Origin of the sequence: Citrobacter europaeus (assembly GCF_037482245.1) — a bacterium.
Taxonomy (GTDB): domain Bacteria; phylum Pseudomonadota; class Gammaproteobacteria; order Enterobacterales; family Enterobacteriaceae; genus Citrobacter; species Citrobacter europaeus.
In genome coordinates this window covers 1441171-1498841 of sequence record NZ_CP148084.1, presented here as the reverse complement: position 1 = coordinate 1498841, position 57671 = coordinate 1441171, and the positions used below count along the sequence as shown (strand labels likewise).

General features: G+C 53.5%; 55 protein-coding genes and 1 pseudogene (2 of these 56 only partly in view). 16 read left to right on the top strand and 40 right to left on the bottom strand.

The features are described 5' to 3' along the window. On the bottom strand, positions 1-600 hold the 5' portion of the coding sequence (zipA, locus tag WHR59_RS06840; RefSeq protein WP_338843755.1) for a cell division protein ZipA. Its footprint begins 414 nt before the window's first position; the window shows 600 of its 1014 coding nt (coding positions 1-600); it begins with the start codon at positions 598-600; the stop codon falls past the left edge of the window. A 230-nt stretch (positions 601-830) separates the two neighbouring features. Between zipA and cysZ the strand changes: the two genes are divergently transcribed. From cysZ to crr, 5 genes are all read left to right on the top strand, one after another. Next, entirely contained in the window at positions 831-1592 is a 762-nt protein-coding gene (gene cysZ / locus WHR59_RS06835; RefSeq protein WP_181231208.1) for a sulfate transporter CysZ, read from the top strand. 163 nt (positions 1593-1755) lie between these two features. Next, a complete protein-coding gene (gene cysK, locus WHR59_RS06830) occupies positions 1756-2727 on the top strand; it encodes a cysteine synthase A (protein ID WP_003038091.1) in 972 nt (323 codons plus the stop codon). Between the two features lie 383 nt (positions 2728-3110). Beyond that, positions 3111-3368, top strand: coding sequence for a phosphocarrier protein Hpr (ptsH, locus tag WHR59_RS06825; protein ID WP_043017126.1), 258 nt, complete (start codon positions 3111-3113; stop codon positions 3366-3368). Between the two features lie 45 nt (positions 3369-3413). Continuing rightward, positions 3414-5141, top strand: a complete 1728-nt coding sequence (gene ptsI / locus WHR59_RS06820; RefSeq protein ID WP_008785405.1) for a phosphoenolpyruvate-protein phosphotransferase PtsI — start codon at positions 3414-3416, stop codon at positions 5139-5141. Positions 5142-5181: 40 nt separating this feature from the next. Continuing rightward, positions 5182-5691, top strand: coding sequence for a PTS glucose transporter subunit IIA (crr, locus tag WHR59_RS06815; protein ID WP_000522253.1), 510 nt, complete (start codon positions 5182-5184; stop codon positions 5689-5691). 89 nt (positions 5692-5780) lie between these two features. On the opposite strand, the gene WHR59_RS06810 is transcribed toward crr, so the two are convergent. Further along, entirely contained in the window at positions 5781-6020 is a 240-nt protein-coding gene (locus WHR59_RS06810) for a hypothetical protein (RefSeq protein WP_043017128.1), read from the bottom strand. Further along, positions 6017-6883 carry a pyridoxine/pyridoxal/pyridoxamine kinase gene (gene pdxK / locus WHR59_RS06805; RefSeq protein WP_338843754.1) on the bottom strand — a complete coding sequence of 289 codons (867 nt, stop codon included), beginning with the start codon at positions 6881-6883 and terminating at the stop codon, positions 6017-6019. Before pdxK ends, WHR59_RS06810 begins: the two co-directional genes overlap by 4 nt. Before the next feature lie 82 nt (positions 6884-6965). Here pdxK and ptsJ point away from each other — a divergent pair, with 82 nt between their 5' ends. Both ptsJ and WHR59_RS06795 read left to right on the top strand, forming a co-directional pair. Further along, positions 6966-8258, top strand: coding sequence for a transcriptional regulator PtsJ (gene ptsJ / locus WHR59_RS06800; protein ID WP_338843753.1), 1293 nt, complete (start codon positions 6966-6968; stop codon positions 8256-8258). Between the two features lie 13 nt (positions 8259-8271). Then, on the top strand, positions 8272-8988 hold the full coding sequence (locus tag WHR59_RS06795; protein WP_043017131.1) for a type 1 glutamine amidotransferase: 717 nt from the start codon (positions 8272-8274) through the stop codon (positions 8986-8988). A 90-nt stretch (positions 8989-9078) separates the two neighbouring features. Here the strand turns inward: WHR59_RS06795 and cysM are convergent, their stop codons facing one another. The 7 genes from cysM to WHR59_RS06760 form a co-directional block, all read right to left on the bottom strand. Continuing rightward, entirely contained in the window at positions 9079-9990 is a 912-nt protein-coding gene (gene cysM, locus WHR59_RS06790; protein ID WP_043017132.1) for a cysteine synthase CysM, read from the bottom strand. A 67-nt stretch (positions 9991-10057) separates the two neighbouring features. After that, complete coding sequence (gene cysA, locus WHR59_RS06785; protein WP_338843751.1) at positions 10058-11155, bottom strand: sulfate/thiosulfate ABC transporter ATP-binding protein CysA; 1098 nt, start codon at positions 11153-11155, stop codon at positions 10058-10060. Continuing rightward, entirely contained in the window at positions 11145-12020 is an 876-nt protein-coding gene (gene cysW, locus WHR59_RS06780) for a sulfate/thiosulfate ABC transporter permease CysW (protein ID WP_043017134.1), read from the bottom strand. The genes cysA and cysW overlap by 11 nt, the downstream gene beginning before the upstream one ends. After that, positions 12020-12853, bottom strand: coding sequence for a sulfate/thiosulfate ABC transporter permease CysT (cysT, locus tag WHR59_RS06775; protein WP_003038061.1), 834 nt, complete (start codon positions 12851-12853; stop codon positions 12020-12022). Before cysT ends, cysW begins: the two co-directional genes overlap by 1 nt. Beyond that, positions 12854-13870, bottom strand: coding sequence for a thiosulfate/sulfate ABC transporter substrate-binding protein CysP (gene cysP, locus WHR59_RS06770; protein WP_043017135.1), 1017 nt, complete (start codon positions 13868-13870; stop codon positions 12854-12856). Between the two features lie 157 nt (positions 13871-14027). Continuing rightward, complete coding sequence (ucpA, locus tag WHR59_RS06765) at positions 14028-14819, bottom strand: SDR family oxidoreductase UcpA (RefSeq protein ID WP_047409642.1); 792 nt, start codon at positions 14817-14819, stop codon at positions 14028-14030. A 173-nt stretch (positions 14820-14992) separates the two neighbouring features. Beyond that, entirely contained in the window at positions 14993-15649 is a 657-nt protein-coding gene (locus tag WHR59_RS06760) for a FadR/GntR family transcriptional regulator (RefSeq protein WP_043017137.1), read from the bottom strand. A gap of 144 nt (positions 15650-15793) precedes the next feature. Here WHR59_RS06760 and WHR59_RS06755 point away from each other — a divergent pair, with 144 nt between their 5' ends. Beyond that, positions 15794-17110, top strand: a complete 1317-nt coding sequence (locus WHR59_RS06755; RefSeq protein ID WP_043017138.1) for an anaerobic C4-dicarboxylate transporter family protein — start codon at positions 15794-15796, stop codon at positions 17108-17110. Positions 17111-17234: 124 nt separating this feature from the next. Here WHR59_RS06755 and WHR59_RS06750 read toward each other — a convergent pair whose 3' ends face one another. From WHR59_RS06750 to WHR59_RS06725, 6 genes are all read right to left on the bottom strand, one after another. Beyond that, positions 17235-18551: an anaerobic C4-dicarboxylate transporter family protein gene (locus WHR59_RS06750; protein ID WP_043017139.1), complete on the bottom strand. Its 1317-nt coding sequence runs from the start codon at positions 18549-18551 to the stop codon at positions 17235-17237. 62 nt (positions 18552-18613) lie between these two features. Next, on the bottom strand, positions 18614-19990 hold the full coding sequence (gene argH / locus WHR59_RS06745) for an argininosuccinate lyase (RefSeq protein WP_087050906.1): 1377 nt from the start codon (positions 19988-19990) through the stop codon (positions 18614-18616). A gap of 453 nt (positions 19991-20443) precedes the next feature. Continuing rightward, positions 20444-21343, bottom strand: coding sequence for a porphyrinogen peroxidase (yfeX, locus tag WHR59_RS06740; RefSeq protein WP_047409623.1), 900 nt, complete (start codon positions 21341-21343; stop codon positions 20444-20446). Between the two features lie 93 nt (positions 21344-21436). Next, positions 21437-22012: an RpoE-regulated lipoprotein gene (locus WHR59_RS06735; RefSeq protein ID WP_338843750.1), complete on the bottom strand. Its 576-nt coding sequence runs from the start codon at positions 22010-22012 to the stop codon at positions 21437-21439. A 59-nt stretch (positions 22013-22071) separates the two neighbouring features. Further along, positions 22072-22521, bottom strand: a complete 450-nt coding sequence (locus WHR59_RS06730) for a DUF2919 domain-containing protein (RefSeq protein WP_047409620.1) — start codon at positions 22519-22521, stop codon at positions 22072-22074. Beyond that, positions 22508-22933 carry a GNAT family acetyltransferase gene (locus WHR59_RS06725; RefSeq protein ID WP_003038048.1) on the bottom strand — a complete coding sequence of 142 codons (426 nt, stop codon included), beginning with the start codon at positions 22931-22933 and terminating at the stop codon, positions 22508-22510. The genes WHR59_RS06730 and WHR59_RS06725 overlap by 14 nt, the downstream gene beginning before the upstream one ends. A 212-nt stretch (positions 22934-23145) precedes the next feature. On the opposite strand from WHR59_RS06725, the gene amiA reads away from it, so the two are divergent. After that, a complete protein-coding gene (gene amiA / locus WHR59_RS06720; protein WP_003038046.1) occupies positions 23146-24015 on the top strand; it encodes an N-acetylmuramoyl-L-alanine amidase AmiA in 870 nt (289 codons plus the stop codon). A 2-nt stretch (positions 24016-24017) separates the two neighbouring features. After that, the gene (gene hemF, locus WHR59_RS06715) at positions 24018-24917 is read left to right on the top strand and encodes an oxygen-dependent coproporphyrinogen oxidase (RefSeq protein ID WP_043017144.1); all 900 of its coding nucleotides are present in this window, start codon (positions 24018-24020) and stop codon (positions 24915-24917) included. Between the two features lie 98 nt (positions 24918-25015). Here hemF and eutR read toward each other — a convergent pair whose 3' ends face one another. The 18 genes and pseudogenes from eutR to maeB form a co-directional block, all read right to left on the bottom strand. Beyond that, positions 25016-26068 carry an HTH-type transcriptional regulator EutR gene (gene eutR, locus WHR59_RS06710; protein ID WP_043017145.1) on the bottom strand — a complete coding sequence of 351 codons (1053 nt, stop codon included), beginning with the start codon at positions 26066-26068 and terminating at the stop codon, positions 25016-25018. A 48-nt stretch (positions 26069-26116) separates the two neighbouring features. After that, on the bottom strand, positions 26117-26647 hold the full coding sequence (gene eutK / locus WHR59_RS06705) for an ethanolamine utilization microcompartment protein EutK (RefSeq protein WP_047409617.1): 531 nt from the start codon (positions 26645-26647) through the stop codon (positions 26117-26119). An 11-nt stretch (positions 26648-26658) separates the two neighbouring features. Then, entirely contained in the window at positions 26659-27318 is a 660-nt protein-coding gene (gene eutL / locus WHR59_RS06700; RefSeq protein ID WP_047409614.1) for an ethanolamine utilization microcompartment protein EutL, read from the bottom strand. 9 nt (positions 27319-27327) lie between these two features. Continuing rightward, the gene (eutC, locus tag WHR59_RS06695) at positions 27328-28230 is read right to left on the bottom strand and encodes an ethanolamine ammonia-lyase subunit EutC (RefSeq protein ID WP_043017963.1); all 903 of its coding nucleotides are present in this window, start codon (positions 28228-28230) and stop codon (positions 27328-27330) included. A 20-nt stretch (positions 28231-28250) separates the two neighbouring features. Further along, positions 28251-29612 (bottom strand): ethanolamine ammonia-lyase subunit alpha, encoded by a 1362-nt coding sequence (gene eutB / locus WHR59_RS06690; RefSeq protein WP_005121914.1) that lies wholly within the window; start codon positions 29610-29612, stop codon positions 28251-28253. 11 nt (positions 29613-29623) lie between these two features. Then, positions 29624-31027: an ethanolamine ammonia-lyase reactivating factor EutA gene (gene eutA / locus WHR59_RS06685; RefSeq protein ID WP_047409611.1), complete on the bottom strand. Its 1404-nt coding sequence runs from the start codon at positions 31025-31027 to the stop codon at positions 29624-29626. After that, a complete protein-coding gene (eutH, locus tag WHR59_RS06680) occupies positions 31024-32256 on the bottom strand; it encodes an ethanolamine utilization protein EutH (RefSeq protein WP_043017149.1) in 1233 nt (410 codons plus the stop codon). The genes eutA and eutH overlap by 4 nt, the downstream gene beginning before the upstream one ends. A 119-nt stretch (positions 32257-32375) precedes the next feature. After that, positions 32376-33563 (bottom strand): ethanolamine utilization ethanol dehydrogenase EutG, encoded by a 1188-nt coding sequence (eutG, locus tag WHR59_RS06675; protein ID WP_043017150.1) that lies wholly within the window; start codon positions 33561-33563, stop codon positions 32376-32378. Then, positions 33553-34392: an ethanolamine utilization protein EutJ gene (gene eutJ / locus WHR59_RS06670; protein WP_047409608.1), complete on the bottom strand. Its 840-nt coding sequence runs from the start codon at positions 34390-34392 to the stop codon at positions 33553-33555. Before eutJ ends, eutG begins: the two co-directional genes overlap by 11 nt. Before the next feature lie 12 nt (positions 34393-34404). Further along, the gene (locus WHR59_RS06665) at positions 34405-35808 is read right to left on the bottom strand and encodes an aldehyde dehydrogenase family protein (protein WP_043017152.1); all 1404 of its coding nucleotides are present in this window, start codon (positions 35806-35808) and stop codon (positions 34405-34407) included. An 11-nt stretch (positions 35809-35819) separates the two neighbouring features. Beyond that, complete coding sequence (eutN, locus tag WHR59_RS06660) at positions 35820-36107, bottom strand: ethanolamine utilization microcompartment protein EutN (protein WP_003038011.1); 288 nt, start codon at positions 36105-36107, stop codon at positions 35820-35822. A gap of 114 nt (positions 36108-36221) precedes the next feature. After that, positions 36222-36515: an ethanolamine utilization microcompartment protein EutM gene (gene eutM, locus WHR59_RS06655; RefSeq protein WP_003835054.1), complete on the bottom strand. Its 294-nt coding sequence runs from the start codon at positions 36513-36515 to the stop codon at positions 36222-36224. A 167-nt stretch (positions 36516-36682) separates the two neighbouring features. Further along, positions 36683-37693: pseudogene (gene pta / locus WHR59_RS06650) on the bottom strand (phosphate acetyltransferase); the annotation flags it as partial. Beyond that, positions 37690-38493 (bottom strand): ethanolamine utilization cob(I)yrinic acid a,c-diamide adenosyltransferase EutT, encoded by an 804-nt coding sequence (gene eutT / locus WHR59_RS06645; RefSeq protein WP_338843748.1) that lies wholly within the window; start codon positions 38491-38493, stop codon positions 37690-37692. The gene eutT and the pseudogene pta, both read right to left, overlap by 4 nt. 9 nt (positions 38494-38502) lie before the next feature. Then, the gene (gene eutQ, locus WHR59_RS06640; protein ID WP_286515701.1) at positions 38503-39207 is read right to left on the bottom strand and encodes an ethanolamine utilization acetate kinase EutQ; all 705 of its coding nucleotides are present in this window, start codon (positions 39205-39207) and stop codon (positions 38503-38505) included. Then, positions 39185-39664, bottom strand: a complete 480-nt coding sequence (gene eutP / locus WHR59_RS06635) for an ethanolamine utilization acetate kinase EutP (RefSeq protein WP_003037998.1) — start codon at positions 39662-39664, stop codon at positions 39185-39187. The genes eutQ and eutP overlap by 23 nt, the downstream gene beginning before the upstream one ends. A 12-nt stretch (positions 39665-39676) precedes the next feature. Beyond that, the gene (gene eutS / locus WHR59_RS06630; protein WP_003037995.1) at positions 39677-40012 is read right to left on the bottom strand and encodes an ethanolamine utilization microcompartment protein EutS; all 336 of its coding nucleotides are present in this window, start codon (positions 40010-40012) and stop codon (positions 39677-39679) included. 160 nt (positions 40013-40172) lie between these two features. After that, complete coding sequence (maeB, locus tag WHR59_RS06625) at positions 40173-42452, bottom strand: NADP-dependent oxaloacetate-decarboxylating malate dehydrogenase (RefSeq protein WP_043017155.1); 2280 nt, start codon at positions 42450-42452, stop codon at positions 40173-40175. 281 nt (positions 42453-42733) lie between these two features. Here maeB and tkt point away from each other — a divergent pair, with 281 nt between their 5' ends. Then, on the top strand, positions 42734-44728 hold the full coding sequence (tkt, locus tag WHR59_RS06620; RefSeq protein ID WP_043017156.1) for a transketolase: 1995 nt from the start codon (positions 42734-42736) through the stop codon (positions 44726-44728). On the opposite strand, the gene WHR59_RS06615 is transcribed toward tkt, so the two are convergent. From WHR59_RS06615 to aegA, 3 genes are all read right to left on the bottom strand, one after another. Continuing rightward, complete coding sequence (locus tag WHR59_RS06615; RefSeq protein ID WP_080626369.1) at positions 44718-45761, bottom strand: DUF1176 domain-containing protein; 1044 nt, start codon at positions 45759-45761, stop codon at positions 44718-44720. The two genes, tkt and WHR59_RS06615, sit on opposite strands and share 11 nt — an antisense overlap. 123 nt (positions 45762-45884) lie before the next feature. Further along, a complete protein-coding gene (gene nudK / locus WHR59_RS06610) occupies positions 45885-46460 on the bottom strand; it encodes a GDP-mannose pyrophosphatase NudK (RefSeq protein WP_003838513.1) in 576 nt (191 codons plus the stop codon). A gap of 156 nt (positions 46461-46616) precedes the next feature. Then, entirely contained in the window at positions 46617-48596 is a 1980-nt protein-coding gene (aegA, locus tag WHR59_RS06605) for a formate-dependent uric acid utilization protein AegA (RefSeq protein WP_047409593.1), read from the bottom strand. A 260-nt stretch (positions 48597-48856) separates the two neighbouring features. On the opposite strand from aegA, the gene narQ reads away from it, so the two are divergent. Next, the gene (gene narQ, locus WHR59_RS06600; protein ID WP_172863238.1) at positions 48857-50554 is read left to right on the top strand and encodes a nitrate/nitrite two-component system sensor histidine kinase NarQ; all 1698 of its coding nucleotides are present in this window, start codon (positions 48857-48859) and stop codon (positions 50552-50554) included. A 184-nt stretch (positions 50555-50738) separates the two neighbouring features. Next, positions 50739-53852: a multidrug efflux RND transporter permease AcrD gene (acrD, locus tag WHR59_RS06595; RefSeq protein WP_172863239.1), complete on the top strand. Its 3114-nt coding sequence runs from the start codon at positions 50739-50741 to the stop codon at positions 53850-53852. A gap of 75 nt (positions 53853-53927) precedes the next feature. Here the strand turns inward: acrD and ypfM are convergent, their stop codons facing one another. Continuing rightward, entirely contained in the window at positions 53928-53987 is a 60-nt protein-coding gene (ypfM, locus tag WHR59_RS06590; protein WP_001386977.1) for a protein YpfM, read from the bottom strand. A gap of 387 nt (positions 53988-54374) precedes the next feature. Between ypfM and WHR59_RS06585 the strand changes: the two genes are divergently transcribed. From WHR59_RS06585 to WHR59_RS06575, 3 genes are read left to right on the top strand one after another with little or no spacing between them, the layout of a single operon-like run. After that, positions 54375-54731, top strand: a complete 357-nt coding sequence (locus WHR59_RS06585; protein ID WP_043017161.1) for an ArsC family reductase — start codon at positions 54375-54377, stop codon at positions 54729-54731. A 3-nt stretch (positions 54732-54734) separates the two neighbouring features. Continuing rightward, positions 54735-55862, top strand: coding sequence for a succinyl-diaminopimelate desuccinylase (gene dapE, locus WHR59_RS06580; RefSeq protein ID WP_003037976.1), 1128 nt, complete (start codon positions 54735-54737; stop codon positions 55860-55862). A gap of 27 nt (positions 55863-55889) precedes the next feature. After that, positions 55890-56090, top strand: coding sequence for a YpfN family protein (locus tag WHR59_RS06575; protein ID WP_003835080.1), 201 nt, complete (start codon positions 55890-55892; stop codon positions 56088-56090). Between the two features lie 48 nt (positions 56091-56138). Here WHR59_RS06575 and ypfH read toward each other — a convergent pair whose 3' ends face one another. Beyond that, entirely contained in the window at positions 56139-56837 is a 699-nt protein-coding gene (gene ypfH / locus WHR59_RS06570; protein ID WP_080626252.1) for an esterase, read from the bottom strand. Positions 56838-56910: 73 nt separating this feature from the next. After that, a protein-coding gene (locus tag WHR59_RS06565; RefSeq protein WP_172863240.1) for a GNAT family N-acetyltransferase crosses the window boundary here: on the bottom strand, positions 56911-57671 show its 3' end. The gene runs 1255 nt beyond the window's last position; 761 of the gene's 2016 nt are visible here — the last part of the coding sequence; its start codon lies beyond the right edge, outside the window; its stop codon occupies positions 56911-56913.

The window sequence follows — 57671 nt, the reverse complement described above, 5'->3', positions numbered from 1 at the left end:
TTCTTTACGCTGCGGTTTTTCAGCAACAGGCGCTTCTTCTACTACTGGCTCAGGCTGCGGTTGATGTTCAACGACAGGCTCAGCTGGCTGGAAGGTCTGCGGCGCAGGTTGCGGGGCTTGCTGCACGGGTTGCTGAACCTGCGGCGCAGCGGGTTGATGCTGCATCGGCTGTTGCGCAGGTTGCTGCTGAACAGGCTGATGTTGCACCGGCTGCTGCGGTTGTACAGGCTGCGGCGGCTGCTGAACATGCGGCGGCGGTACCGACGCTTGTGCAGGCTGCTGCGCGGATTGACGCGGCTGAGCAGACGCATAAGGCGGCTGGTACTGGTGTTGCGGCGACTGAGGAGGAACCCCATGTTCCTGCGCATTACCGGGAGCATGATTCACACGATGAACGCGAACTTCGCCCACGCCTTCGTCTTCCTCGACGTTGTCGTCGAACGAATCCTCGTCTTCACGTTTAGACTTCATGCGTTTCAGTGGGCGATCGCGGAATATAGAAGACCGCTCTTTACGGCTAGTCCAAAAACCATGTACCAGTAAAGCGATTATGGCGATCGCGCCAACAATGATTAATATCAGACGCAAATCCTGCATCATTATATTCTCTGTTGTTCTAACACCTTGCCACCACGGCAAACATTTACTCACTAAGAGTATTTGTCGATTACGCCAAGTGCAAGTGTACTCTTGGCTTTCACAGCATAAAGATGAACAAAATTGTGCTTTTTGCTGTTTTTTCGAACATTTCCGAACAGCTTAACGCTCAACAACCCGGTAAGATACGCAAAGTTTACCAGAGCTTATATAACAAGGAGTATGTCCTGACCATGGTTTCATCATCTGCAGTTGTACCTCGCAGCGGCCTATATTACTTTTCTCAGGGATGGAAGCTCATCACTCAACCGGGCATTCGTCGGTTTGTTATCCTGCCTTTACTGGTGAATATCCTGCTGATGGGCGGCGCATTCTGGTGGTTATTTACACAACTCGATAGCTGGATCCCCGCGCTGATGAGCCACGTCCCTGACTGGCTTCAGTGGCTCAGCTATTTACTGTGGCCGATTGTGACTGTCTCCGTGCTGTTGGTATTCGGCTATCTGTTCTCGACTATTGCTAACTGGATTGCCGCACCGTTTAACGGTCTGCTGGCGGAACAGCTGGAAGCACGCTTAACGGGCGCCACGCCGCCTGACACCGGCGTTCTCGGCATCATGAAAGACGTTCCGCGCATTATGAAACGCGAATGGCAAAAGCTGGCGTGGTATCTCCCGCGCGCCTTCGTGTTGCTGATCCTCTATTTTATTCCAGGCATTGGGCAGACCGTCGCCCCGTTGCTGTGGTTCCTGTTCAGCGCGTGGATGCTGGCCATTCAGTACTGCGATTATCCGTTTGATAACCATAAGGTGCCTTTTAAAGAGATGCGCGTCGCGCTGCGCACACGCAAGGTAACCAATATGCAATTTGGCGCGTTAACCAGTCTGTTCACCATGATTCCGGTGCTCAACCTGTTCATCATGCCGGTCGCGGTTTGTGGTGCCACGGCGATGTGGGTAGACTGCTATCGTGCTAAGCACGCGTTATGGAAGTAATGCAAAAATGTGTAAAAGCGGGCTGGCTTATGCCCGCTCTTATTCCATACTGCTACGCATTATTTCTCATCAGCATATAGATATGCGAATTCCTTACTTCCCCATACTTTCTCAACAGGTATGCTGAAGCGGTATCCCAATTTCATACAGTTAAGGACAGGCCATGAGTAAGATTTTTGAAGATAACTCGCTGACTATCGGTCATACGCCGCTGGTTCGACTGAACCGTATCGGTAACGGACGCATTCTGGCGAAGGTGGAATCACGCAACCCGAGCTTCAGCGTCAAATGCCGTATCGGTGCCAATATGATTTGGGATGCCGAAAAACGTGGTGTGCTGAAACCGGGCGTTGAGCTGGTAGAACCGACCAGCGGTAACACCGGTATTGCACTGGCTTACGTCGCCGCCGCTCGCGGTTACAAACTGACGCTGACCATGCCGGAAACCATGAGCATTGAGCGCCGCAAGCTCTTAAAAGCGCTGGGCGCGAACCTGGTACTGACCGAAGGCGCAAAAGGCATGAAGGGCGCAATCCAGAAAGCGGAAGAAATCGTCGCCAGCGATCCGGAAAAATTTTTGTTGCTGCAGCAGTTCAGCAACCCGGCGAACCCGGAAATCCATGAAAAAACCACCGGCCCGGAAATCTGGGAAGATACCGATGGCCAGGTTGATGTCTTTATTTCCGGCGTAGGTACCGGCGGTACGTTGACTGGCGTGACCCGTTACATTAAAGGCACCAAAGGTAAAACCGACCTGATCACCGTTGCGGTTGAACCTACCGACTCCCCTGTTATCGCCCAGGCCCTGGCGGGTGAAGAACTTAAACCAGGCCCGCATAAAATTCAGGGCATCGGCGCAGGCTTCATTCCTGGCAACCTTGATCTGAAGCTTATCGATAAAGTCGTTGCCATCACCAATGATGAAGCGATTTCTACTGCACGTCGCCTGATGGAAGAAGAAGGTATTCTGGCGGGGATCTCTTCCGGCGCAGCGGTTGCTGCCGCGCTTAAGCTCCAGGAAGATGAAACCTTTACCAATAAGAATATTGTGGTTATCCTACCGTCATCGGGTGAGCGTTATCTGAGCACTGCACTGTTTGCCGATCTCTTCACAGAGAAAGAACTGCAACAGTAATGCCAGCATGTTAAAAACGCGTAAAAAAGCACCCTTTTGGGTGCTTTTTTGTGGCCTGCTTCAAAGTTTCACCTCTCCTGGCATTGATTCAACCCGCCGGAACTGGTATTTAACCAAACTAATTATTTTGATGCGCGAAATTAATCGTTACAGGAAAAGCGCTAGCTGAATCGATTTTATGATTTGGTTCAACTCTTCCTTTCGCGGCATAATGTTTAATGACGAACGAAACGTCAGCGGCAAGAAGTTGCCAGCAACGGATTGCACCGAACTCCTTTTGTGTCGCGTCCAGTTTACGCCGATGCTAACAATACAGGCTAAAGTTGAGCCGCCAGGCTAGACTTTAGTTCCACAACACTAAACCTATAAGTTGGGGAAATATAATGTTCCAGCAAGAAGTTACCATTACCGCTCCGAACGGTCTGCATACTCGCCCTGCTGCTCAGTTTGTTAAAGAAGCAAAAGGCTTTTCTTCTGAAATTACTGTGACTTCCAACGGCAAAAGCGCTAGCGCCAAAAGCCTGTTTAAACTGCAGACTCTGGGCCTGACTCAGGGTACCGTTGTCACCCTGTCCGCAGAAGGTGAAGACGAGCAGAAAGCAGTTGAGCATCTGGTTAAACTGATGGCTGAACTCGAGTAAGTTCAACGAGTTCTTTTAAATATCAGTCACAAGTAAGGTAGGGTTATGATTTCAGGCATTTTAGCATCCCCGGGTATCGCTTTCGGTAAAGCATTGCTGCTGAAAGAAGACGAGATCGTCATTGACCGGAAAAAAATTTCTGCCGACAAGGTTGATCAGGAAGTTGAACGTTTTCTGAGCGGTCGTGCCAAGGCATCTGCGCAACTGGAAGCGATCAAAACTAAAGCTGGTGAAACGTTCGGTGAAGAAAAAGAAGCCATCTTTGAAGGGCATATTATGCTGCTCGAAGATGAGGAGCTGGAGCAGGAAATCATAGCCCTGATTAAAGATAAGCACATGACGGCTGATGCAGCTGCGCATGAAGTTATCGAAGGTCAGGCCACAGCCCTGGAAGAGCTGGATGATGAATACCTGAAAGAACGTGCGGCTGACGTACGTGATATCGGTAAACGCCTGCTGCGTAATATCCTGGGTCTGGCAATTATCGACCTGAGCGCGATTCAGGACGAAGTTATCCTGGTAGCCGCTGACCTGACCCCGTCAGAAACCGCACAGCTGAACCTGAACAAGGTGCTGGGTTTCATTACTGACGCGGGTGGACGTACTTCCCATACCTCTATCATGGCGCGTTCTTTAGAACTACCTGCCATCGTTGGTACGGGTAGCGTCACCTCTCAGGTGAAAAACGACGATTATCTGATTCTGGATGCCGTAAACAACCAGGTTTACGTCAATCCGACCAACGACGTTATTGAGCAACTGCGTGCCGTTCAGGAGCAGGTTGCTACCGAGAAAGCGGAACTCGCTAAGCTGAAAGATCTGCCGGCTATCACGCTGGACGGACATCAGGTTGAAGTTTGCGCCAACATCGGCACCGTTCGTGACGTTGAAGGCGCTGAGCGTAACGGCGCTGAAGGTGTGGGTCTGTACCGTACCGAATTCCTGTTCATGGACCGTGAATCGCTGCCAACTGAAGAAGAACAGTTTGCTGCGTATAAAGCCGTTGCTGAAGCCTGTGGCTCTCAGGCGGTCATCGTCCGTACCATGGACATCGGCGGCGATAAAGAGCTGCCGTACATGAACTTCCCGAAAGAAGAGAACCCGTTCCTGGGCTGGCGTGCTGTGCGTATCGCCATGGATCGTAAAGAGATCCTGCGTGACCAGGTTCGCGCAATTCTGCGCGCCTCTGCTTTCGGCAAACTGCGCATCATGTTCCCAATGATCATCTCTGTTGAAGAAGTGCGTGCACTGCGCAAAGAGATCGAAATCTACAAACAGGAACTGCGCGACGAAGGTAAAGCATTTGACGAAAGCATTGAGATTGGCGTGATGGTGGAAACACCGGCAGCGGCAACAATTGCGCGTCATTTAGCCAAAGAAGTTGATTTCTTTAGTATCGGCACCAATGATTTAACGCAGTACACCCTGGCAGTTGACCGTGGTAATGATATGATTTCACACCTTTACCAACCGATGTCACCATCTGTACTGACGCTGATCAAGCAAGTTATTGATGCTTCTCATGCGGAAGGCAAATGGACTGGCATGTGTGGTGAGCTTGCAGGCGACGAACGTGCTACACTTCTGTTGCTGGGGATGGGTCTGGACGAATTCTCTATGAGCGCCATTTCTATCCCGCGCATTAAGAAGATTATCCGTAACACGAACTTCGAAGATGCGAAGGTGTTAGCAGAGCAGGCTCTTGCTCAACCGACAACGGACGAGTTAATGACGCTGGTTAACAAGTTCATTGAAGAAAAAACAATCTGCTAATCCACGAGATGCGGCCCAATTTACTGCTTAGGAGAAGATCATGGGTTTGTTCGATAAACTGAAATCTCTGGTTTCTGATGATAAGAAAGACACCGGAACTATTGAGATTGTTGCTCCGCTCTCTGGCGAGATCGTCAACATCGAAGACGTGCCGGATGTAGTTTTTGCTGAAAAAATCGTTGGTGATGGCATCGCTATCAAACCAACCGGTAACAAAATGGTCGCCCCTGTTGATGGCACCATCGGCAAAATCTTTGAAACCAACCACGCTTTCTCTATCGAATCCGACAGCGGCATTGAGCTGTTTGTTCACTTCGGTATTGATACCGTTGAACTGAAAGGCGAAGGCTTTAAACGCATCGCTGAAGAAGGTCAACGCGTGAAAGTGGGCGACCCGGTTATTGAATTCGATCTGCCGCTGCTGGAAGAAAAAGCCAAGTCTACCCTGACTCCGGTTGTTATCTCCAACATGGACGAAATCAAAGAGCTGATCAAACTGTCCGGTAGCGTGACGGTGGGTGAAACTCCGGTTATCCGCATCAAGAAGTAATTCTTGTTGCAGAGAAGAATGGCGCCTGATGGCGCCATTCTTTTATATATGTATACCCCGACAACGATTTTTTGTAGGTCGGAAAAGCGTTAAATTTGTGAGATGACCGGTCGGTAACACGCTTCGCGCATCAGGATTTTCATTCCCTCCGGCCCGCTTTCCAACATCCGTCGTTCCGAATCCGCCACTAACAGTTCACAATCGTAGCCACCCGTAATACCAAACATCGCCCGCGCCACGCAGATATCTTCCAGCGCTGCAGCCCCGCTGGTGTCAAAATGTCCAACCATACGCCCATTCTGGCGAACCACCAGCCGGTAACTTTTCATCGCGCCTCCTCTGCCGGTGGCAGAATTAATTCATCACAACCGCACAGGTTGGTCCACGTCATCACGTCCAGCACCCGCTGTGCGGCGTCGTGCGTCGCGGTCGTCAGCGCTTTACCCAACACAATACCGCTCACCAGCTCAGCACAGAACAAATCGCCAGTCCCCTTCAGATCCGTTTTCACCCGCGGGTGGGCCAGCACCTCAACCGTTTCAGCCGTCACCACCGCAACGTTAATAATCTCTTCGCTATCCCCCGGCGCGCTGGTAATCACCACCCATTTCAGCGTGTCGGTGAGCAGCGATTGTGCCGCCGCGATAGCTTCATCAAGCGTACGACACGGTTTTCCGCTCAGCATTTGTAGCTCAAACACGTTCGGCGTCAGCCCCTGAGCCAGCGGCAACAGGTGCTTGCGATAAGCTTGCGGAATTTCAGCTTTCACATACATGCCGCTGTCCGTATCGCCAATGACCGGATCGACCAAAATGCACAGTGCCGGATGCGTAGCCCGCACCGTTTCCAGCCACTGCGCCAGCAAGGCGATTTGCTCCGCGCTCCCCATATAGCCCGTGGTCACCGCCTTTAGCTCGCGTAAAGCATCACGCTCATTTAAGGCGCGGAGATAACCGCTAAACCAGTCGGGCGGAATAACGCCGCCGTAAAAGGTTTCATAATGCGGGGTATTACTGAACAGCACCGTAGGGACTGCCGTCACGCGTAATCCCTGCGCCTTAATGGCCGGAACAGCGATGCTGTTGCCTACGCTGCCATACACCACCTGTGACTGGACGGCGACGATATCGGTCTGTAACGCCCGATGCTTGTCGTCGAAGAGCACCGACTGAATATCACTCCCCTGCTCCATAAATTTCTCCTCTCGCTGGACAGCGGGCTTACGCCTCACTATTATCGTCATATGCTAAAATTCATTTTGTCATAGGTCAATAATGATCGACGGAAAAACCGCTAGCGAAATTTTTGACAGTATTCGTCAACATGTCGCTACAGGCACGCTGGCAGCGGGCGAAACGTTACCGCCAGTACGTGAACTGGCAACGGCATTAAACGTCAACCGTAATACTGTCGCAGCGGCTTATAAACGCCTGGTCACCTCCGGGTTGGCACAAAGTCTGGGACGCAATGGCACGGTGATCAAAGAAATTTCTGCCCCCGTTGCGCTGGAAGGCGGTGATCCGGATACCCCGCTTATCGATCTTTCCGGCGGTAATCCTGCGCCCTCGCGTCTTCCCGATCTGAGTAGTTATTTCGCGAAGATAAATAAGAATCCGCGGTTGTATGGTGATGCTGCCGTCTCGCCAGGACTTAAAGCATGGGCCGCGCAGTGGATGCGGGATGTAATGCCTTGCAAGGGTGAAATTGATATCACCAGTGGCGCCATTGATGCCATTGAGCGGCTGCTGTGCGCCCATTTACTGCCTGGCGACAGCGTTGCCGTAGAAGATCCGTGCTTTTTGAGTAGCATAAACATGCTGCGCTATGCCGGTTTCTCCGCCAGTCCGGTCAGCGTTGACCGCGAAGGCATGCAGCCAGACATGCTGGAAACCGCGCTTCAGAAAGGCGCGCGGGCGGTGATTCTGACGCCGCGCGCGCACAACCCTACAGGATGCAGTCTGAGCGCATCCCGTGCGGCGCAATTGCAGGAAATCCTGGCTCGCTATCCGCAAACGCTGGTGATCGTCGACGACCACTTTGCGCTGTTGTCCGCTTGCCGCTGGTATCCGGTAATAGCTAAGGAAACCACGCACTGGGCGGTTGTCCGCTCGATGTCAAAAACGTTAGGCCCGGATTTACGCCTGGCCATTGTGGCCAGCGATCCGCTCACTTCCGGAAAACTGCGTTTACGGCTCAACTCCGGCAGTCAGTGGGTCAGCCATCTGCTCCAGGATTTAGCCTGCGCCTGCCTGAGTGACGAGACGTATCAATACACGCTGGCGCAAACTCAGCAGTTTTACGCTGCCCAGCAACAAAAACTGGCAGCGGCTCTGCGCCAACATGGCATTGATCTGCCCGCCGGTGACGGGCTGAATCTATGGCTACCGCTGGAAAATAACAGCCAGGCGACCGCTTTTGCGTTGGCAAAATCTGGCTGGCTGGTACGTGAAGGCGAAGTGTTTGGCGTCAATACGCCTGCGCACGGCCTGCGCATTACGCTGTCAACCTTAACTGACAGCGACATTAACAAGCTGGCGGCTGATATTCACCAGGCGCTAAAGCGCTAACAGGAGAGAAAAAGTGCGAGTTCATTTTGTTATTCATGAGTCTTTCGAATCTGCTGGCGCGTACCTGCCGTGGGCCGAATCACGCGGCTATACTATCACCTGGTCACGCGTTTACGCCGGAGAAACGGTCCCCGCTAATGCCGATGGCTTCGATATGCTGGTGGTATTTGGCGGCCCGCAGTCACCCCGCACCACGCTGGCAGAGTGCCCATACTTTGACTCTCAGGCCGAGCAGCATCTGATTAACCAGGCGATTTCGGCACGAAAAATCGTGGTGGGCATCTGTTTGGGGTCGCAGTTAATCGGTGAAGCGCTGGGCGCGAAGGTGTGCCAAAGTCCGGAAAAAGAGATAGGTCACTACCCGATCGTCCTCACCGAGGCAGGCCAACAGCATCCGTTATTTAACCATTTCGGCTCACCGCTCACCGTCGGTCACTGGCACAATGACATGCCAGGGTTAACCGACCAGGCGACAATTCTTGCCGCAAGCGAGGGCTGCCCGCGACAAATCGTGCAATACGGTAATTTCATCTATGGTTTTCAGTGCCATATGGAGTTTAACGCTGAAGCGGTAGAAGGATTAATTCAGCACTCTGAGCAAGAACTTGCCGAAGCCAAAGGGAAACGCTTCATCCGCTCTGTGGAAGAGATGCGCGCCTGTGATTACCAGCAGATGAATGAGAAGCTGTGGCAATTCCTTGATAAGCTGGTAGAAAAACGTAACGATTGAACATGGCAGGCCGGATAACACGCTTTGCGTCATCATCCGGCATAGTGTCGTACCTTTGCCTGATAGCGCTACGCTTATCAGGCCGACAAATTAAATCCCTGCGCCCTGGTTGAAATGCTCCTCACCAAAAACGCCGGTCGAAAGGTAGCGATCGCCGCGATCGCAGATGATCGCTACCACCACTGCCCCCGGTGTCGCGCGCGCCACGCGTAACGCGCCCGCTACCGCGCCGCCAGAACTGACACCGCAAAAAATACCTTCACGCACGGCCAGTTCACGCATGGTGTTTTCCGCATCGTTCTGATGAATATCAAGCACCTCATCCACCAGCGAAGCGTTAAAAATACCCGGCATATATTCTACTGGCCAGCGGCGAATGCCAGGAATGCTGCTGCCCTCTTCCGGCTGCAGACCGACGATGGTGACCGGTTTTTCCTGCTCGCGCAGAAAACGCGACACGCCGGTAATCGTGCCTGTCGTTCCCATACTGGAAACGAAATGCGTGATACGGCCTGATGTCTGCTGCCAGATTTCGGGTCCAGTGGTGGTGTAGTGCGCGTACGGGTTATCAGGATTATTGAACTGATCGAGCAGTTTACCTTCTCCACGCTGCGCCATCTCAAGGGCTAAGTCGCGCGCCCCTTCCATCCCCTGCTCTTTGGTCACCAGAACCAGTTCAGCCCCATAAGCACGCATCGCCGCACGGCGTTCCTGACTCATGTTGTCTGGCATCAGCAGCTTCATGCGGTAACCCTTCAGCGCGGCGATCATTGCCAGCGCAATTCCGGTATTACCGCTGGTCGCCTCAATCAGCACGTCGCCAGGCTTAATTTCTCCGCGTTTTTCCGCTTCGACGATCATCGACAACGCGGCGCGGTCTTTCACCGAACCCGCGGGATTATTGCCTTCCAGCTTGACCCAAATTTCACTGCCGTTATCCGGCACCAGACGTTGTAATTTCACCAGAGGCGTATTGCCAATTGTTTGTTCTAATGTGTTCACGTTTTCAGCTCGTAAAAAAGCCCGGTAAGCGTAGCGCCACCGGGCGATAACTATGCAAATTAACCTATCAGGCAGATTGCGCCAGGGCAAGTTCCTCTTCACGCGTTTCAATACGCTGGTCGCCGTTATACAGACGCGCATTTTGCAGTCCAACGAACAAACGTTCGCCGCGGCTCGGGGAATTATTGCCCTGCATGACCACCGTCAACGGTTCGTTATACCACCCCAGTGGTTGCACAACTAATTGGGTGTAGTGTCCTTTCGGGCTGGCTTCCAGCACCTGTACCGGCAATGGCGAATCCAGGCTGGTACGACGGCTGACATCCACTTCCCACGGGCGCAGGAACAGATCCACCGGTCCCTGATAGCCTGGCGTGTAGCCCAACGGCCAGCGATGTGCGCCCACGTGGAACTGTCCACCGCGAATCGTCCCCTGCAGGCGGTTAACCTCACCCATAAATTCCAGGACGAAACGAGTAGCCGGTTCGCGCCATACCTGATCCGGCGCATCGGCCTGTTCGATATGGCCCTGACTCATCACCACCACGCGGTCTGCAACTTCCGTCGCTTCTTCCTGATCGTGGGTCACAAACACGCTGGTAAACTTCAGCTCTTCATGCAACTGGCGCAGCCAGCGACGCAGCTCTTTACGCACCTGAGCATCGAGCGCGCCAAACGGCTCGTCGAGCAGCAGGATCTGTGGCTCTACCGCCAGCGCACGCGCCAACGCCACACGCTGCTTTTGCCCGCCGGAAAGCTGTGCCGGGAAACGGTCCGCCAGATGAGCCAACTGAACCATTTCCAGCAGTTTAGTCACTTTTGCTTTGATGGCCGCCGCATTCGGGCGCTCACGCCGTGGCAGGACCGTCAGGCCAAAAGCGATGTTGTCGAAAACGGTCATATGACGAAACAGCGCATAGTGCTGGAACACGAACCCCACCTTACGGTCGCGGGCGTGCAATCGGCTGACGTCGGTACCGTGAAAACGGATATGCCCGCTGGACTGATGCTCCAGTCCGGCAATAATGCGCAGCAGCGTGGTTTTTCCCGAGCCGGATGGCCCCAGCAGCGCGACCATCTGACCTGAAGGAATATCCAGCGAGATATCGTTCAGCACCTGGGTGCGACCAAAAGACTTCTTAATATTGGCAATCTCAATGCTCATGGTTTTCCTCCTGCTGCGCGCGTTTCTCCTGGTTCTCCAGACGCCATTGCAACATGCTCTTCAAAAACAGGGTAATAATCGCCATCAGCGTTAATAGCGCCGCGGCGGTAAAGGAGCCGACCGTGTTGTAGTCCTGCTCCAGTAATTCAATCTGTAGCGGCAGCGACAAGGTTTCGCCCCGAATCGAGCCGGAAACCACCGACACCGCGCCAAACTCGCCAATCGCACGCGCGTTGGTCAACACCACGCCGTACAGCAATGCCCAACGAATATTTGGCAGCGTAACGCGTCGGAACATCTGCCAGCCGGACGCGCCCAGCAACACAGCCGCTTCATCTTCATTGCTGCCCTGGCTTAACATCACCGGCACCAGTTCGCGCACCACAAACGGACAGGTCACGAATACCGTCACCAGTACCATCCCCGGCCAGGCAAACATAATTTGCAGGTTGTGCTCATCCAGCCATCCACCAAGCGGACCGTTAGAGCCGTAAAACAGCAGATAGACCAGACCGGCGACCACCGGCGAAACGGCAAATGGAATGTCCAGTAGCGTCAGCAACAGCTGACGGCCGGGGAAGTTGAAGCGAGTCACCAGCCAGGCCAGCAACACACCAAACACCAGGTTCACCGGCACCGCAATCAGCGCAATCAGTACCGTCAGCCAGATGGCATGCAGCATGTCCGGGTCAGCCAGGTTATTTAATACCGGCATCAACCCCTTGCTGAACGCCTGCACGAAGATATAAATCATCGGCACCAGCAAAATAAAGGCGGAGACCAGCATGCCCGTGCCGATCAAAAACCATTTACCCCAGTTGATGCGGGGTGCGCCATAGCGTTTCAATTGGGTAATGTCTGCCATCAGTGACCTACCACGCGTCGACCAAAGCGACTTTGCAGGGTGTTAATTGAAAACAGCAGCAGCAACGACGCCCCGAGGATCACAGAAGCAATCGCGCTGGCTGCTGGGTAGTCAAACTCCTGCAAGCGAACAAAAATCATCAGCGAGGTCACTTCCGTTTTCCATGCGATGTTCCCGGCGATAAAGATAACCGCGCCAAACTCACCGAGGCTTCGGGTAAACGACAGCGCAACGCCCGCCACCAGCGCGGGAGACAACTCCGGCAGCACCACTTTACGAAAGCTCTGCCAGCGGGTGGCGCCGAGCGTTTCCGCCGCCTCTTCATATTCCGGGCCTAACTCTTCCAGAACCGGCTGTACAGTACGCACCACGAACGGAATGCTGGTAAACGCCATCGCCACTGCGATGCCGAGCCAGGTGTAGGTCACCTTAATATCCAGCTTCGCCAGCCACTCGCCGTAGAAACCGTTGACTGAAAACAGCGATGCCAGCGTCAGGCCTGCCACAGCCGTAGGCAGCGCAAACGGCAGATCCATTAACGCATCCAGCAGCGTACGGCCAGGAAAGCGATAGCGGGTTAAGATCCACGCCATCAGCAAACCAAACACGCCGTTAAAAATCGATGCCACAAACGCTGACAGCAGCGTCACTTTATAAGCCGCTACCACCTGCGGATTGGTAATTACATCCCAGTATTGCGCCCAGCTCATTTGCGCCAATTGCATCACCAGCGCGCTGAGCGGCAGCAGCAATATCAGGCAGACAAACAGTAAGCTGGTGCCCAGGCTTAAGGTAAAGCCGGGCAGCACGCGTCGGGAAGAAACAGCAAACATTTACTTACGCCCCGCCGCCAACAGTTTGTCCAGCTCACCGCCGCTGACAAAGTGCGTTTTCATTACCTCAGGCCACGAGCCAAACTTGTCTTCCACGCGGAACAACTCGGTCTGCGGGAATTTGTCTTTCAGCTTGTCCATCACCTGCGGGTTATTCACCCGGTAGTAGTAATCCGTGATGATGGTCTGCGCCTGCGGGCTGTACAGCCAGTTCAGGTACGCCTTTGCCGCTTTTTCAGTACCGTTGGCTTGCACATTTTTATCTACCCAGGCCACCGGGAACTCCGCCAGAATGTTGACCTTCGGCACCACGACTTCGAAGCCCTGGTCTTCATACTGTTTACGGATGTTATTCACTTCCGATTCAAACGTGATCAGCACATCACCCAGACCGCGTTCAACAAAGGTGGTCGTTGCGCCGCGACCACCGGTATCAAACACTTCCACGTTCTTCAGAAACTGGGTCATAAACTGTTCGGTTTTGGCTTTATCGCCCCCATCCGCTTTATCTGCCGCGCCCCACGCTGCCAGATAGGTATAACGCGCGTTCCCGGAGGTTTTCGGATTCGGGAAAATCAGCTTCACGTCCGGGCGAACAAGGTCGCTCCATTCGTGGATATTTTTTGGGTTACCCTTACGCACCAAAAACGCCATGGTGGAATAGAATGGCGAACTGTTATTCGGTAGACGGCTTTGCCAGTCGGCGGGGATCAGTTTGCCCTTGTCATGCAGGATCTGTACGTCGGTCACCTGGTTATAGGTCACCACATCGGCTTTCAGTCCCTGCAGAATCGCCAGCGCCTGTTTTGATGACCCGGCATGAGATTGTTTAATCGTCAGTTTGTCACCGCCGTTATCCTTCGCCCATTGCTGTTCGAACGGCGGGTTAAGGGCGGCAAACAGTTCGCGGGAAACATCGTATGAACTGTTCAGCAGTTCCGTTGCCTGCGCCTGACCCACCAGCAACAGCATTGCTGCCAGCGTCAGGGTTCTTTTTTTCAGTAAGTTAACGGCCATTGCGCACCCTTATAAATTAAATGACTTTCTTATGGTCATCATATTTATAACCAGTGCTAAAGGAGTAACGGTTTTATATACCGTTTGATGATTTGAAAGTTGAAAAGAGAATAAGGGGTACCTCCTCCCCAGCACATGGGGAGGAGACCGGCATCAATCAGACGCCGACGCTTACGCTTTCAGGCAAAGTGCTGCCGCCATCAATCACGTTTTGCGTGCCAGTTAAATAACTGGACTCATCCGATGCCAGGAACGCCGCCAGTTCGCCGACCTCAAGCGGGCAGGCCAAACGGCGCATCGGAATAGCTTTCGCCATTTCGACTAATACGGATTCCGGATCCTGCGGATTAGACTGACGAGCGATGTTTTCCGCCATCGGCGTACGAACGTAGCCCGGGCAAATGGCATTCACGCGAATGCCGGACTGCGCGTATTCGACCGCCAGGGATTTGGTCAAACCGATAATTGCGGCTTTCGACAACGCATAAGCCGTTTCGCCCGGATCGGCAACCATATCTCCAGTCACAGATGACATCATCACGATGCGCCCGTCTTTGCGCGCAATCATCTCCGGCAGAACGGCTTTCGTCACGTTCCAGACGCCTTTAATGTTAATATCAATGTGGAAATCGCGATCTTCATCGCTCATATCAAGGAAGTTGCCGAGGCGACAGACGCCCGCATTGTTGACCAGAATATCGATTTTGCCTTCGATTTTCTTCGCGCGTTTTACCGCTTCCGCTACCGACGCAAAATCTCTGACGTCAGCATGAACGGCTGTGCAACGGTGTCCACGCCCAGCCAATTCATCCGCCAGTTTTTCAATCTCATCGGAGATATCCAGCAGGATTAAGTTCGCGCCATGGCGGGCAAACGTTCTGGCAATCCCTTCGCCAATACCCTGAGATGCGCCCGTAATCAATGCTGTTTTGCCCGTGAGTTTTCCCATTTCAATATTCTCCTTTTGAATATGAAGCGTTCACTTCATTCACGCAGAAGATACAGCAATAACAAATTAGTGCTGAGGAATAGCTCACTAAATCAGGTTAATCTCAGGTAAAAAAATCCCCGACGATGCGGGGACCCAACAGCAAACATGTTCTGACTACGTTATCAGAAGATTTACAGCCGTTTTTCCAGCAAATGTGCTCTCATCAACTCCGACGCCATCTGCGCGTCCCCTTTCTTAATATGAAGCAGTATTTCCCTCTGCTTTGTCGCCGTATCAAGAAAATACTGACGATCGTTCGCAGGTAACGACTCCCTTGTTTTCTCAAAATAAGTAATCAGGACATCTGAGAAAACCTGCAGCACTCGATTGCCACTCGCCTGTAGCAAGAGCAAATGAAAATCTCTATCGTGACGATCGGCCACCAGGGGGTTATCCGCATTTTCTTCAATAAGCCTTAGCTCATTTTCAAGTTTGGAGAGCATTGCCGGGAAGATTCTACGCGTTGCCAGAGGGATAATCGCACACTCAATCAGGATCCTTGCCTCTGTAAATTCCGTGATATCAAACCCGGACAAATCAAACTGCATTAACAACTGGTGATTTATATTGTGCTGTTCCAAATTTTTCAAGACGCTACCACGGCGGGGAGAACGTTCAAGCATTCCCATCTGTACCAGCGTACTGAGCGCCTGACGAACTTTATATCTTGATGTATTAAAACGAACAGCAAGTTCAGTTTCAGTTTCAATGCGCCCATCAGCATTGCGGTTAGCATCATCAAGCAGATAATTTTTAATGCTTTCAAACAGTTCGTTTTTGTTATCCATAAACACTCTCTGATTAAAGTGCTGTAAAAATCATGAGTATAAATAATCTAATAAGTTAGATTGCTTAATATACTGTTATGGTAAGATTATAGCCCCTATTATTCAAATTATATCAGGTCATTTGTTAATAAAAAGGAATTAATTATGGTGTTATTCGTAACTCAGTTTGCGATAGTACTGATATGTATCGGTATAGGCGGGCGTTTTGGCGGGATTGGCCTCGGGGCTGCTGGCGGGTTGGGGCTCGCTATCCTGACTTTTGGTTTTGGGCTCCCCCCCGACTCACCTCCTATTACTGTTATTTCTATTATCCTTGCGGTTATCACATGCATCACAATCCTCCAGGCGGCTGGTGGGCTTGATTTATTCGTTACGATGGCAGAACGGATCCTCAGAAAGTGGCCAGGCGCTATCACTTTTCTCGGCCCAGCTGTCGCTTACCTTTTTACTGCTATCTGCGGAACAGGGTATGTTGCCTTTTCCGTTTATCCAGTAATTGCTGAAATTGCAGCAGATGCCAGGGTACGGCCAGAAAGGGCCATGTCTATGTCAGTAATCGCTGCCAATTTTGGGCTCATTGCCAGCCCAGTCAGTGCGGTCGTTACAGGGACAATTGCTGTCCTTGCTGGCTTACATGTCTCTGCTTTAGATATCTTGTTGGTCACCGTTCCCGGAACGTTCCTGGGCTGTATTGTCGGCTGCCTGTTCGTCTTTAAGAGAGGTCATGAGCTTAAAAACGATCCGGAATTCCAACGCAGGGTTGCTGAAGGTGAGTTTGAATCAGTAAAAGCTGAAGAGCGAACCGCCAATATAGTGACAAAAGAAGCGAAGAGAGGATTGCTGATTTTCCTTACCGGTATCATTCTGGTGGTGCTTATGGGTTCAATTCCTGAGTTACGTCCACAGTGGAATAACGGTAGCGGAATGGAACGTATGAGTATCCCAACCACACTGCAAATAGTTATGCTGACAACAGCATGTATTATTATGATGGTGTGCCGAATTTCTCCATCAAAACTAGATTCAGGTTCAGTTTTTAAAGCAGGTCTTGTAGGTGTCGTCGCCATATTTGGTCTGTCATGGATGATGAACTCCTTCTTTGAGGCATGGCACGAATTATTTAACACTGCCTTCCACGGTTTTCAGAATCCCGTATTGTTTGGCATTATTGTTTTTGGCCTTTCTGCCGTAATTTATAGCCCAGCTGCAACTGCTGTAGCGCTACTCCCCGCTGGCGTGTTAATGGGATATCCGGCAGAAACCCTGGTCGCCCTGCTCCCGCTTACTTGTGGATCGTTCATTATTCCTGGAGGGGCACAGATCGGCTGTGTGGCGTTTGATCGAACCGGGACAACTCGAATTGGCAAGTATGTGGTTAATCACAGCTACATGCTACCAGGCCTTGTTACTGTTGTAGCATCAACCCTTTTTTGCTTCCTTTTTTCCAGAATGCTGATGTAGAGCGAGAGAGCTCGTTAATTGTGGTAATACCTTTTCTTCATGGCATCCCCCCTGAACGAGCTCAGAGAGGATGCCCATTACTCATTATTGAATATCGCCACTGCAGTTTTCCACAGAACGTACTTTACAGAACAACCTGAGCAATTAGATAAGCAAAAATTACCTGAGAGATGACCATGACAAAGCCCGGACGAATATAGCTATGGTTGACAACAAAGCGTCCAATCTTTGTGGTACCTGTTCGGTCAAATGCAACACAACCGATTTGATTTGCTCCCGGTATAATGAAGTCACCACAGGTACAGGCAAAAATAGCAATAAGAAACGGGGCTGGTATACCCAAGGTAACACCAAGTGGCATGATGGCAGCTACCGTCGCCGCAGGACTCATAATGACCAGAGAGAACAAGAATACAACCACACCAAATAGCATTGGAGCGCCATTTACAATGCCACCAAAGACCTTAATCAATTCTGGCTGATAGGCATCAAAAAACGTCGCAGTCATCCATGAAACGCCAAGGATTGCCACCACCCCCATTAAACCAGCACGGAAGACTGAGCCGCTATTCAAGCTACTGCTTGGTACTTTACTGACGATCATAATAAACAAAGCTGCTGTCAACATAATCATCTGAATAACCATTGGGGTTGACAGTCTTTTTCCATCCCAGGAAGGGAGTAACCCTGTAAAAGAACCTAAAATAAGCACCAGTACTACGCCAATCGCAAAGATCACAACGCCTTTTTTAGCGCCGGCCGAAGCAACATATTCTTTTTTCTGCTCAGTATGCATGAACTCATATTCGCCAGCGGCTACTCTCCTCTGAAATTCCGGATCGTCCTCCAGCTCTTTTCCGCGTTTATAAACCGAAAAGCTGGTAACAATGGCAGCCAAAAAGAATGAAGGGAGAGCAATTGTCAGTATTTGCCCAAGAGTAATCCCAGCATATTCATGCAGGATTGCCAGCATCCCCGCGGTTGCCGCACTCATCGGACTGGCTGCAACCGCGACACTGGCCGCAATAACCGTTGCGGACAACGCTCGCTCCGGACGGACCTTTGCTTCAGCAGCAACCTCAGCGACAACCGGATACAAAGAGAAAGCAACGTAAGTAGTGCCACAGAATAGTGTAAATATGGAAGTTAATATTGGGGCAACAAAAGTAATAGCCTGTGGTTTTTTACGCAGTAATTTTTCAGCCACACGCACAAGATAATCAAGTCCTCCAGCGGCCTGTAATACGCTGACAGCGCCAATCACGCAAATAATAATTAACATTGCAGTAATAGATGGTGTGGAGGGTTTAAGTCCAAAGCCCAGAACTAATATTGCAACGCCAAGTCCTCCACCAGCACCAAGCCCCATTCCGCCATAACGCCCGCCTATACCAATACAGGCGAGTACAATTAATAATTGTATAAAAAATAAAGCATCCATTTTTCACCTCTAAGCATCTCCCGGATATTGCATCCGGGAGATATTAATTATTATGCTCAGGATTAGTTTAAATATGATTTAGCAACTTCGATCTGTTTTTTAACAGCGTCAGTGCCAGTTCCACCATAAGACATTCTTGATTTAATACATGCTTCGAGAGATATACTCTCATAAATATCATTATCAATCTTATCATCAAATGAATGGAATTCATTCAGGGTAAGTTCTTCCAACATTTTTCTATGTTTTATACAGTAATTAACAGCACTGCCAACAATATGGTGAGCTTCCCTGAAAGGGATTCCTTTTCGAACCAGGTAGTCAGCCATATCGGTCGCGTTTGAAAAACCTCTCGCTGCTGCGCTGCGAGTATTCTCTGAGAGAATAACCATTTTCTCGAGCATCGGCGCCATAATTTTCAGACTGGTCTGTAAGGTATCCATAGAGTCATAGACCTGTTCTTTATCCTCACTCATATCAGTATTGTAGGCGAGAGGAATACCTTTCATGATGGTCAGCATCGCCATTAGATTTCCGTACATACGCCCACCTTTACCACGCATTTTTTCGGCCACATCGGGATTTTTCTTCTGTGGCATAATGCTGGAGCCGGTACAGAAATCATCTGAAAGCTCAATAAATTTAAAATCCTGACTTGAGAATAAAACCAGCTCTTCAGACAAACGGGTAAGATGCATAAAACACATAGCCGCTGCAGCAGTGAATTCAACCATATGGTCGCGATCGCTGACAGAATCAATACTATTCTCAGTCGGCTTGTCAAAACCAAGCTCTTGAGCCGTGAAATCACGATCAATGGGGAAAGTTGTACCAGCAAGGGCCGCTGAACCTAAAGGGCATTCCCCCATGCGTTGATAAAGGTCTTCAAAACGGGTCCAGTCACGGCGTAACATCCAGTAATATGCCATTATCCAGTGCGACAGAAGAATGGGCTGCCCGGTCTGCAAATGAGTATAACCGGGCATAATCGCATTAATGTTATTTTCAGCTTTGCTGATAATAACTTTTTGCAGATTAACGATATCCTGCTGAATTTCCCGAATAGTTGATCTCATATGCATTTTAGAATCAACAGTCGTTTGGTCATTACGACTTCGGCCTGTATGTAACTTCCCGCCAACAGGACCAATTATTTCTGTCATACGTCTCTCAATCGCCATATGAATATCTTCATCAACGGTATCAAAAACGAACTGCCCTTCCTTAATCTCTTTATCTACTTGCCTTAAGCCAGCAATAATCTTATTCGCTTCATCCTGCGTAATAATTCCCTGACGGCCCAACATAGTGGCATGAGCAATACTCCCCTGAATATCGAAAGGGCAGAGACGTTGTTCCAACATAATTGTCGCGTTATAGGATTCAACCAGTTTATTTGTAGGCATATCAAAGCGCCCACCCCATAATTTTGTAGACATAAAACCTCCAGGGAGTTTTTGTTGCAAAATAGTTAAATAAAAATTCCGTTATTTTTCGGTCATTTTCAGATTACAAGACTGTCATTTTAATTGTCAACAAATGAAGACATTAAATCAATTTATACAGGAATTAATTACACTTATTAGCGGGTTTATTTTTATGAATCACGCGAAAAAATCAGATCTTTATCACATTTAAATCATGTTTTATTTCAGATATATTCAGAATTTTTAAAGTAATAAATTGTTATTAATAGCTTATTGATTCTAAATAGTGGCATTTAATACTGTTGTTATACGAATAAACTGGCAGGTTAATAGCACTGAACTTGGGGAGAGATATTCCAGGGAGAGCATCAATGCGGGTGCATTATCGACATGGCAGACGTTGTGTGGCTTGGGGAATAGCTATTTTTTACCAGATGGCGCTGACGCCGCCATCTGGCACAAAAATTACAGGCTCAATAAACGATCCAGCGATGGGGCAAAGTAATAGCCCCCGGTCACTGGTTTGGTGAAACGCAGCATCGCGTCGCGCTTACCATCTGTGTCGCCAAACATGCTCAACAGCTGTTGTTCAATGTTGTGCAGGCGGGCGCAATAGGCGCAGAAGTAAAGACCGTGCGTGCCGCTGGCGGTGCCATATGGCAGGCTCTGGCGCACAATTTTCAGTCCTTTACCGTCTTCCTTCAGATCGACACGGCTCAGGTGAGAGGTGACCGGACGGTCATCACCGTCGATCTCTTCGTTGGCTTCTTTGGTACGACCAATCATCATTTCCTGGTCATGGATACTCATGCGATTAAGCTGCTTCAGGTTATGCTCCCAACGCTGCACAAACACATAGCTGCCGCCAGCATCCACGCCATCTTTGATAACGGCAACTTCACGGCGCGTTTCTTCGCCTGCCGGGTTTTCCGTACCGTCAACAAAGCCGCTGAGATCGCGTTCTTCAACCCAACGGAAACCATGGATCTCTTCTTTGACTTCAATACAGTCGCCAAATGCTTCCATTGCCGCCTGCGCGACGGAGAAATTCACATCATGACGCAAAGAGAGAATATGGATCAGCACATCATACTGGGTGGCTGGCGCCAGGCCTTTACCGTAAGGGATAAAGTCTTTTAACTCTTCTGCGCCAACGCCGCCGCTCAGCGTACGCCAGGTATTGTTGCCGAAAGCGACAACCGCGCCCAGATGCGCGTCCGGGAACTTAGCTTCGAAGGTCGCCAGCTTATCGGCGAAGATTTTGCTGGCCGCTCGCAGGGCCTCAACGTCGCCTTTAACATTGGCTTCAATCCAAATCGCCGCACGGCAATGTTCTGGCAAAATGCCACTCTGAACCTGAGACATTGTTCCTCCTGAAAAAAAGATGCCACGACATCGTGGCATTGTTGGGCGCTATTCTACCTGTTTTTTTAACAAGCTGATTTGTTCAGACGCAAATTAACGCCGCCAGATAATTTTGCTTACTTTCCATGCTTTCAACGTGTCGTCAGACGGCATTAAGCCTTCAGGCCCGCTCCACTCACCGGAAAAGACATAGCTAATATGTTGACTTCCTTCAGCTTTACACTCTACGCCCGCGCTGTCATCACCGGTTGCTTTCTGACAATTACCGAAAGCTTTAGTGTAAAGGTCACTAAACGGTGTACCCATTTCAACACCCGCGGAGGACGAGATAGCGCTGTCCAATACATCAATTCTGCTGATGGTTCCCTGGCTGCCATTGATGACCATCACCAGCTTGTCATCTTTCATCGCTTCATAGAAGCGCACCACATTACCGTTATCGGTCTTCATCCCGCTACGCAGGCGGTAATCACCGTCCAGCGCATCAGCAATGGCTTTTTCATCCAACGGCGTCGCGCCCGTTAACGCGCCGACGCCCTGCTCAGTGACCTGCGTTGAAGAACCAAACCAGTTCCACGGATTGGCGGCAGACCAGTTTACCGACGACAACGTTGAACACCCGGTCAGTAGCAGCGGCATCGCGCATAAAGTCAAACGCAGTGATTTCATTTCACTTCCTTCCTTATTTATCAACGTTGCTTGGAGTCCGGTTTCAAAGAAAAGTGCCGTCATTCTTTCTCAAAGGAAAAACAGGCGCGCAGGCGTTGATTGGTTAATAGCCAAATCAGCGCGACAATATCCGCTACCAGCAGCGCCAGCCCGACGCCGTTGACCGGATCGCCTGCCAGCCACATCGCCGGCTGCCAGCACAACAGCACCAACTGAGCGAGGATCAGTAATCCGCGCAGCCAGCGCCATATCACCGGAAACGCAAAGCGTCGCCCGCTGAGTAAAAACGCCAGCACCGCGGGAACGCCGGGAAGCAATCCCAACCAGAATGCGTCATGATCGGGATAAAACAGATTCAGCAACGTGTTGCCTTGTTCACGTGAAGAACCGGCAATCACGAACAGAACCCAGGTGCGCGCCTGCAACAGCAGTACGCACCAGAACAGAAAAGGCAGGCGCAGACGCCCATGACCGTCATAGTCGGCCGGATGAAACTCAGTACTCTTCATCTTCGATCAAGCGCTTACCCAGATTGAGTACATCCGCATGCTCATAACCCAGACGCTCATACATGCCCTGTACAACGTCGTTATCGTCACGCACCATGATTTGAATCTTCGGACAACCGCGGGCAATGAGCTTTTTCTCCAGCCGGTTCAGTAGCGCATTGGCGATGCCGCGGCCGCGAAACTCAGGATGCACGCCCAGGTAATAGGCCGAGCCGCGATGCCCGTCGTATCCGCCCATCACCGTACCGACCACCTCGCCGTTCACTTCAGCAACCAGGAACAAACTGACGTCATGATTTACTTTACGTTCGATGTCCATTTCAGGGTCGTTCCATGGACGCAGCAAATCACAGCGCTCCCAGAGGGTGATCACCTCTTCGAAATCTTCCTGGCGAAAAACGCGTATTTCCATGGTATTGGTTACCTTTTCAGGACGTTAAAAAGCGATTATGGCGCGAACGGCTGATTTAGCCAATATCTGACGCGAAGCGGCGGAAAAAATGGCATAATACGGAATTGTCACGTATTGAAATGAAAAGTAAAACAATTCTTATCCCGATCCGTCGCAACGGACAACGCGATACGATATAACGTTTAGAACCTTTTTTTTACAACTCAGGCCGTATGAGCACTTTTAAACCACTAAAAACACTCACATCGCGCCGCCAGGTGTTGAAAGCCGGGCTGGCCGCCCTGACGCTGTCAGGCATGTCGCAAGCCATCGCTAAAGAAGAAGCGCTTAAGACCAGCAATGGCCACAGCAAACCGAAAGCGAAAAAATCCGGCGCTAAGCGCGTTGTTGTTCTTGATCCGGGTCACGGAGGGATTGATACCGGCGCAATTGGTCGCAATGGCTCGAAGGAAAAGCATGTGGTACTGGCAATTGCCAAAAACGTGCGCTCGATTCTACGCAACCAGGGGATTGATGCACGCCTGACCCGCTCCGGCGATACGTTTATTCCGCTTTACGATCGCGTCGAGATCGCCCATAAACATGGTGCCGATCTGTTCATGTCGATCCACGCCGACGGATTTACCAACCCAAGCGCGGCAGGTGCTTCAGTCTTTGCGTTATCCAATCGCGGCGCCAGTAGCGCCATGGCGAAGTATCTGTCCGATCGTGAGAACCGGGCCGATGAAGTGGCCGGAAAGAAGGCCACCGACAAAGACCATTTGCTGCAGCAGGTGCTGTTCGATCTGGTGCAAACTGACACCATTAAAAACAGCCTGACGTTAGGTTCGCATATTCTTAAGAAGATCAAGCCGGTACACCGTTTGCACAGTCGCAGCACCGAACAGGCCGCCTTCGTGGTGTTAAAATCACCATCAATTCCGTCGGTACTGGTCGAAACCTCGTTCATTACCAACCCGGAAGAAGAACGTCTGCTGGGTACGGCGGCATTTCGCCAGAAAATCGCCACCGCTATCGCCAATGGCATCATCAGCTATTTCCACTGGTTTGATAACCAGAAAGCACACTCGAAGAAACGTTAACCATGAAGCCCGATGCACAGCGCGTAAAACAGTTCCTGCTCAGCCTGCAGGATAATATTTGCCAGCAGTTATCCGCCGTAGATGGCGCTGAGTTTGTTGAAGATAACTGGCAGCGCGAAGCGGGCGGCGGCGGTCGCAGTCGGGTGCTACGTAACGGCGGTATTTTCGAGCAAGCGGGCGTTAACTTCTCCCATGTCCACGGCGAGGCAATGCCGGCCTCGGCTACCGCGCATCGCCCGGAGCTTGCCGGGCGCAGCTTTGAAGCCATGGGCGTCTCACTGGTGGTGCATCCGCAGAATCCCTACATTCCGACCAGTCATGCCAATGTACGGTTTTTTATCGCGGAAAAACCGGGCGCTGATCCGGTCTGGTGGTTTGGCGGCGGCTTTGACTTAACGCCCTACTACGGCTTTGATGAGGATGCAGTTCACTGGCACCGCACGGCGCGGGATCTGTGCCAACCGTTCGGTGATGACGTTTATCCCCGTTACAAGAAGTGGTGCGACGACTACTTCTTCCTCAAGCATCGTAACGAACAGCGTGGCATCGGCGGGTTGTTTTTTGACGATTTGAATACGCCGGATTTCGACCACTGTTTCGCCTTTATGCAGGCGGTAGGACAAGGTTACACCGAAGCGTATCTACCGATCGTCGAACGCCGCAAAGCGATGAGCTGGAGCGAGCGCGAGCGCGATTTCCAGCTCTATCGTCGCGGGCGCTATGTGGAATTTAATCTGGTGTGGGATCGCGGCACGTTATTTGGTTTACAGACCGGCGGGCGTACGGAATCGATTCTGATGTCGATGCCGCCGCTGGTGCGCTGGGAGTATGACTGGCAGCCGGAAGCGAACAGCCCGGAAGCCGCCCTTAGCGAGTTTATACAGGTCCGCGACTGGGTGTAATTGCCTGATAGCCCTACGCTTTTCAGGCTTACAACTACAACGGCACAGCCCGTAGGCCGGATAAGACGCAAAGCGTCGCATCCGGCACAATAGTGTCATCACGCCCACTGGCGCATACGCTGATGTAGCGTCAACGACGGTTTCTCCGCAAACAATTGCTGGTAGTCGGTGGCAAACTGCCCCAAATGCCAGAATCCCCACTGCATGGCGGCATCTTTTACCGTCGCGCTTTGCGACCATGGGCTTATCAGCTCGCGACGCACGGCGTTCAAACGAATACGTTTTAACCATGCGTTCGGACCAATTCCGAGTATCGTATGAAAAGCGTTTTGCAGCGTCCGACGGCTGACGTGAAGTTGATTACACAGGTCGAGTACGGTCAGCGGCTCTGACATATTTTCCAGCACATACTCGCGCGCACGCGACAGCAGGCGACGATAGCTCTGATGGCTGATGCTCTCGGCCGTGATTATCGGCTGCGCTTCTTCCAGCATTGTGCCCATCGCCAGCAACAGGTTATCGCCCAGCACTTTGCGTACCGCAGGTTGATGGAGGTTTTCCGGATTCTCGCTAAATGTCGCCAGCGCCTGCTGCACAAAGCCCCATAGCGCAGCTTTATGTTGCTCTTTTACCTCCAGCGCCGACTGGTTACGCAGCATATGCAGCACCCTTTCCGGGTTGTGGAGGAAGTTGGCCTGGCGGGCAATCGCCTCTTGCGAAATTACGACACCCAAAATGGTGTAGTCATCCGGTGTACTCAGTTCAAATTCCGTCCCGCCAGGTCGGGTGGCAATTTCAGCGTTACCGAGACACTGGGTGCCAATAAATCCCTGTTCGCCGCGCGTGGCCGGAATACCAAACCAGAAGGAGTTCGGCCAGACAAGACACGACTGACGTAGTGCCAGTCCGGTGTATTCACGGAACACCTGAATATCGTCGAGCAGGATTTCCGTGAACTCGCCATGAAATTTTCCCGGATGCAGCTGGTCGTAGATCTGCTGCCATGCGGTAATCGTCAGCGCATGCTCATACACATCCGTTGTTCGCCGTTGGTGAACGTTGTCCACCTCCACTTTCGGCGTAAGTTTAACGTCTTCGGGTAATGCTTCATGATAAAGATGGTGCAGGTTTGCAGTACGTTTCTTTTTCATGATCTTTTAAGCCGGAAGCTTCAACGAAGCCCCCGGCCCTCCGACAGGTTAGTTTTTTAAGCGATAGCGACTACTGCGTTTACGCAACGCTCCGCCAGAAAAGAGCTGTTCCAGCGCCTTTCTGGCTTCATCAAGTGACCAGCCAAAATGGGCAGCCACTTCCCCTGCCGTCATTCCTTGACGGACCGATGCCAACAGCGTCAGAAGTTGCTCAGAGGATTCAGGCGTCAACGGGGCGTCCTGCGTCTTCTCTGCTTTTACGTCTGCTTTCACTTCTGGCTTCTGTTCTGGTTTCTTCGGTTGGCGCTTAAAACCGCCGATCAGCCACTGGGTGTCATCGTCCGGCCGGCCTATTTCCTTACGGCTGATAACACGGCCCGTACGCGCTGCGGCGGCGCTGCCGGCATCAAGCGCCGCGCGGCACGCCGCCAGATCGCCTTCCACCACCAGCGTCAACCGGCCAGGATCGAGCACTTCGTGGCTAAGCAGACGCACATTCGCGGCTTTCAGCATGGCATCTGCCGCATCCACGGCAGCCACCATGCCATCCACTTCCAGTAATCCCAGTGCATTGATCATCACAACCTCTCTTACGCGCGCTGGACTGGATTACGGGCAATATCCAGAACGGCATCGGCAAAGGCGTTACATGCAGCTTTACAAGCGGCCTGGCTCCCGGTCAAAAACGCGGCCGAGTAGTTAGTTTCTGACGGCGGTGGGACGTAGGTCACCAGTTGTACATCGGCAGATTTCAGCGCAGCATCAATGCCAAATGTCGCTTCCAGCGGCGGCGCCACCAGATACGCCATCGGATCGCCAAGTCGGCATCCTGCGGTAGCCGAAAGATACGAACCGGTACGCGAAACCACGTGCGCCAGGAAAGCGGTATCTTCTGCGTCATTCGCCCACTGGAACGCCGCGCCGCTTTCAATATTGGCCACCATCGCGTCCAGACCTGCGCGAACTTCGGCCGGGTTTGGCCCTCCGAGCATAATCAGTACTTCACCCGAGGTTGGAGAGGGACTGTGCGCCGCGCCGGCATACAGCGAGCGGCCATAAACCACTTCGACCATTGCCTGTTTTGTCGCTTCGTCTGCAGCAATATACGCCACGTCATCAGAATCTGCTGTGATGAGTCCGAGGCTACGTATATGTGGCGGTAATTTAAGTTCACGGGCAAAACCGTCATTTATCGAGGCAATCACGCGCATTGCGGTGACTGAAGGTCTAATCAAATCTAATGCTGGCATGATGCCTCCTTAACGGGTCATATTGATGCCGGATGCTTTTTGCTCCAGCATGCGCTTGGCCAAATCCACAATCACCGCCGCCGCTTCAACCGGTGGCGTACCGCCCTGGTGAATGTTCGAGATACAGGTACGGTCAGCTTCAACGGTCGTCGCCACACGCGGCGAATAGACGGCATAGCAGGAAAGGCTTTCAGACTGGCCAAGGCCCGGACGTTCCCCAACCAGCAGGATCACCGCTTTCGCGCCCAGCAGTTCGCCGATCTGATCTTCGATTTTCACGCGACCATAGCGAACAAAGAATGGCGTCCCAACCTTCAATCCGGCCTGTTTTAAGCCCGACAACAGCGGCGGCAGGATCTCTTCGTAGTTGGCGGTGATAGCATCAGTCGACAGGCCATCAGAGATAATTACCTGTACATCCGGATTCATTACACACTGTGATTTCAGCGCTTCAATGGCTTCCGCACTCAGACGACGCCCCAGATCCGGACGCGTCAGATACAGATTTTTGTCACTGATTTCCGAGCGCACTTCCAGCAGCCCCTGAGCTTTTACCCACTCTTCCGGCACTTCTTTTAAGACCGTATCTTTCGAACGCGAATGGTCGGCAAGGAAACGCAACAACGCCTGAGTACGCGGGCGAGGACCGGCACGGCCGGTACATACGCGCGCTGCGGTGCTACGACGCAGTTCGGTCAACACATCTGCACGATGCGGATCCTCAACGCCAATCCACGCTTTGGCTTCGGCGGAGCCTAAATCCATCGCACAGCTTTCACCAGTCGGCGCGGCGCACTGCGTGGTGCTGCATTTTGCTTGTGCTGACGGCGTCTGAGCCTGAGCCTGCGGCTGCGACTCCCCCATTGATGCCATCACGCTACGTACAATTTCTTCAATCTGCTTTTGATCCATCATGTGTCATCCCCGCGTCATCAAAAGAACAGTGACGGATCGCCCGCCCGTTTGGTCAGGCGACCGTTTGCCATAATGCCCATGGTTTCCAGCCAGCGTTCAAACTCCGGCGACGGCCGTAAATTCAGCAACTGACGGACGGTGGCGGTATCGTGAAACGCGGTGGTCTGATAGTTGAGCATGATGTCGTCACCGAGCGGCATGCCCATGATGTAGTTGCAGCCAGCGGTGGCGAGCAAAATCATCAGGTTTTCGTTGAGGTTCTGGTCAGCATCAGCATGGTTGGTGTAGCAGCAGTCACAGCCCATTGAGATGCCGCTCAGCTTGCCCATAAAATGGTCTTCCAGACCCGCGCGAATAATCTGACGGTCGTTGTACAGATATTCCGGCCCGATAAAGCCCACCACGGTGTTCACCAGGAACGGATCGTAGTGGCGCGCCAGCCCGTAGTTACGTGCTTCCATCGTCACCTGATCGGCACCAAAGTTAGCGCCAGCAGAGAGCGCAGACCCTTGCCCGGTTTCGAAGTACAGGCAGTTTTCCCCGGCGATGCGGTTAAACTCAGCCCCCACTGCACGTGCTTCATCCAGCATAGCCAGCTCAACGCCGAACTCTTTTAAGCCTTTCTCGCTGCCGCAGATACTCTGGAAAATCAGCCCGCCCGGCGCGCCGCGGCGAATCGCTTCGATCTGGGTGGTAACGTGCGCCAGTACGCAGCCCTGGGTCGGAATGTTGAATTTGTCGATGACGCCGTACACGGTATCCAGTACGCGGCTTAAGTTTTCCACGTCATCCGTTACCGGGTTAACGCCGATCACCGCATCCCCCGCGCCGAAGGACAGCCCTTCGTAGATTTGTGCGGCAATACTCTGCACGTCATCACGGGTATCGTTCGGCTGCAAACGGCAGCTAAAGGTGCCCGGCAAACCAATGGTAGTGTTGGCCTTTTTGATCACCGGCATTTTCTTACCGCCGTAGATCAGATCCGCGTTGGAGCAAATTTTTGCCACGCCTGCGACCACTTCTGACGTTAACCCTTTGCGCATAAACGCAATGTCATCCACGGAGGTTTCATCGCTCAGCACGTACTCGCGCAGTTCGCTGATGCTCCAGTTTTTGATGCGGTTATAGGCCGTTTCGTTGACGTCATCCTGAATCAGACGCGTCACGCAGTCTTCTTCATAGGAAATCACCGGGTTATTGCGGATATCCGCCACCGTCATTTCCGACAGCACCTGCTTGGCCGCCACGCGCTCCTGTGAACTGGTTGCAGCTACCCCTGCCAGCACATCCCCCGAACGCAGTTCGTTGGCTTTTGCCAGCACCTCTTTAACATCCTTAAACTGATAAACATTGCCGAACAATGTGGTCTTTAGTTTCATAAGTCGTTCCCTCAGGAAGGAAATGCGAGTGATTTCACCGTCACCGGCACAACCGATCCGCCAAAAAGAGGCGTACCAATGTCGATATAGTCCCCCGCCCGGACAACCACCTCATCGATGACCGCCAGCGGGTGTTGCTGTAACTGTGGGCGTAACAGCATGCCCAGGGCTTTACCAAAATCCTGCTCGGCTACCACCAGCAGGGGATGCGGATTCGGATAGCGCGCGACAAAAGCCAGCAGCGCATCAATAACCGTTAACAGCGCGGCGTAGCGCACCGGCAGCGAACTGGGCAGCGCCAGCACGTAGGCGTCCGTTTGCGGATCCAGATCGAGTTGCATCAGCGCTTGCTGCCAGGCGGCTACCAAATCAGCCTCATCAACCGGAATCGCCACCGGCAGATTGCGCAGCGGAAGCGCCACACCTTCCAGCCAGATAGTGCTGCCCGAAAGCGACAGCGTATGCGCCCCGGCGCCAATCACCGTGGCACGCACGGTTTGCGCCGGAAACTGCACGTTCATCTCACGCAGGCGCGGATGTTCATGCAGCGCCGTGGCGAGCAGCGGCCCGATGTCGGAAAAACAGAACGGATCGGCAGGTTGGTTGCGGTAGCACTCGCCCACCCCGCCGGACAACGTAATCACTTCCGGTTTCACGCCCGCAGGCAGCAGACCGGTTTGCATCAGTGCCTGCGCCAGCGGTGAAAGCGTGCCGTCAATCACTTCCACAATCAGCGCCGCCATCCGTCGCGCCACCTGAACCAGTTGCGTGGCGTTAAGCGAACGAGCGTCGGTACCAGGGCCAAATACGTCATCAACAATCATTTGCCCCGGCTGATGCGCATGCACCACTCGCCCCTGGCCATCAGTTTCCAGCAATCGTCCGCCGACGTTCAGGCAAGCCGAACCGCTGACCTTTCCGGCATCGAACAAGACGTAGTTCGACGTACCGCCACCGATGTCGATATTCAGTACGCGGCACAACTTCTGCTCTGACAGGGTTTGAGCCCCCGCGCCGTGACCGGCAATCACCGATTCCAGATGCGGACCGGCGCTGGCAACCACGAAGTCCCCCAGCGACTGGGAGAGCGCCATCACCGCCGGTCGCGCATTGCGGGTTTTGGCACTTTCTCCAGTAATGATGATCGCACCGGAATCGACGGCCTCAGGCTTGATACCCGCTGCCTGATACTGGGCGAGGATCAGCGCCTTAAGTTCGGCCTCTTTCAACCCGCCCTGCTTATCAACGGGGGTAAAGAAAACCGGGCTTTGCCAGCTAATTTCGCGTTTGATGAATTCGTAGCGCGGCACCTGCGACACTGCCGCACGGTTAACCAGCTCAAGGCGCGAGAAGATCACCTGAGTGGTGGTGGTGCCGATATCGATACCGACGCTCAGTAGCTGGCGAGTATTCACGATTGCGCCTCCGGGTTGGTTTCTACTTCTGCTGGCACATCTTCATCTTTCGGTACCAACAGCATAGCCACACCAATCGCCGTCACGCCGCCAATCAACTTGCCGACAATCATCGGGAAGATCATCGCGTTCATGTTGGCAGCGGCGAAGCCTAAGTGGTCACCCAATGCAAAGGCCGCGGAGACCGCAAAGGCGCAGTTGATCACTTTGCCGCGGGTATCCATATTCTTCATCATGCCGAACATTGGGATGTTGTTCGCCAGCGTCGCGACCATGCCTGCAGCCGCAATATTATTGATTTTTAACAGATTACCGACGCTCATCAGCGGTTTTTCAAACCAGCGGGTCAGCAGCAGAACCATTGGGTACGCACCGAGCAGTACGCAAGAGATAGACCCGATAACTTCGATGGCGCGCATCACTTCACCCGGCTTGTCGCCCGGTGCCATGAAGATGGGATCAAGACCCGGAATCAGCTCCCAGCCGAGCAGGAACTTAATTACCGCTGCCGCCAGGCCGATGGTGATCAGCGCCACGAGGAATTTCGCGAAGATCTGAAAACCGTTGATCATTTTTTCCGGGATGAATTTCAGTCCCAACGCCACCAGCACGGCCACGATCAGCACCGGGATCATATTCATCAGGATCAGCGCGAAGGTGAACTCCACCGGCTGCCCGTTGATTTCGACGCCGGAGTACATCGCTATCAAACCACCCGCAATACAACCAATCGGAATGGTGACGATACCGGCCAGCACACCCAGCGCCAGATAACGACGGTCAGATGGTTCAATAATCCCCAGCGCAACCGGAATGGAGAACACCAGCGTCGGCCCCATCATCGCCCCGAGGATCAGGCCTGAGTACAGCCACGCCGCAACGTCGCCGCCCGCCAGTTCTTTCGCCAGGAAGAAGCCGCCCATATCGCACGCCAGCAGCGTTCCGGCAAACATCGACGGGTTCGCGCCAAGCATTTCGTACAGCGGAATAATCACCGGCCCGAGCACATGCGCCAGTACCGGCGCCAGAGCGGTCATACCGACCATCGCCAGGCCCAGCGCGCCCATCGCCATAAAACCTTCTTCAAACTGGCCGCCCGACCCCTCAATACTCTTACCGAACTTACCGAGGAAGCGCGCCGAACCGCCGAACTGCGACAGGATCCTGTCCACGGCGGCAATCAGCATAAAGAACATCATGATGTACATGATGATTTCGTTAATTCCCATAGCCCCTACTCCCTGTCATTTGTGATTTGTAGGCCGGATAAGACGTTTACGTCGCCTCCGGCATTAACGCCGTGTTATTGCCGGATGGCGGTGCGAGCACCTTATCCGGCCTACAGGCATTACCCGGCAGCCGCGTACAGGTCGATAATCTGTGCCTGCGTGGCGGTGCGTGGGTTACTGCGAATACAAATATCCTCCAGCGCGGCGTGAGCCCATGCGCTGTAATGCTCGGGTTTTGCTCCCACGTCTGAGAGTCGTTTGGTTTGGCCCACTTCGCTAATCAGCTCGCTGACAGCGTTGATGGCATCGCGATCGTCCGACTTCTTGTTGGTTAACGCCCGTCCGATATGGCTGAAGCGCTCACGACACACCAGGCGGTTGAACCCCATTACCGTCGGCAGCAGCATGGCGTTAGCCTGTCCATGCGGGATGTGCAGCGCAGCGCCCGGCTGGTGCGCCATCGCGTGGCACAGACCCAGTCCCGCACTGGAAAACGCCATCCCGGCCATACAGGAAGCCAGCAGCATACTTTCTCGCGCCGCCAGATCCTGACCGTAGCCGACGGCCTTCGGCAGCGATTTACCGATCATCGCAATCGCGCCAATCGCCAGGCTGTCGGTAAACGGCGTCGCGTTCAGAGCGCTATACGCTTCAACAGCGTGCGTCAGCGCATCGATCCCGGTCATCGCCGTGACGTGTGCGGGCACACCTTCCGTCAGCGCGGCGTCAAGGATCGCCACATCCGGCATCAGTGTTGCGTGGGCCAGCACTTGTTTGAGTCCAGTCGCGGCGTCGATAATCACCGTGACGTTAGTGGTTTCTGAGCCCGTTCCGGCGGTAGTCGGTACGGCAATCAGCGGCAGACGTGGGCGTAACGTGCTGCGCTCGTCCATGTCAGCCAGCGTCTGGGTGGGGTTGGTCACCAGCAACGCCACTGCCTTTGCGGCATCCAGTACGGAACCGCCGCCGAAGGCCACTACGCCATCGCACTTCGATTCACGCAATTGCGCGACCGCCGCGCAGACGTCCGTAATGCACGGCTCGCCCACCGGACATGGCCACAGCGTCATCGCCACGCCCTTCATCGCCAGACTACGCTCCAGTGCGGCGGTCATCCCTGCCTGATGCAGGAAGCTGTCAACCATGACGAACATATGCGTCAGTCCGCGCGTTTGTGCTTCCTGTCCGCAGGTACTGAGCGCTCCCAGTCCACATAACGTAACCGGTGGAACGCTAAACGTTTTTACGCGTTGCAGATTCAGGGTATCGAATGCCTGAAAGAGCGCGGTCTGCAATTCAGCTTGCATAGATTCCTTCCGCTTTTTCTTTTCCGCTATTTGCAATCGCCAGCGGGGTCATAAACAGGCTGTGCTGGGGTAAATGCACCTGCAGTTCCGGGAAACGCTTACGAAACAGTTCATCAACGCCCGGCTGCATACAGGAGCCACCGGCCAACCACAAGTCAGCGATGCCCTGTCCTGCTATATGGTGAGCCACGATCTCCGCCATCTTTTCGTAGACCGGCTTAACCACTGGCCAGATTTCTTTGCCGTTGCTGCGCTTGTACTGTTCGGCTTCCTCCAACTGGATGCGGCGGTTCCCGGCCAGCGTCAGAGAAATATGGTGCCCACCGGTCGCTTCATCGGCGGAATAAGTCACTTTGCCCTGCTTCACAATGGCTATCCCGGTGGTGCCGCCACCGATATCCACCACGCCAGCGTTATCGAGCTGCAACAGGTCCGCCACGGCGGTCGGTTCGTCGAGCACATGACTTACTTCAAGCCCGGCAGACTCCAGCACGTTGATCGAAATTCGCGGGTCCGTTCCCGGTGGAAACGAGGTTGCCGCATGGGTAAAACGGCAACCCAGCTGTTGTTCGAGCGTATCGAGATGGCGACGAACGATGGTCACCGCACCGAAGAAATCCCAGACGATGCCATCGCGCACGACATCGGCCCAGTCCAGGCAAACCGCAACCGGCTGCCCGTCGCTGTCGACAACCATCGACACCACATCACACGTTCCCAAATCCACGCCCAGCCACAGCGGTGAATCGCTCGCAGCAGGCGTCTGGTTACATAGCGTTGCCGCTTTGAGCAGCCTGGGTGTCAGCCAACGTTGTTCGTCGTGCGCCATCTCTTTTACTCCTTATACAATTCTGAAGGCGTCCACCAACACGCAGCGACGCAGACGCACAAACGTACGCGCGCTGGTCACACCTTCCCCGGTTGGCGTGGTAATGGTCATCGTGGTCCAGCCTTCGCCGCCGAGCCCAAGACCGGCAATACACGGTCCGTTCTTGACGAAAATGCTGGTATCAATGGCGTTTGCCATACGGTTCATGTTGTCGATATTGCGCGAGTGCATCGCCGCCGTATGGTGGCAGCCGCCTTCAAGCTTGACCGCCAGTTCGATGGCTTCATCAACGTTGGCGACTCGCACAACCGGCAGAACCGGCATCATCAGTTCGGTGACGGCAAACGGATGCGTCGCTGAGGTTTCGACGAATAACAGTCGGGTTTGATCCGGTACGTTCAGACCAATCGCCGCAGCGATTTTTCCTGCATCGCGGCCTACCCAGTCACGACTGACCGTGCCTTTACCGCGCTCATCGATATTTTTCAGCAGTACCGGCTGCAACTGGTCGGCCTGAGCCGCAGTCAGTTTCACCGCATGCTGGCTTTCCATCAGACGCATCAGTTCATCAGCGACGCTATCGACCACGATCAGCACTTTTTCGTCGGCGCAGATGATGTTGTTGTCAAACGAAGCGCCTTTAACGATCGACTGCGCCGCGCGGGCCAGGTCGGCCGTTTCATCAACCACCACTGGCGGATTACCCGCACCAGCAGCAATCAGACGTTTGTTGGTATGCTTACGCGCGGCGTCTACTACGGCTTCACCACCGGTCACCACCAGCAGGCCGATACCTGGGTACTTGAACAGACGCTGCGCAGTCTCGATATCCGGGTTGGCAACCGTCACCAACAGGTTTGCCGGACCACCTGCAGCAACCACCGCCTGGTTAAGCAGGGTGATAGCGCGCTGAGAGACTTTTTTCGCCGCCGGATGCGGTGCGAAGACCACGCTGTTACCAGCGGCAATCAAGCTGATAGCGTTGTTAATGACGGTTGCGGCCGGGTTGGTGGATGGGGTTACCGAGGCCACCACGCCCCACGGCGCATTTTCAATCAGCGTCAGGCCGTTATCGCCGGTCAGGACCTGTGGAGACAGGCATTCCACCCCCGGCGTGCCGCGCGCCTGCGCCACGTTTTTGGCAAATTTATCTTCAACGCGTCCCATGCCGGTTTCTGTGACGGCAAGTTCCGCTAATTCTCTGGCGTGCTTTTCGCCCGCCTCACGTAGAGCCGTGATAGCCAGTTGGCGCATGGCAACGCTTTTCAGCCCCTGCTGGGCCAGTTTTGCTGCCGCCACTGCGTCATCCAGGGAGGCAAAAACGCCCATTTCTTGAACGGCACTGACCGGTTGGCTGCTGTCTTTCATTTTCAGCAGCACCGCTTTCACTACCTGTTCAATATCCTGTTGATTCATGATTTTCTGCCTTATTTATGGAAGATCACCTGACCACCTGCCACCACTTCATCGACAATGCCAATCACGCACAGATCGACAGGTGATGATTCATTCCGGTGCGCCTGACGGGCTGAGCTTCCGCTGACCAGCAGCACCCACTCTCCGGTTCCCGCCCCGATGCTGTCGATCGCAACAGCACATTGCCCGTCGGGATTTCCCTGGGCGTCAATCATTTCCACCATCAGCAACTTGTCGTGCGCGAGCCCCTGATGGCGTACGGTACAAACAATTTGTCCTGTGACGATTGCCAGTTTCATACGCGCCTCCGTGGCATATTTCAGGTAAAACCTCCCCCTACCCTCCGCAGAAGGTAATGTGAAAAGGAGAGAGGGTGACGCCAGCAATGAAGTCTGTGGCGTCACATGGACGACTTACATGTCGTTGCTGTCGCCTTTAAAGCTGATCGGGAACACTTCTTCCAGATCGCCATGCGGACGCGGGATCACGTGTACGGAAACCAGCTCACCGATACGCTGCGCAGCTGCAGCACCAGCATCCGTTGCCGCTTTACATGCCGCTACGTCGCCACGGACCATGGCAGTGACCAGACCGCCACCGATTTGCTTCACGCCAACCAGTTTCACGCGTGCCGCTTTAACCATTGCGTCAGAAGCCTCAATCAGTGCAACCAGGCCCCGGGTTTCAATCATTCCTAATGCTTCCATTGTGTTTTCCTCTCATTAAGGGGTCCAGAACGGGACCTATACATACACTTCATCCTTCACACAGCCTCTTTGTTGGCTGCGTTTGCTCACCTCAGTCACTTACTTAAGTAAGCTCCTGAGGTTCCCGCACTTGCCGCCTCGACGCTGCGCGAATGATTTTGTGTATTAACCAGTGTGTGCGAGGCGTTTTCACGACTCACGTCAGTCTGGCGCGGCACTGCTGCCACCAACGCCAGTTCGATAATTTCCTGTACGCTACAGCCGCGAGAAAGGTCATGAAGCGGTGCGGCCAGCCCTTGAATCAACGGACCAACTGCGCGATACCCTCCCAGACGCTGAGCGATTTTGTAGCCAATATTGCCTGCCTCCAGCGACGGGAAGACCATCACATTGGCATTGCCCTTTAACGGACTGGCGGGCGCTTTTTGCGCGGCGACCTCCGGAACAAAGGCGGCATCAAATTGCAGTTCCCCATCCACAATAAGCTGTGGAGCACGCTCACGGACGATCTCGGTCGCCTGCTGCACGTTAGCGACGTTGGGATGGCGAGCGCTGCCATTACTTGAAAACGACAGCATGGCCACGCGCGGCTCTTCACCTGTGATCGCCTGCCATGTCTGCGCGCTGGCAATCGCAATATCCGCAAGCTGTGCGGCGGTGGGCTGCGGCACGACGCTGCAATCGGCAAACCCTAATGACGGCCCGAGGTACTGCGGCAGCATCAGGAAGATAGACGACAGCGTTTTACAGCCCGGCTGTAGCCCAATAATGCGCAACCCGGCGCGAAGCACGTTTGCCGTCGATGACAGATTGCCCGCAATACAAACGTCTGCTTTGCCCGCGCTGACCATTGCCGCGGCGAACATCAGCGGATCGTTGAGTTTTTCCAGCGCATCCGCAGGCGTTTTATCTCCCGCGCGGGCCAGCCAGCGCAGCGCAAATTCTTCGCGCATTGGCAGGTTGCTTTGCGGATCGATAACCTGAATGCCATCCATTGCCACCCGATGGCTGAGGGCAAACTGACGCAGCGCAAACGGGCTGGCGACGAGAATGGGATGTGCCAGACCATGCTGGTGCAGGTAATTAGCCGCCTTCAGCACCCGAACATCCAGCGCATCCGGGAACACCACCCGTGCAGGTGAGCGCTGGGCGAGTTGACGAGCACGTTCAATGATCATGGCTTCTCCCCCACTCGCTGTTGAATTTGGCTAACCGTTAGCGGATGCTTCGCCACGCTCAGAATCATCATCACGTAGACCGTACTGGAAAGGCGGTTGAGCGCCTGCATGATGTCCGGTCGCATAACTTCAAAACTACGAGTGATGAAAACCTGAGCCGCCACCGTCTCCGTTTCTCGGACTTTAGTACGTAGCAGATTAAGCAACGCGCAATCACGTCCGTGGCTGGCCTCAGGCACCAGATGGTCGTGGTCCAGATAGCGCAGCGGCTGATGCGAAAGCCGGTGTAAATCTTCGTCACTTAAACCGACGATAGCTTGTGCTGCCAGCGGCTCATCCATAGCGTCGGCGCGCATAATGTTGCCCAGGCGCGAACGGATATCCGCCAGCCACGGCTGCCACGGTTGCGCCAGCTCTATCTGCAACCACACGGCCAGCGCGATGGTGCTGTCCAGCGCGGCGCGAAATCCCAGGCGCGGATCGCTTTTGGCGACCATCTTGTCCGCCGTCAGATGCGTCAGCGTGTCTGGTTTCTTCACAACCGGTTGATGACACAGTTCGCAGCTGGCCTGTGGATGCGTATCGCTGCTGGTTAAGCCATGCACCGGCTGCGGCTGCTGTTCTTCGTCATCAATAAACAAGCTACCCTGCTCGTCAATAAACTTAATGCGCAGATGTCGGCTTTCCAGTAATTCCCGGGCAGACGGCGTCAGGCGAGCGTCAGCGGGGAGATGAATTTCAGCCCCTTCGCTGAGCGTATGATTCTCTCTGAGCCATGCTTCGGTAATGAAATCCTTCATACATCCGCCTTAGCAGGACTGCCAGTTCGCAGGCCAGGCTACATACAGAAACTTCACCGTTGATGGCGTGCCAAATTCGATGCTGGAACCTTTCGGGATAAACATCACATCCCCGGCTTTAGCAATCATGGTTTCGCCTTCGTGACGAACGTGCAGCTCGCCTTCCAGAATCATGTCGATTTCGTCGTAGTTCAGCGTCCATGGGAAAAAAGCGTTATCCCACTGCATGAACCCGGCTGCCATACTGCTACCATCCTGGTCGGTCACCAGGTCGGTTAAACCTACGCAGTGCGGCTGTGCGCCGTCAAAACGACCAAACTTCACGCTGCTGCCGTCGATGACTTTGACACCGCCTTTGCCGGTTACCGAGTTAAAGCTCGGCTGCATTCCGCCTTGCTCCAGCGACTGTTTCTCCTTCATGACTTTATCCATCAGTTGGGCGACCAGGCTTTCGGTAAACTGCCCTTCCGGTAACTGCGCAATGATGGTTTCGCGAATACGTTGGCTTTCCGTTTTGCCATCATCCACCGACGCCGGTGCAGCAGCGGCAGCAGTTGGCGCGGATTCATCGCATTCGCTGATGGTGACGCCCAGCAGCTCCGCAACTTCGCGCGCCTCCGGGGTGATGATGCTGGCGCGCAGAACAACCGACATTTCCTGTTCGCCGCGTGCGTGGGCCGCACGAATATCGTTAGCTGTGATGAGTTTTTTCACCTGCCCTTTCCTCCTTTTGGCTGAGCTCAGTCAGATAATCCACCAGGTGCTGCACGCTGCGCGGGTCATGGCTATTGAGCTCAAAAATCGGCTCCTGAAACCCCATCCCGCGAAGTAGTTGTCGCGTTGCGGCGACGTCGGCATCCGGCATGTCCGTTTTGCTGATAACGGCGATTTGTCGTTTACTGGCGCCGATATCCAACAGCCCGGCAGGTAAGCGACTTTCTTTATCATTTGCCGCGTGTATATAAATCAACGTATCGACATCCTGCAGCGTGGTAATTAACGCGTGATACCAGCGCGGATGGCTGAAATATTCCCCTGGCGTGTCGATATCGCCATTTTCATTAAACTCCACGGCCTGAGTTTTTCTGGCGAGGGAATAATTCCCCTGTAGCGCATTAAAGAGCGTTGTTTTCCCCGCCCCCACCGTACCGACAAACGCAATACGTTTCATCGCCGCCTCTGATTAACTTTTTGTCAGATTGCACAAAGTGAAATTTAATAACCGACCCAGACCGCTTACCGTCTGTAATAACGCTTCCTCTACCGCGCCTACTGAGCCGTAGATAACCAGCGCACCGCTGAATCTATCGAGAAAGCCGATATGTACATCTGCCGCCTTCATGGCTAAATCACCGGCAATCATCGCGGTTTCACCTGGCGTCAGCGTCATGATGCCGATGGCACCCGCTTCGGGAACGCCGATCTTTTTCGCCAGTTCTTCGCCGGGGTGCGCAATGAGATGCGCCAGCGTGACCTGTTTCCCCGGCACAAATTCCTGAATAATGCGTTCTTTTTCCATTGCTCACCGCCTCCTCTAAAACTGCCCTCATCGTGGCAATTTTTTGTCAGAGTAAATAACAAAATTCGGCAACCAGGTTTAAAAGGTGAAGTGGATCACTAAGAAAGGGAAAATAAAAAGGCGCGAGAGAAACCCGCGCCGGAAATAAATTAAAGTGAAATTACAGCGGCTGCGTTTGGGCTTCTACGACCGCCAGCGCCACCATATTAACGATACGACGAACAGAGGCGATCGGCGTTAATACGTGAACCGGTTTCGCAACCCCCATCAGCACGGGGCCAACCGTAACGCCTTCAGAACTGGAAACGCGTAGTAAGTTGTAACTAATACGGGCAGCTTCCATATTCGGCATCACCAGAATATTCGCTGAGCCTTTCAGCGGACTGTCCGGCATACGGTCATTACGGATGCTTTCCACCAGCGCGGCGTCGCCGTGCATTTCGCCGTCAATCATCAACTCTGGCGCACGCGCCTTAATCAGCTCCAGCGCATCGCGCATTTTGCTGGCCGATGGACAGTCAGATGAACCAAAGTTGGAGTGGGACAGCAGCGCCACCCTCGGTTCGATACCAAAGCGACGTACGGTTTCTGCCGCCATCACGGCGATTTCAGCCAGTTGCTCCGGCGTAGGGTCATCGTTGACGTAGGTATCGGCGATAAAGGTGTTACCGCTTGGCAGCAGCAAGGCGTTCATCGCCCCGGCAGTATGCACGCCATCGCGATGACCAAACACCTCTTTCACCACGCTGAAGTGTTCATGGTAGTCGCCAATCGTACCGCAGATCATCGCATCCGCTTCGCCGCGCTGCACCATGATCGCGCCGATCACCGTAGTATTGGCAATCACCGCGCGCTGCGCCTGCTCCTGGGTAATCCCACGGCGTTTCATAATCTGATAGTACTCGCTCCAGTACTCTTTGAAGCGCGGATCGGACTCGTTGTTGACGATTTCAAAATCGACGCCCGCTTTGATCTGCAAACCCAGTTTCTGGATACGCATTTCGATAACGCTCGGACGACCGATCAGGATCGGCTTCGCCAGACCTAACGTGATCAGCTCCTGGGTGGCATGCAGCACACGCGCCTCTTCCCCTTCCGTCAGCACCACGCGCTTCGGCGCTTTGCGTGCCAGGGAGAAAATCGGCTTCATAAACAAGTTGGTTTTGTAGACGAATTCGCTCAGCTTATCGATGTACGCATCAAAGTCGGCAATCGGACGCGTTGCCACACCGGAGTCCATCGCCGCCTTCGCCACCGCAGGGGCTATTTTGACGATCAGACGCGGGTCGAAAGGTTTCGGAATGATGTATTCCGGGCCGAAGCTCAGGTCCTGATCGCCATAAGCAGAGGCCACCACTTCGCTCTGTTCGGCGTGCGCCAACTCAGCAATGGCATGTACCGCAGCCAGTTTCATCTCTTCGTTGATGGCGGTAGCGCCGACATCCAGCGCGCCGCGGAAGATGAACGGGAAGCACAGGACGTTGTTAACCTGGTTCGGGTAGTCAGAACGACCGGTGCAAATGATGGCGTCGGAACGCACCTCTTTTGCCAGCGGCGGCAGGATTTCCGGTTCCGGGTTGGCGAGCGCCAGGATCATTGGCGCACGCGCCATCTTCTTAACCATTTCCTGGGTCAGCACTTTCGGACCGGAGCAACCGAGGAAAATATCTGCGCCGTCAATCACATCATCCAGAGTACGCTTACCGTCATCTACCACCGCATAAGCCGCTTTGGTTTCCGCCATGTTCGGTTCGCGGTCTTTGTAAATCACGCCTTTGGAGTCGCAGACCACAATATTGTGCTTCTGCATCCCGAGCGCCACCAGCAGGTTCATACAGGCAATCGCCGCTGCGCCTGCGCCAGACACCACCATGCGCACGTCAGAGATATTTTTCTCAACCACCCGCAGACCGTTCAGAATAGCGGCAGTACTGATGATTGCCGTACCGTGCTGATCATCGTGAAAGACCGGAATATTCATGCGCTCGCGCAGTTTTTGCTCAATGTAGAAGCACTCCGGGGCTTTAATATCTTCGAGGTTAATGCCTCCAAACGTGGGTTCCAGGGCCGCAACCACATTGATAAATTTATCCGGATCGAGTTCATCCACTTCGATGTCGAAAACATCAATCCCGGCGAATTTCTTAAACAGAACGCCTTTGCCTTCCATTACCGGCTTACCGGCCAGCGCGCCAATGTTGCCGAGGCCCAGCACCGCTGTACCGTTGGAAATAACCGCAACCAGGTTGCCGCGCGCGGTATATTTGTAGGCGGCCAGCGGGTCTTTCTCAATTTCCAGACACGGTGCAGCCACGCCCGGCGAGTAGGCCAGCGCCAGATCGCGCTGCGTTGCCAGAGGCTTGGTCGGAGAAACCTGGATTTTACCGGGTACCGGAAACTCGTGGAAATCGAGGGCGCTTTGTTTTAACTGGTCATCCATCTTGTTGTTCCTTTCACGTATCTATCAAAAAAAGTGGCGCGGGTAACCATTCTACTGAGCCGCACATTATCACCCCAGTCAACGGCACAAACTTTGAAGGTCCCCAAACTCTCACCATTCAAAGAAAGAATTTGTTATCAATTTATAACAGCCATGTTACCTGCTTAATCCAGCAATACCATGCTTGTCTGCTATGCTTTTTGCTGACAACGCCCGCAATTTTCCCAAAAGTGTGAATCACAACACGCATCTAACACTTTACTTTTCAAGGAGTATTTCCTATGACCCGTAAAGAGCTTGCCAATGCCATTCGTGCGCTAAGTATGGATGCCGTCCAAAAAGCTAACTCCGGCCACCCTGGAGCACCAATGGGGATGGCCGATATCGCTGAAGTGCTATGGAACGATTTTCTGCGCCATAACCCGACCGATCCCACCTGGTACGATCGTGACCGGTTTATTTTGTCCAATGGCCACGCCTCAATGCTGCTTTACAGCCTGCTGCATCTTTCCGGCTATGACCTGCCGCTCGACGAGTTAAAGAATTTCCGCCAGCTCCATTCGAAGACGCCAGGACACCCGGAAATTGGCTACACGCCGGGAGTGGAAACCACCACCGGCCCGCTGGGCCAGGGTTTAGCCAACGCAGTCGGGATGGCAATTGCCGAACGCACGCTGGCAGCGCAGTTTAACCAGCCGGATCATGAAATTGTCAGCCATTTTACCTACGTATTCATGGGCGATGGCTGTCTGATGGAGGGAATTTCTCACGAAGCGTGCTCGCTGGCGGGCACCCTGGGACTGGGTAAACTCATTGGCTTTTACGATCACAACGGCATCTCGATTGATGGCGAAACCGACGGCTGGTTTACCGACGATACCGCGAAACGCTTTGAGGCCTATCACTGGCATGTGGTGCATGAGATTGACGGTCATGACCCTGAGGCGGTGAAAAAAGCGATTCAGGAAGCGCAGTCTGTTACCGATAAGCCGTCGCTGATTATCTGCCGCACGGTAATTGGTTTTGGTTCACCGAACAAAGCCGGGAAAGAGGAAGCGCACGGCGCAGCGCTGGGCGAAGAAGAAGTGGCGCTGACCCGGCAGAAGCTGGGATGGCATCATCCTGCTTTTGAAATCCCCAAAGAGATTTACCGGGCGTGGGACGCACGCGAGAAAGGCGAAAAAGCGCAACAGGGCTGGAATGAGAAATTCGCGGCGTATCGACAAGCGCATCCGGAGCTAGCGGCAGAGTTTACCCGCCGGATGAGCGGCGGACTGCCGAAGGAGTGGGAAGCAACAACGCAGAAATATATTACCGAGCTGCAGGCCAATCCGGCCAAAATCGCCACCCGTAAGGCCTCGCAAAATACCCTTAACGCCTACGGGCCGATACTACCTGAGCTGCTTGGCGGCTCTGCGGATCTGGCGCCCAGCAATCTGACCATCTGGAAAGGCTCCACTTCTCTTAAAGAGGATCATGCAGGAAATTACATTCACTACGGCGTGCGGGAATTTGGCATGACCGCGATTGCCAACGGTATCGCACACCACGGGGGCTTCGTACCGTACACCGCAACGTTCCTGATGTTTGTTGAATACGCCCGTAATGCTGCGCGCATGGCGGCGCTGATGAAAGCCCGACAAATTATGGTTTATACCCACGACTCGATTGGTCTGGGGGAAGATGGTCCTACGCACCAGGCCGTTGAACAGCTCGCCAGCCTGCGTCTGACGCCTAATTTCAGCACCTGGCGGCCGTGCGATCAGGTTGAGGCGGCGGTAGGCTGGAAGCTGGCGGTCGAACGCCATGACGGGCCCACGGCGCTGATCCTCTCGAGGCAGAATCTGGCGCAGGTTGAACGCACGCCTGAGCAGGTACAGCAAATTGCCCGCGGTGGCTATGTGCTGAAGGATGGCGGTGGTAAGCCGGATGTTATTCTCATTGCTACCGGTTCAGAAATGGAAATCACGCTGCTGGCGGCGGAAAAACTGACCGGCGAAGGTCGTAACGTGCGGGTGGTTTCTCTGCCCTCAACCGATATCTTCGACGCCCAGGATGAGGCGTACCGGGAGTCGGTCTTGCCGGCAAACGTCAGCGCGCGCGTGGCGGTAGAGGCTGGAATTGCCGACTACTGGTACAAATATGTTGGACTGAAAGGGGCGATTGTCGGCATGACGGGTTATGGGGAGTCAGCACCGGCGGACAAGTTGTTCCCATTCTTCGGCTTTACAGTGGATAACATCGTCGACAAAGCGCACAAGGTGCTTAACGCGTGATCCACAGCGTGGGCCAGGCATCTGGCCCATGCCAGTTATCACAGCTAGGCTCCTGGGCGTAGCGCACCAGGCGAAACCGCTGTCCATCATAGCGCCAGCGGGTCTGGATACCGCAATCTGCCATCCCTCGTCCTTTGGCGAGGGTTACCAGCTCCCGCGACTTCTCGTCAAACGTGGCGTTGGTCAACTCCATATCGCGACTTTCCGCATCCGTTTTAAAAGGCAGGCTCAGGCGTACCGCGCGTGAAGTCATAGGGTTAGTGCGTGAAACCACCCACGCCAGATCGATGGTGTTATACGCCCCGGCCTCACAGCCAATCATCAGCAGCGCTTTATCATCCGTCAGGGCCGTAACGCGCATCTCGCGCCGCAGCGGATCGATCGAGCAGCGAATACCGTTGATCCGCCAGTTACCGTAGTCCAGCAGTTCACTGCGCTCTTGTTGTGTGAGGGGGGTTGGCGTTGGGTTAATGACAGCCACGCCTTTCAGTGCGGGGGCCGGAGGAACGCTGAGCGGAGGCTCGTCGCCTTTTTCGATCCATGCGGTTTCGCTACCGACCCGTTTTTGTTGGGCGTCGATAAACAGCAGCGCGGCTTTTAGCCCGACCAGTGACAGGGTTTGCGTCCCTTTTTGCAGGGTTATCGCCTTCGCGTCCTGTACGGTTTGTAAAAAGGCGCTGATGGTCGCCGGATCGTCGGTCATCAGTTGCCGGGGAGTAATACGCCAGTGTTCGCCGCGAAGCGAGAGCGGCGCGCCATCCAGGAGCAGACGCGGCGCAATATCGCTCTCTTTGACAGTGGATGTTTCCAACCCACCCAGTTCAATACGCAACACGGCGTCGGTATGCGCCCCGGCGCTGCGGCTTAAGGTCATGACCAGGCCGTGATGTTCACCGGTATTGCGCGCCACGCAAAAGTTTTGGTTATTGCACGTTACCTGCCAGTCAGAAAACGCTTGCTGAGCGGGTGCAGCCCACAGCAAACGGACGGGTAGCAACCCGAGCAGGAAAAGCAAAATAACGCGATAGCGCATGGACGGTACAACCCCGAAGTCAAAACACACAGCCTAAGCGGTATCTTCCTTGCGCGACTGATGTGGCTCAATAAGAATCGTCGGATTGGCCGAAAATTTGTAAAGAAATATAAATCCCACGCATTAATCCATGAGATGCGACGACTGCAAATAGTTCAGTAAAAGCACCGTTTTACCGTCACGGATCTCACCCGTTTTAATCATTTCCAGCGCCTGTGTGAATGGCAGCTCCAGAACCTCAATATCTTCATCTTCCACACCGCCGCCGGCGTTTGCTCGCTGGCTGTCACTGTATTGCGCGATGAAAAAGTGGATTATCTCCGTCACGCCGCCCGGCGACATATATAACTCAAACAGCTTACGTACTTCACCCACTTCAAAGCCGGTCTCTTCAATAGCTTCTTTGCGAATGCACGCTTCCGGTTCGTCGTTATCCAGCAGCCCGGCGCAGGTTTCAATCAGTTGACCATCTTCGTTACCGTTGACCCAGGTGGCGACACGAAACTGGCGGATTAACACCACTGTTTTCTTCTCCGGGTTATACAGCAGGATAGTAGCGCCGTTACCGCGATCGTAAACCTCGCGCTTATGACGAATCACCTCCCCAGTGCTACGGGTCAGGTCATAGGTGATATTGCGCAGGATGAAGTAGTTATCGGAGAGGACTTTATCTTTGATGAGGGTAATTTTTTGCGACATACCGGCTCCACAGCAAGAAGTGAGAAATAATACTACGCCGTGAAACCGGGTTTGTCTTGGAACAATGTAGGCCTGATAAGCAAAGCGCCATCAGGCATGCATGCGGCACATTGCCGGATGGCAACGCTAACGCGTTTTATCCGGCCTACTCGCCGATTAATGAGATTTGACTGATTTTACGCCCAGCCAGTCGACTATCCCCTGGGCAGCATGCCGTCCTTCCGCCATGGCCGTCACCACCAGGTCCGCACCGCGTACCGCGTCGCCACCGGCAAAGATTTTCGGATTACTGGTTTGATATCGGTATGCGCTTTCAACATCGGCAGCAATGCGCCCCCAGTTATCGACCTTAACGCCATGCGACTCCAGCCACGGCATGCCGTGCGGGTGAAAGCCAAACGCCATGATCACCGCATCTGCGGGCATGACAAACTCACTCCCGGCGATGGGAACCGGACGTCGGCGGCCCTGCGCATCCGGCTCGCCAAGCTGTGTACGTAAAAAACGCACGCCGCTGACTCGCCCATCGGCATGCAACACCAGCTCAACCGGCTGGACGTTAAACTCGAAGTTTGCTCCTTCTTCCCGAGCGTTCTTCACCTCTTTTTTCGAACCGGGCATATTGGCTTCATCACGACGATAGGCGCAGGTCACCTGGCTTGCGCCATGGCGCAGTGCGGTACGCACGCAGTCCATTGCCGTATCGCCTCCGCCCAGTACAACCACGTTTAGTCCGGCGGTGTCGATATACGGCTCGTCAGGCAGCTCTTCCAGCCCCATCACCTGCTTAGTGTTGGCGATCAGGAACGGCAGCGCATCATATACGCCAGGCGCGTCTTCATTCGGCAGATCCGCCTTCATGGAACGATAGGTTCCTACGCCCACGAACACGGCATCGTAATCCTCCAGCAGCGTTTCAAGCGCGACATCCTTACCTACTTCACAGTTCAGTTCGAAATGAATACCCATGGCGCTGAAGATTTCACGGCGGCGCGCCAGCAGCGATTTGTCCAGCTTGAAGGCCGGAATGCCGAACGTCAGCAAACCGCCGATTTCAGGATGGCGATCGTACACGGTGGCGCTGATACCGCTGCGCGCCAGCACATCGGCGCAGGCCAGACCCGCCGGGCCTGCGCCGATGATAGCAACCCGCTTGTCCACTTTCTGCACGTGGCTTAAGTCCGGTCGCCATCCTTTGCTCAGGGCACGATCGGAGATGTAACGCTCAATATTACCGATAGTCACCGCGCCCTGTTCGCTACGTACCGTGCATGCTCCTTCGCAAAGCCGGTCCTGTGGACACACGCGCCCGGTCACTTCCGGCAGGCAGTTAGTCTGGTGAGAAAGCTCAACCGCCGCATCGATGTTCCCGGCTTTGACCAGTTCAATCCACTGAGGAATATGGTTATGCAGTGGGCAGGTCCATTCGCAAATACTGTGGTCGCCGCATTTCAGGCAGCGGGATGCTTCCCGTTCCGCCTGCGCCGTACGAAACGGCAAATAGATCTCTTCAAAGCTGGTTTTACGGGCCTCAATCGCCAGCTTATCCGGCTCGCCCCGCGCAGGCGTCGCCTGCATTTGCTCACGTTTGGTGATGACATGTGGAACAAAATCGGTAGCGCTGGCATGCCATGGCTGGCTTTCCAGACTGGCGGTACGCAGCCTGCGCGCTTTTGACAGGCCGGTAAGCGAATTTTCCGTCACCAGCTGTAACGCCTGCGCCGGACAGTTCTCGACGCAGGCAGGCCCCTGTTCGCGTCCCTGACACAAATCACATTTGTGCGCGGTGGCTTTCACCTTCCCTTTGGCTACGGGAGTGAGTACGATCTGCATCGTGCCGAAAGGACAGGCTACAACGCATGATTTACAGCCAATGCACTTTTGCGGATTCACCTGCACGCTGTCGTTATCATGGCTGATTGCCCCGTTCGGGCAACTTCTGGCGCAGGGCGCATCTTCACAGTGGTGGCAGGTCACTGCGCTACGCTGCTGCTGATGTTTAATGACGGTAATTCGGGGCTGGAAATGCCTCTGGCTCAGGACATGCTGCTCGTCGTTGTGAGCCATGACGCAGGCGACCTCACAGGCATGGCATCCCAGGCACTGCTGGCTATTGACCATAATAAAACGATTCATGGCTTCCTTCTTTTTTGGTTGCAAAAACCTTATTCTTTATAAGAGTGTTATTAACCGACACGGAAGGAAGCGGCAATGTTCATTTGCCCAGGAAGCACAACTATTTATCCAGAACCTGTGGCAGATCAATTTATTTCATCGCATATGAAATTGTGTTTCAGTTACCATCCAGTTTCATGGCGTTTTATTAACATTTATCAAATACACCGCATCGTTCAGGCTGTTTTAAGGCGCGACGTGTATTGTGTGAGGATGCACAAGTGACGGTAAAGCGTCCGGTCTCGGCCAGTCTGGCTAAAGCTTTTTTTTACATCGTGCTGTTGTCGATTCTCTCAACGGGTATTGCGTTGCTCACGCTGACCAGCAGCTTGCGCGATGCCGAAGCCATCAACGTTGCTGGCTCATTGCGCATGCAAAGTTATCGTCTGGGTTACGATCTACAAAGCCAAAGCGCACAGCTCAACGCTCATCGCCAGCTTTTTCAGCAGGCGCTAAACTCACCGTCGCTTCAGAACCTGAACGCGTGGTATGTGCCACAAGCGGTAAAAATCCGCTATGGACGTCTGCATGCTAACTGGCTGGAAATGAACGCCCGTCTGATTGATGGCGATTTAAAATGGTACCAGACCAATATCAATAGCTATGTCGATCAAATCGATCTCTTTGTGCTGGCGCTGCAGCATTATGCCGAACGCAAAGTGATGCTGGTTTTTGGAATTTCACTGGCGGGTGGGATCGGCATATTCACTCTCGTCTTCTTTACCTTGCGGCGAATTCGCCAGCAGGTGGTGCGTCCGCTGAATAAGCTGGTGATGGCCAGCCAGCACATCGAACACGGGCAGTTTGACATCCCGCCGCTGGATACCGGTTTGCCCAACGAACTTGGGTTGCTGGGTAAAACCTTCAGCCAGATGTCGAGTGAATTACACAAACTGTACCGCTCGCTGGAAGCTTCGGTCGCTGAGAAAACCCACGATCTCCATGAAGCCAACCGCCGTCTGGAGGTGTTGTATCAGTGTTCCCAGGCATTAAATACCAGTCAGATTGACGTACACTGTTTCCGCCATATTTTACAGATTGTCCGCGAGCATGACGCCGCGTATTTCCTGGAACTCACCGTCGGCGATAACTGGCGGATTAGCGAAGGGACTAAAAGTCCTGAGTTACCAATGCAGATCCTGCCAGTCACCATGCAGGAAACCGTTTACGGGGAACTGCACTGGCAAAGTCCCAACGTCAACGCTTCCACTCCGCTGCTCAACAGCGTCTCCTCAATGCTGGGACGCGGGTTGTACTTCAACCAGGCGCAAAAACATTTCCAGCAGTTGTTGTTAATGGAGGAGCGGGCGACGATTGCACGCGAGCTGCACGACTCGCTGGCGCAGGTGCTCTCTTATTTACGTATTCAGCTCACGCTATTGAAGCGCTCGATCCCGGAAGATAACGCCCCGGCGCAAAGCATTATGGCGGATTTCTCCCAGGCGCTGAATGATGCCTACCGCCAGTTGCGCGAACTGCTCACCACCTTCCGCCTGACTTTACAGCAGGCCGATCTTCCCTCAGCCCTGCATGAAATGCTGGAAACGCTGCAAAATCAGACCTCGGCTAAACTGACACTGGATTGCCGATTGCCGACGCTGGCGCTGGACGCGCAAATGCAGGTGCATCTGCTGCAGATCGTCCGTGAAGCGGTGTTGAACGCGATTAAGCATGCCAACGCAACCGAAATTGCCGTCAGTTGCGTAACAGCACCCGATGGTAATCATACGGTTTATATCCGCGATAACGGCATCGGCATTGGCGAGCCGCATGAGCCTACGGGGCACTATGGGTTAAATATTATGCGCGAGCGGGCGGAAAGGCTGAGCGGCACGCTGACCTTCTCTCAACCCTCCGGAGGGGGTACGCTGGTGAGTATCAGTTTTCGTTCGGCAGAATCCGACGGTGAACTAACGTAAAGAACCGCAAAGTGCCGTCGGGGCTGGATCCAGGCCTGACGGCGTTGGCACAAAAGGTATGCTGTAAACGGGCATGATAATTTACATTATCTTCTTTTTTTCTCCACGTTTGACCCGTACCTTGCCGCTAAAGTGAAGCAAGTCATACCCATAACGATACGCAGAAACACGAGGTCCCCTTTTAATGGCGAATTTTTTCATTGATCGCCCCATTTTTGCCTGGGTGTTAGCTATCCTGTTGTGCCTGACAGGAGCCCTGGCTATTTTTTCGCTGCCCGTTGAGCAATATCCCGATCTGGCGCCGCCAAACGTGCGGATAACCGCGAACTACCCTGGCGCATCCGCACAAACGCTGGAAAACACCGTCACCCAGGTTATCGAGCAGAACATGACCGGTCTCGATAACCTGATGTATATGTCGTCGCAGAGCAGTGGGACAGGCCAGGCATCGGTTACGCTGAGCTTCGTCGCCGGAACCGATCCTGACGAGGCCGTCCAGCAGGTGCAAAACCAGCTACAGTCGGCAATGCGTAAGCTTCCGCAGGCGGTACAGGATCAGGGAGTCACGGTGCGTAAGACCGGGGACACCAATATTCTGACCATCGCCTTCGTCTCCACCGATGGCTCAATGGATAAGCAGGACATCGCTGACTACGTCGCCAGTAATATCCAGGATCCGCTCAGCCGTATAAACGGCGTGGGCGATATTGATGCTTACGGTTCACAATATTCCATGCGAATCTGGCTCGACCCGGCCAAACTCAACAGCTTTCAAATGACCGCCAAAGATGTGACCGACGCTATCGAGTCACAGAATGCGCAGATTGCCGTCGGACAGCTTGGCGGTACACCTTCGGTGGACAAGCAGGCGCTAAATGCAACAATCAACGCCCAGTCTTTGCTGCAGACTCCGGATGAATTCCGCGCGATTACGCTACGCGTCAACCAGGATGGCTCAGAAGTTAAACTGGGCGATGTGGCGACGGTCGAAATGGGCGCGGAAAAGTATGACTACCTCAGCCGCTTCAACGGCAACCCGGCTTCCGGTCTGGGGGTAAAACTGGCCTCCGGCGCTAATGAAATGGCAACGGCGGAGCTGGTTATCGACCGCCTGAACGAGCTTTCGCAATATTTTCCGCACGGGCTGGAGTACAAGGTAGCGTATGAAACCACCTCCTTTGTCAAAGCCTCAATTATCGACGTGGTGAAAACGCTGCTGGAAGCGATCGCGCTGGTATTCCTCGTGATGTACCTGTTCCTGCAAAACTTCCGCGCCACGCTGATTCCTACCATCGCCGTTCCCGTGGTCCTGATGGGCACCTTCTCGGTGCTCTACGCCTTTGGCTACAGCGTTAACACCCTGACGATGTTTGCGATGGTGCTGGCGATCGGTCTGCTGGTCGATGACGCCATTGTGGTGGTGGAAAACGTCGAGCGTATAATGAGCGCGGAAGGCCTTTCGCCACGGGAAGCGACGCGGAAATCGATGGGTCAAATCCAGGGCGCGCTGGTCGGTATCGCGATGGTACTGTCGGCGGTGTTTATCCCTATGGCCTTCTTCGGCGGCACCACCGGGGCTATTTACCGCCAGTTCTCGATAACCATCGTCTCTGCGATGGTGCTGTCTGTTCTGGTGGCGATGATCCTCACTCCTGCCCTGTGCGCCACCCTGCTCAAACCGCTGCATAAGGGCGAACATCACGGGCAAACCGGTTTCTTTGGCTGGTTTAACCGCATGTTTAATCGCAACGCCGAACGCTACGAAAAAGGCGTCGCCAGGATCCTGCACCGCAGCCTGCGCTGGATACTGATCTACGGCCTGTTGCTCGGCGGTATGGTTTTCCTGTTCCTGCGCCTGCCAACCTCCTTCCTGCCCCTGGAAGACCGCGGCATGTTTACAACCTCGGTGCAGTTGCCCAGCGGCTCCACGCAGCAACAAACGTTGAAAGTGGTTGAGGAGGTGGAGAAGTATTACTTCACCCATGAGAAAGACAACATTACGTCAGTCTTTTCCACGGTCGGCTCCGGCCCTGGCGGGAACGGTCAAAACGTGGCGCGTATGTTTGTCCGCTTAAAAGACTGGGATGAGCGCGACACCACGACCGGAACCTCTTTCGCCATCATTGAACGTGCGACCAAAGCCTTTAACAAGATTAAAGAAGCCCGCGTCTTCGCCAGCAGCCCTCCAGCTATCAGCGGCCTCGGAAGCTCTGCCGGTTTCGATATGGAGCTGCAGGATCACGCTGGTGCGGGCCATGATGCGTTAATGGCCGCGCGAGACAAGCTTATCGAACTGGCCGGGAAAGACGCCTCCCTGACCCGCGTTCGTCATAATGGTCTGGACGACAGCCCGCAGTTGCAAATTGATATCGATCAGCGCAAAGCCCAGGCACTGGGCGTTTCCATTGACGATATCAACGACACATTGCAAACGGCCTGGGGCTCCAGCTACGTCAATGACTTTATGGACCGGGGGCGCGTGAAGAAGGTTTACGTGCAGGCGGCGGCAAAATATCGCATGCTTCCGGACGACATCAACCTGTGGTATGTCCGCAACAATAGCGGCGGCATGGTGCCTTTCTCGGCCTTTGCCACGTCGCGCTGGGAAACGGGTTCACCGCGTCTGGAACGCTATAACGGCTACTCTGCCGTCGAGATTGTCGGCGAAGCCGCGCCGGGCGTCAGTACCGGTACGGCAATGGACATAATGGAATCGCTGGTGCGCCAGTTGCCGACCGGATTCGGCCTCGAATGGACTGCGATGTCCTATCAGGAACGGCTGTCGGGTTCTCAGGCTCCCGCCCTGTACGCCATTTCTCTGCTGGTGGTATTCCTGTGCCTGGCGGCTCTGTACGAAAGCTGGTCGGTTCCCTTCTCCGTCATGCTGGTGGTGCCGCTGGGGGTCATTGGCGCGCTGCTGGCCACCTGGATGCGCGGCCTGGAAAACGACGTGTACTTCCAGGTCGGGTTACTCACCGTTATCGGCCTTTCGGCGAAGAACGCGATATTGATTGTTGAATTCGCCAATGAAATGAACGAGAAAGGACACGACTTGCTCGACGCCACCCTGCATGCCTGTCGCCAACGCTTACGACCAATTCTGATGACGTCGCTGGCGTTTATCTTTGGGGTGCTGCCGATGACCATCAGCAGTGGCGCAGGTTCCGGTGGTCAACATGCGGTGGGGACGGGCGTAATGGGCGGGATGATTTCAGCCACTATCCTGGCGATTTACTTCGTTCCTCTGTTCTTTGTGCTGGTGCGCAGACGCTTCCCGTTGAAGCCACGCCCAGAATAATCGGACACAAAAAAGGCGACTTACGTTGAGTCGCCTTTTTTTATCCTTTGCAGGATATGAATTTCTTCCAGAAAATTATTTACGAAGCATCACTTCGATAAAGTCTTTCCAGTTCCCCAGTTCACGTTCAATCATAACAACCTCTCTTATTATTATGGGCATTCTACGAAATCATCATCTTTAAAAGAAGGCAATTTAACCGATGGTTGTGATTACTTCCTCCAGTGCTGGGGTATATGTAATCACTATGCGCTAAACCCATAAATTTTATGTGACTTACTGCAATATTTTGAAATATTCATACATCATCTACTACTTTGTCAATTCTGATGGAAAAACAGGCTGATGCAAACAGGCAAAATCTGATTTTCAGTTTCCCGCGAGTTTTGGAACTTTCAGGAATCATTATTCACCATTCAACAACAATGTTATATTTTTCTATAACGATTCGATGACAATATGTATTATTCATAGTTATAGAATACGAGAATAAATATTCAATTTATGTCAATAAGGATTCAAATGATTACCCTCTACGGCATTAAGAATTGCGACACGATTAAAAAGGCCAGACGCTGGCTCGAAGACAATGGGGTCGAATACCGCTTTCATGATTATCGCGTCGACGGCCTGGACAATGCGCTATTGCACTCTTTTATTAGCGAATTAGGCTGGGAGCCATTGCTCAATACGCGTGGAACCACCTGGCGTAAACTGGATGAAGCCACACGCAGTCAAATCACAGATGCCTCCTCTGCCGCCGCGTTGATGATTGAAATGCCAGCAATTATCAAACGCCCATTGCTCTGCGCGCCGGGTAAGCCTATGCTGCTTGGTTTCAGTGAATCCAGTTATACTCTGTTTTTTAATGAGGTGTAGTCTATGTCGTGCCCGGTTATTGAGCTGACACAGCAGCTTATTCGCCGTCCTTCCCTGAGCCCGGATGATGCCGGGTGCCAGGCGTTAATGATTGAACGCCTGCGCGCGGTAGGTTTTACCGTTGAGCGTATGGATTTTGGTGACACACAGAATTTTTGGGCATGGCGCGGTAAAGGTGAGACTCTGGCATTTGCCGGTCACACTGACGTAGTGCCTGCCGGCGATGTTGATCGTTGGATTAACCCCCCGTTCGAACCGACCATTCGCGATGGCATGTTGTTCGGGCGTGGCGCAGCGGATATGAAAGGTTCGCTGGCGGCGATGGTCGTGGCCGCAGAGCGTTTTGTTGCCCAGCATCCAAACCATCAGGGTCGTCTGGCGTTTTTGATAACGTCCGACGAGGAAGCCAGCGCTAAAAACGGCACCGTGAAGGTAGTTGAAGCGCTGATGGCGCGTAATGAACGACTGGATTATTGTCTGGTTGGCGAGCCGTCCAGTACGGAGATCGTTGGCGACGTGGTGAAAAATGGACGTCGTGGTTCACTGACCTGCAACCTGACCATTCACGGTGTGCAGGGCCACGTAGCCTATCCGCATCTGGCCGATAACCCGGTACACCGCGCGGCGCCAATGCTCAACGAACTGGTGGCGATTGAGTGGGATCAGGGTAACGAATTCTTCCCAGCGACCAGCATGCAGATTGCCAATATTCAGGCAGGTACCGGCAGCAACAACGTTATCCCGGGCGAACTGTTTATCCAGTTCAACTTCCGCTTCAGCACTGAGCTGACCGATGAGATGATTAAAGCACGAGTTCACGCGCTGTTGGAGAAACATCAGCTCCGTTATACCGTCGACTGGTGGCTTTCCGGTCAGCCTTTCCTGACAGAACGCGGTAAACTGGTTGATGCGGTGGTGAACGCCATTGAGCACTATAATGAGATTAAACCGCAGTTACTGACTACAGGCGGGACGTCCGACGGGCGTTTTATTGCTCGCATGGGGGCGCAGGTAGTAGAACTTGGGCCGGTCAACGCCACTATTCATAAAATTAATGAATGTGTTAATGCCGCCGACCTGCAGCTGCTTGCCCGAATGTATCAACGTATCATGGAACAACTCGTCGCCTGATGAGTGTTCCTGTAAGAGGAAATGAGCATGGATTGGCTGGCAAAGTACTGGTGGATTCTGGTTTTGGTGTTTTTGGTAGGCGTACTGCTGAACGTGATTAAAGATCTCAAGCGCGTCGACCACAAGAAATTTCTTGCGAATAAGCCGGAACTTCCCCCGCATCGTGACTTTAACGATAAATGGGATGACGACGACGATTGGCCGAATAAGGATCAACCGAAGAAATAAGCCAACGTGAGCCGGATGGTGGTTTCGCATCACCATCCGGACTACGGGTTAAATCATCTCAATCACATCATCATCGTGAGGCTTACCACCGCTCAGCGCTTCATCAAAGTAGTGCTTCGGTACGGTAAAACGCAGATGATCGAGCGCAAACTGCATGCTGCGTTCATCAATGGCGTGCCCCAGATTTTCAACGATATCCAGCGTCACATCCCCACCGGCGCGAATTAACGCCTCCTGCGCGGCAACGGCGTGAGATAACTCAATCACCCGGTCTTCACCGCCGTGAATCAAGTGCACCGTAGTCGCAGTGGTTGCCGTCTCCGGTAAAGTGGCATAGCGACCATTGAAGGCAATGACCCGCGACGCCAGCCCCGGCTCGGCTTTGATGCTCTCAAGCGACATAATAGAACCCTGAGAAAAACCAATCAGCGCGGTAGCCTGCGGTGAAACGCCGCTTTGCTTCTGCCAGTAACGCACTGTTTCGATAAACACCGGCATAATCGCGTCAATACGCGCCTGACGGTTCTCTTCCGTTACGCCCTGCACCGAAAACCACTGACGTCCAGAAGTTGTACTGTAAGGCTCTGCCCCGCCAATGCTAACGATTAGCGCATCCGGAAACAGCGGCGCAAACCAGGAGCCAATTTCCCCCATGGCAACCGGGTTATCGCCGACGCCATGAAACAGCAACAATAGCTGTTGAGCGGGTTTATCGGGACTTTGAACAACAAAATGGTCATGTTTCATGGCGATCTCCTTAACTGATGAGAATCATTCTACGCCGCTTAACCGCAATGACCATGCCAGGAAATTGAAGAAGTTAGTGAAAAAATTGCCATTGCATAATGCGATTATGTAGCCGCTGTTCACGTTCAGCGTCCAGCTGTTTTAAGGCCTGCGCAGCCTCAGCGCGCTGAACCGCCAGCAGCGCTTTGCGACCTGAGATCTTCAGCCGTTGGCATAATTCGGCGTCGCTGTGTTTAGCCTGTAAACGCCCGCGAAGCGCCGGAAGAGGCAGTTCGCTGTGCTCAAGCAGACGACTCAGACAGCCCAGCGATGTCAGCAATGGTCGATGCGCGAAGGCAAACCCAGCCAGCTCAGCCCAGTCATCCTCATTAAGCGTAGCCTCTTTCAGCGGGGTCAGCGGAATGTGCTCTCCATTCCACTGCGCAAGGATTTCCGCATCCCTGCGCAGGCGCTGGTGTTCCCGCCGGGCAAGGCGTTTACCCGCTTCGCTGATGGGAAGTATCGCCATAGCGGTGTAACAGCCGCTGCTGGCTTCCCGATGATTGCCCATCCGTACCAACACAAAACCGCAGCGTTGCCAGAAACGCCATAGTTCAGCCGTATAACCAAAGCTGACGGACAGATAATCACACTGCATGGAATAACGCAGGGCCTGCATAATCAACTGCTGTCCGATACCTTCTCGCTGGCGCGAGGGATGAACCGCAATTCGGCTAACCCGTCGCCCGACAAGCGTCGCCGCCAACGGGTCACCGCCATGCGCCGCCAGTGACTGTGCAACCAGATTGCCTCTTGGTCGGCGATATCCGGCCCAGACGGCCTGGCTTAATTCTG

Coding starts and splice junctions, on each gene's coding strand:
- cysZ (WP_181231208.1), top strand. CDS start 831: ATGGTTTCATCATCTGCAGTTGTACCTCGCAGCGGCCTATATTACTTT.
- cysK (WP_003038091.1), top strand. CDS start 1,756: ATGAGTAAGATTTTTGAAGATAACTCGCTGACTATCGGTCATACGCCG.
- ptsH (WP_043017126.1), top strand. CDS start 3,111: ATGTTCCAGCAAGAAGTTACCATTACCGCTCCGAACGGTCTGCATACT.
- ptsI (WP_008785405.1), top strand. CDS start 3,414: ATGATTTCAGGCATTTTAGCATCCCCGGGTATCGCTTTCGGTAAAGCA.
- crr (WP_000522253.1), top strand. CDS start 5,182: ATGGGTTTGTTCGATAAACTGAAATCTCTGGTTTCTGATGATAAGAAA.
- WHR59_RS06810 (WP_043017128.1), bottom strand. CDS start 6,020: ATGAAAAGTTACCGGCTGGTGGTTCGCCAGAATGGGCGTATGGTTGGA.
- pdxK (WP_338843754.1), bottom strand. CDS start 6,883: ATGGAGCAGGGGAGTGATATTCAGTCGGTGCTCTTCGACGACAAGCAT.
- ptsJ (WP_338843753.1), top strand. CDS start 6,966: ATGATCGACGGAAAAACCGCTAGCGAAATTTTTGACAGTATTCGTCAA.
- cysA (WP_338843751.1), bottom strand. CDS start 11,155: ATGAGCATTGAGATTGCCAATATTAAGAAGTCTTTTGGTCGCACCCAG.
- cysW (WP_043017134.1), bottom strand. CDS start 12,020: ATGGCAGACATTACCCAATTGAAACGCTATGGCGCACCCCGCATCAAC.
- cysT (WP_003038061.1), bottom strand. CDS start 12,853: ATGTTTGCTGTTTCTTCCCGACGCGTGCTGCCCGGCTTTACCTTAAGC.
- cysP (WP_043017135.1), bottom strand. CDS start 13,870: ATGGCCGTTAACTTACTGAAAAAAAGAACCCTGACGCTGGCAGCAATG.
- ucpA (WP_047409642.1), bottom strand. CDS start 14,819: ATGGGAAAACTCACGGGCAAAACAGCATTGATTACGGGCGCATCTCAG.
- WHR59_RS06760 (WP_043017137.1), bottom strand. CDS start 15,649: ATGGATAACAAAAACGAACTGTTTGAAAGCATTAAAAATTATCTGCTT.
- WHR59_RS06755 (WP_043017138.1), top strand. CDS start 15,794: ATGGTGTTATTCGTAACTCAGTTTGCGATAGTACTGATATGTATCGGT.
- WHR59_RS06750 (WP_043017139.1), bottom strand. CDS start 18,551: ATGGATGCTTTATTTTTTATACAATTATTAATTGTACTCGCCTGTATT.
- argH (WP_087050906.1), bottom strand. CDS start 19,990: ATGTCTACAAAATTATGGGGTGGGCGCTTTGATATGCCTACAAATAAA.
- yfeX (WP_047409623.1), bottom strand. CDS start 21,343: ATGTCTCAGGTTCAGAGTGGCATTTTGCCAGAACATTGCCGTGCGGCG.
- WHR59_RS06735 (WP_338843750.1), bottom strand. CDS start 22,012: ATGAAATCACTGCGTTTGACTTTATGCGCGATGCCGCTGCTACTGACC.
- WHR59_RS06730 (WP_047409620.1), bottom strand. CDS start 22,521: ATGAAGAGTACTGAGTTTCATCCGGCCGACTATGACGGTCATGGGCGT.
- WHR59_RS06725 (WP_003038048.1), bottom strand. CDS start 22,933: ATGGAAATACGCGTTTTTCGCCAGGAAGATTTCGAAGAGGTGATCACC.
- amiA (WP_003038046.1), top strand. CDS start 23,146: ATGAGCACTTTTAAACCACTAAAAACACTCACATCGCGCCGCCAGGTG.
- hemF (WP_043017144.1), top strand. CDS start 24,018: ATGAAGCCCGATGCACAGCGCGTAAAACAGTTCCTGCTCAGCCTGCAG.
- eutR (WP_043017145.1), bottom strand. CDS start 26,068: ATGAAAAAGAAACGTACTGCAAACCTGCACCATCTTTATCATGAAGCA.
- eutK (WP_047409617.1), bottom strand. CDS start 26,647: ATGATCAATGCACTGGGATTACTGGAAGTGGATGGCATGGTGGCTGCC.
- eutL (WP_047409614.1), bottom strand. CDS start 27,318: ATGCCAGCATTAGATTTGATTAGACCTTCAGTCACCGCAATGCGCGTG.
- eutC (WP_043017963.1), bottom strand. CDS start 28,230: ATGGATCAAAAGCAGATTGAAGAAATTGTACGTAGCGTGATGGCATCA.
- eutB (WP_005121914.1), bottom strand. CDS start 29,612: ATGAAACTAAAGACCACATTGTTCGGCAATGTTTATCAGTTTAAGGAT.
- eutH (WP_043017149.1), bottom strand. CDS start 32,256: ATGGGAATTAACGAAATCATCATGTACATCATGATGTTCTTTATGCTG.
- eutG (WP_043017150.1), bottom strand. CDS start 33,563: ATGCAAGCTGAATTGCAGACCGCGCTCTTTCAGGCATTCGATACCCTG.
- eutJ (WP_047409608.1), bottom strand. CDS start 34,392: ATGGCGCACGACGAACAACGTTGGCTGACACCCAGGCTGCTCAAAGCG.
- WHR59_RS06665 (WP_043017152.1), bottom strand. CDS start 35,808: ATGAATCAACAGGATATTGAACAGGTAGTGAAAGCGGTGCTGCTGAAA.
- eutN (WP_003038011.1), bottom strand. CDS start 36,107: ATGAAACTGGCAATCGTCACAGGACAAATTGTTTGTACCGTACGCCAT.
- eutM (WP_003835054.1), bottom strand. CDS start 36,515: ATGGAAGCATTAGGAATGATTGAAACCCGGGGCCTGGTTGCACTGATT.
- eutT (WP_338843748.1), bottom strand. CDS start 38,493: ATGAAGGATTTCATTACCGAAGCATGGCTCAGAGAGAATCATACGCTC.
- eutP (WP_003037998.1), bottom strand. CDS start 39,664: ATGAAACGTATTGCGTTTGTCGGTACGGTGGGGGCGGGGAAAACAACG.
- eutS (WP_003037995.1), bottom strand. CDS start 40,012: ATGGAAAAAGAACGCATTATTCAGGAATTTGTGCCGGGGAAACAGGTC.
- maeB (WP_043017155.1), bottom strand. CDS start 42,452: ATGGATGACCAGTTAAAACAAAGCGCCCTCGATTTCCACGAGTTTCCG.
- tkt (WP_043017156.1), top strand. CDS start 42,734: ATGACCCGTAAAGAGCTTGCCAATGCCATTCGTGCGCTAAGTATGGAT.
- WHR59_RS06615 (WP_080626369.1), bottom strand. CDS start 45,761: ATGCGCTATCGCGTTATTTTGCTTTTCCTGCTCGGGTTGCTACCCGTC.
- nudK (WP_003838513.1), bottom strand. CDS start 46,460: ATGTCGCAAAAAATTACCCTCATCAAAGATAAAGTCCTCTCCGATAAC.
- aegA (WP_047409593.1), bottom strand. CDS start 48,596: ATGAATCGTTTTATTATGGTCAATAGCCAGCAGTGCCTGGGATGCCAT.
- acrD (WP_172863239.1), top strand. CDS start 50,739: ATGGCGAATTTTTTCATTGATCGCCCCATTTTTGCCTGGGTGTTAGCT.
- WHR59_RS06585 (WP_043017161.1), top strand. CDS start 54,375: ATGATTACCCTCTACGGCATTAAGAATTGCGACACGATTAAAAAGGCC.
- dapE (WP_003037976.1), top strand. CDS start 54,735: ATGTCGTGCCCGGTTATTGAGCTGACACAGCAGCTTATTCGCCGTCCT.
- WHR59_RS06575 (WP_003835080.1), top strand. CDS start 55,890: ATGGATTGGCTGGCAAAGTACTGGTGGATTCTGGTTTTGGTGTTTTTG.
- ypfH (WP_080626252.1), bottom strand. CDS start 56,837: ATGAAACATGACCATTTTGTTGTTCAAAGTCCCGATAAACCCGCTCAA.